General features: G+C 34.4%; 55 protein-coding genes, 1 tRNA gene and 1 riboswitch (2 of these 57 cut by a window edge). Of the genes, 29 read left to right on the top strand and 27 right to left on the bottom strand.

The genetic code is table 11. From position 1 onward, the window contains the following. The 4 genes in view from cbiD to hutH are tightly spaced (at most 37 nt apart) and all read left to right on the top strand, a layout consistent with a single transcriptional unit that may run on beyond the window. A protein-coding gene (gene cbiD, locus B8780_RS07045; RefSeq protein WP_084273170.1) for a cobalt-precorrin-5B (C(1))-methyltransferase CbiD crosses the window boundary here: on the top strand, positions 1-288 show its 3' portion. Its footprint begins 738 nt before the window's first position; the window shows 288 of its 1,026 coding nt (coding positions 739-1,026); the start codon falls outside the window, past its left edge; it ends in the stop codon at positions 286-288. After that, positions 285-1,271, top strand: a complete 987-nt coding sequence (locus B8780_RS07040; RefSeq protein ID WP_084273169.1) for a cobalt-precorrin 5A hydrolase — start codon at positions 285-287, stop codon at positions 1,269-1,271. The genes cbiD and B8780_RS07040 overlap by 4 nt, the downstream gene beginning before the upstream one ends. Beyond that, the gene (locus B8780_RS07035; protein WP_161939699.1) at positions 1,258-2,580 is read left to right on the top strand and encodes a cobyrinic acid a,c-diamide synthase CobB; all 1,323 of its coding nucleotides are present in this window, start codon (positions 1,258-1,260) and stop codon (positions 2,578-2,580) included. The genes B8780_RS07040 and B8780_RS07035 overlap by 14 nt, the downstream gene beginning before the upstream one ends. 37 nt (positions 2,581-2,617) lie before the next feature. Then, positions 2,618-4,111 carry a histidine ammonia-lyase gene (gene hutH, locus B8780_RS07030; RefSeq protein WP_084273167.1) on the top strand — a complete coding sequence of 498 codons (1,494 nt, stop codon included), beginning with the start codon at positions 2,618-2,620 and terminating at the stop codon, positions 4,109-4,111. Here hutH and B8780_RS08380 read toward each other — a convergent pair. Both B8780_RS08380 and B8780_RS08375 read right to left on the bottom strand, forming a co-directional pair. Then, positions 4,101-4,538 carry an arginase family protein gene (locus B8780_RS08380; protein WP_084273166.1) on the bottom strand — a complete coding sequence of 146 codons (438 nt, stop codon included), beginning with the start codon at positions 4,536-4,538 and terminating at the stop codon, positions 4,101-4,103. The two genes, hutH and B8780_RS08380, sit on opposite strands and share 11 nt — an antisense overlap. A 1-nt stretch (position 4,539) precedes the next feature. Continuing rightward, positions 4,540-4,998 (bottom strand): arginase family protein, encoded by a 459-nt coding sequence (locus B8780_RS08375; RefSeq protein WP_084273165.1) that lies wholly within the window; start codon positions 4,996-4,998, stop codon positions 4,540-4,542. A gap of 87 nt (positions 4,999-5,085) precedes the next feature. Here B8780_RS08375 and B8780_RS08175 point away from each other — a divergent pair, with 87 nt between their 5' ends. Next, entirely contained in the window at positions 5,086-5,301 is a 216-nt protein-coding gene (locus tag B8780_RS08175) for a hypothetical protein (protein WP_161939698.1), read from the top strand. After that, positions 5,258-6,268: an imidazolonepropionase gene (hutI, locus tag B8780_RS07015; RefSeq protein ID WP_161939697.1), complete on the top strand. Its 1,011-nt coding sequence runs from the start codon at positions 5,258-5,260 to the stop codon at positions 6,266-6,268. Before B8780_RS08175 ends, hutI begins: the two co-directional genes overlap by 44 nt. On the opposite strand, the gene B8780_RS07010 is transcribed toward hutI, so the two are convergent. Next, entirely contained in the window at positions 6,258-6,842 is a 585-nt protein-coding gene (locus B8780_RS07010) for a hypothetical protein (RefSeq protein WP_153274235.1), read from the bottom strand. The two genes, hutI and B8780_RS07010, sit on opposite strands and share 11 nt — an antisense overlap. Before the next feature lie 143 nt (positions 6,843-6,985). Between B8780_RS07010 and hutU the strand changes: the two genes are divergently transcribed. After that, entirely contained in the window at positions 6,986-8,701 is a 1,716-nt protein-coding gene (gene hutU / locus B8780_RS07005; protein ID WP_269087916.1) for a urocanate hydratase, read from the top strand. Positions 8,702-8,726: 25 nt separating this feature from the next. On the opposite strand, the gene B8780_RS07000 is transcribed toward hutU, so the two are convergent. The 9 genes from B8780_RS07000 to B8780_RS06960 all read right to left on the bottom strand — a co-directional run bounded on the left by B8780_RS07000 (position 8,727) and on the right by B8780_RS06960 (position 17,504). Beyond that, complete coding sequence (locus tag B8780_RS07000; RefSeq protein WP_084273162.1) at positions 8,727-9,257, bottom strand: hypothetical protein; 531 nt, start codon at positions 9,255-9,257, stop codon at positions 8,727-8,729. Between the two features lie 30 nt (positions 9,258-9,287). Then, positions 9,288-10,517: an MFS transporter gene (locus B8780_RS06995; RefSeq protein WP_084273161.1), complete on the bottom strand. Its 1,230-nt coding sequence runs from the start codon at positions 10,515-10,517 to the stop codon at positions 9,288-9,290. Between the two features lie 22 nt (positions 10,518-10,539). Then, a riboswitch (TPP riboswitch) is annotated at positions 10,540-10,642 on the bottom strand. Between the two features lie 78 nt (positions 10,643-10,720). Next, on the bottom strand, positions 10,721-12,295 hold the full coding sequence (locus tag B8780_RS06990; RefSeq protein ID WP_153274234.1) for a hypothetical protein: 1,575 nt from the start codon (positions 12,293-12,295) through the stop codon (positions 10,721-10,723). Between the two features lie 270 nt (positions 12,296-12,565). Further along, a complete protein-coding gene (locus tag B8780_RS06985) occupies positions 12,566-13,003 on the bottom strand; it encodes a YbhB/YbcL family Raf kinase inhibitor-like protein (protein WP_084273159.1) in 438 nt (145 codons plus the stop codon). Positions 13,004-13,060: 57 nt separating this feature from the next. Beyond that, a complete protein-coding gene (locus tag B8780_RS06980) occupies positions 13,061-13,555 on the bottom strand; it encodes a DUF1286 domain-containing protein (RefSeq protein WP_011176898.1) in 495 nt (164 codons plus the stop codon). A 136-nt stretch (positions 13,556-13,691) separates the two neighbouring features. Further along, the gene (locus B8780_RS06975; protein WP_011176897.1) at positions 13,692-14,456 is read right to left on the bottom strand and encodes an ABC transporter permease; all 765 of its coding nucleotides are present in this window, start codon (positions 14,454-14,456) and stop codon (positions 13,692-13,694) included. Then, the gene (locus tag B8780_RS06970; RefSeq protein ID WP_084273158.1) at positions 14,453-15,400 is read right to left on the bottom strand and encodes an ABC transporter ATP-binding protein; all 948 of its coding nucleotides are present in this window, start codon (positions 15,398-15,400) and stop codon (positions 14,453-14,455) included. The genes B8780_RS06975 and B8780_RS06970 overlap by 4 nt, the downstream gene beginning before the upstream one ends. A gap of 15 nt (positions 15,401-15,415) precedes the next feature. Then, complete coding sequence (locus B8780_RS06965) at positions 15,416-15,946, bottom strand: DUF998 domain-containing protein (protein WP_153274233.1); 531 nt, start codon at positions 15,944-15,946, stop codon at positions 15,416-15,418. 166 nt (positions 15,947-16,112) lie between these two features. Then, on the bottom strand, positions 16,113-17,504 hold the full coding sequence (locus B8780_RS06960) for an MFS transporter (protein WP_084273157.1): 1,392 nt from the start codon (positions 17,502-17,504) through the stop codon (positions 16,113-16,115). A 259-nt stretch (positions 17,505-17,763) separates the two neighbouring features. Between B8780_RS06960 and rhaD the strand changes: the two genes are divergently transcribed. Further along, positions 17,764-18,525, top strand: a complete 762-nt coding sequence (gene rhaD, locus B8780_RS06955; protein ID WP_084273156.1) for an L-rhamnose 1-dehydrogenase — start codon at positions 17,764-17,766, stop codon at positions 18,523-18,525. 22 nt (positions 18,526-18,547) lie between these two features. On the opposite strand, the gene B8780_RS06950 is transcribed toward rhaD, so the two are convergent. Further along, positions 18,548-19,909, bottom strand: coding sequence for an MFS transporter (locus tag B8780_RS06950; protein WP_084273155.1), 1,362 nt, complete (start codon positions 19,907-19,909; stop codon positions 18,548-18,550). Between the two features lie 252 nt (positions 19,910-20,161). Between B8780_RS06950 and B8780_RS06945 the strand changes: the two genes are divergently transcribed. The 3 genes from B8780_RS06945 to B8780_RS06935 are packed head-to-tail and all read left to right on the top strand — an operon-like array spanning position 20,162 to position 22,797. Further along, the gene (locus B8780_RS06945) at positions 20,162-20,881 is read left to right on the top strand and encodes a helix-turn-helix domain-containing protein (protein ID WP_084273154.1); all 720 of its coding nucleotides are present in this window, start codon (positions 20,162-20,164) and stop codon (positions 20,879-20,881) included. A 50-nt stretch (positions 20,882-20,931) separates the two neighbouring features. Then, positions 20,932-21,930, top strand: coding sequence for an alcohol dehydrogenase catalytic domain-containing protein (locus tag B8780_RS06940; RefSeq protein ID WP_236719407.1), 999 nt, complete (start codon positions 20,932-20,934; stop codon positions 21,928-21,930). 9 nt (positions 21,931-21,939) lie between these two features. After that, positions 21,940-22,797: a fumarylacetoacetate hydrolase family protein gene (locus B8780_RS06935; RefSeq protein ID WP_084273153.1), complete on the top strand. Its 858-nt coding sequence runs from the start codon at positions 21,940-21,942 to the stop codon at positions 22,795-22,797. A gap of 3 nt (positions 22,798-22,800) precedes the next feature. On the opposite strand, the gene B8780_RS06930 is transcribed toward B8780_RS06935, so the two are convergent. Together B8780_RS06930 and B8780_RS06925 are read right to left on the bottom strand one after the other, a co-directional pair. After that, positions 22,801-23,556: a hypothetical protein gene (locus B8780_RS06930; RefSeq protein ID WP_236719406.1), complete on the bottom strand. Its 756-nt coding sequence runs from the start codon at positions 23,554-23,556 to the stop codon at positions 22,801-22,803. After that, positions 23,543-24,658, bottom strand: coding sequence for an enolase C-terminal domain-like protein (locus B8780_RS06925; RefSeq protein WP_084273152.1), 1,116 nt, complete (start codon positions 24,656-24,658; stop codon positions 23,543-23,545). Before B8780_RS06925 ends, B8780_RS06930 begins: the two co-directional genes overlap by 14 nt. 125 nt (positions 24,659-24,783) lie before the next feature. Here B8780_RS06925 and B8780_RS08370 point away from each other — a divergent pair, with 125 nt between their 5' ends. Next, entirely contained in the window at positions 24,784-24,912 is a 129-nt protein-coding gene (locus tag B8780_RS08370; protein WP_269087915.1) for a hypothetical protein, read from the top strand. Between the two features lie 102 nt (positions 24,913-25,014). On the opposite strand, the gene malA is transcribed toward B8780_RS08370, so the two are convergent. The 6 genes from malA to B8780_RS06895 form a co-directional block, all read right to left on the bottom strand. Then, on the bottom strand, positions 25,015-26,952 hold the full coding sequence (malA, locus tag B8780_RS06920; RefSeq protein WP_084273151.1) for an alpha-glucosidase MalA: 1,938 nt from the start codon (positions 26,950-26,952) through the stop codon (positions 25,015-25,017). A 121-nt stretch (positions 26,953-27,073) separates the two neighbouring features. After that, positions 27,074-28,390, bottom strand: coding sequence for an MFS transporter (locus tag B8780_RS06915; RefSeq protein WP_084273150.1), 1,317 nt, complete (start codon positions 28,388-28,390; stop codon positions 27,074-27,076). Positions 28,391-28,431: 41 nt separating this feature from the next. Continuing rightward, positions 28,432-29,580, bottom strand: coding sequence for a cytochrome P450 (locus B8780_RS06910; protein ID WP_084273149.1), 1,149 nt, complete (start codon positions 29,578-29,580; stop codon positions 28,432-28,434). A 34-nt stretch (positions 29,581-29,614) separates the two neighbouring features. Continuing rightward, a complete protein-coding gene (cysS, locus tag B8780_RS06905; RefSeq protein ID WP_084273148.1) occupies positions 29,615-30,982 on the bottom strand; it encodes a cysteine--tRNA ligase in 1,368 nt (455 codons plus the stop codon). Between the two features lie 44 nt (positions 30,983-31,026). Beyond that, a complete protein-coding gene (locus B8780_RS06900) occupies positions 31,027-32,310 on the bottom strand; it encodes an arsenic transporter (RefSeq protein ID WP_084273147.1) in 1,284 nt (427 codons plus the stop codon). Next, on the bottom strand, positions 32,307-32,624 hold the full coding sequence (locus tag B8780_RS06895) for an ArsR/SmtB family transcription factor (protein WP_084273146.1): 318 nt from the start codon (positions 32,622-32,624) through the stop codon (positions 32,307-32,309). Before B8780_RS06895 ends, B8780_RS06900 begins: the two co-directional genes overlap by 4 nt. Before the next feature lie 121 nt (positions 32,625-32,745). Here B8780_RS06895 and B8780_RS06890 point away from each other — a divergent pair. From B8780_RS06890 to B8780_RS06865, 6 genes are all read left to right on the top strand, one after another. Then, positions 32,746-32,818 (top strand) — tRNA-Pro (locus B8780_RS06890). Between the two features lie 502 nt (positions 32,819-33,320). Continuing rightward, complete coding sequence (locus tag B8780_RS06885) at positions 33,321-33,926, top strand: hypothetical protein (protein WP_084273145.1); 606 nt, start codon at positions 33,321-33,323, stop codon at positions 33,924-33,926. Positions 33,927-33,965: 39 nt separating this feature from the next. Next, entirely contained in the window at positions 33,966-34,442 is a 477-nt protein-coding gene (locus tag B8780_RS06880; RefSeq protein WP_084273144.1) for a hypothetical protein, read from the top strand. A gap of 197 nt (positions 34,443-34,639) precedes the next feature. Further along, a complete protein-coding gene (locus B8780_RS06875; RefSeq protein WP_084273143.1) occupies positions 34,640-35,836 on the top strand; it encodes an MFS transporter in 1,197 nt (398 codons plus the stop codon). Between the two features lie 342 nt (positions 35,837-36,178). Next, positions 36,179-37,498, top strand: a complete 1,320-nt coding sequence (locus B8780_RS06870; RefSeq protein ID WP_084273142.1) for an MFS transporter — start codon at positions 36,179-36,181, stop codon at positions 37,496-37,498. A gap of 25 nt (positions 37,499-37,523) precedes the next feature. Then, on the top strand, positions 37,524-37,889 hold the full coding sequence (locus B8780_RS06865) for a trehalose synthase (protein WP_236719405.1): 366 nt from the start codon (positions 37,524-37,526) through the stop codon (positions 37,887-37,889). Here the strand turns inward: B8780_RS06865 and B8780_RS06860 are convergent. Genes B8780_RS06860 through glgB form a run of 4 tightly spaced genes read right to left on the bottom strand, consistent with a single transcriptional unit; the run spans position 37,870 to position 44,784 of the window. After that, positions 37,870-39,180: a hypothetical protein gene (locus tag B8780_RS06860; RefSeq protein WP_153274231.1), complete on the bottom strand. Its 1,311-nt coding sequence runs from the start codon at positions 39,178-39,180 to the stop codon at positions 37,870-37,872. The genes B8780_RS06865 and B8780_RS06860 overlap by 20 nt on opposite strands. Beyond that, positions 39,149-40,825, bottom strand: coding sequence for a maltose alpha-D-glucosyltransferase (gene treS / locus B8780_RS06855; RefSeq protein WP_084273139.1), 1,677 nt, complete (start codon positions 40,823-40,825; stop codon positions 39,149-39,151). The genes B8780_RS06860 and treS overlap by 32 nt, the downstream gene beginning before the upstream one ends. After that, on the bottom strand, positions 40,818-42,710 hold the full coding sequence (locus tag B8780_RS06850; protein WP_084273138.1) for an alpha-1,4-glucan--maltose-1-phosphate maltosyltransferase: 1,893 nt from the start codon (positions 42,708-42,710) through the stop codon (positions 40,818-40,820). Before B8780_RS06850 ends, treS begins: the two co-directional genes overlap by 8 nt. Beyond that, on the bottom strand, positions 42,691-44,784 hold the full coding sequence (glgB, locus tag B8780_RS06845) for a 1,4-alpha-glucan branching protein GlgB (RefSeq protein ID WP_161939696.1): 2,094 nt from the start codon (positions 44,782-44,784) through the stop codon (positions 42,691-42,693). Before glgB ends, B8780_RS06850 begins: the two co-directional genes overlap by 20 nt. Positions 44,785-45,029: 245 nt before the next feature. Between glgB and B8780_RS06840 the strand changes: the two genes are divergently transcribed. The 8 genes from B8780_RS06840 (at position 45,030) to B8780_RS06805 (ending at position 52,872) form a co-directional block, all read left to right on the top strand. Further along, positions 45,030-45,962, top strand: a complete 933-nt coding sequence (locus B8780_RS06840; protein WP_084273136.1) for a hypothetical protein — start codon at positions 45,030-45,032, stop codon at positions 45,960-45,962. A gap of 11 nt (positions 45,963-45,973) precedes the next feature. Further along, positions 45,974-47,017 (top strand): RAD55 family ATPase, encoded by a 1,044-nt coding sequence (locus B8780_RS06835; RefSeq protein WP_084273135.1) that lies wholly within the window; start codon positions 45,974-45,976, stop codon positions 47,015-47,017. After that, the gene (locus tag B8780_RS06830; RefSeq protein ID WP_084273134.1) at positions 47,014-48,534 is read left to right on the top strand and encodes a glycosyltransferase; all 1,521 of its coding nucleotides are present in this window, start codon (positions 47,014-47,016) and stop codon (positions 48,532-48,534) included. Before B8780_RS06835 ends, B8780_RS06830 begins: the two co-directional genes overlap by 4 nt. Before the next feature lie 44 nt (positions 48,535-48,578). Then, a complete protein-coding gene (locus tag B8780_RS06825; protein ID WP_084273133.1) occupies positions 48,579-49,805 on the top strand; it encodes an MFS transporter in 1,227 nt (408 codons plus the stop codon). Continuing rightward, positions 49,796-51,013, top strand: coding sequence for an MFS transporter (locus B8780_RS06820; RefSeq protein ID WP_084273132.1), 1,218 nt, complete (start codon positions 49,796-49,798; stop codon positions 51,011-51,013). The genes B8780_RS06825 and B8780_RS06820 overlap by 10 nt, the downstream gene beginning before the upstream one ends. A 14-nt stretch (positions 51,014-51,027) precedes the next feature. Further along, on the top strand, positions 51,028-51,513 hold the full coding sequence (locus B8780_RS06815; protein ID WP_084273131.1) for a TRASH domain-containing protein: 486 nt from the start codon (positions 51,028-51,030) through the stop codon (positions 51,511-51,513). 101 nt (positions 51,514-51,614) lie between these two features. Then, positions 51,615-52,313, top strand: a complete 699-nt coding sequence (locus B8780_RS06810; protein ID WP_011176863.1) for a hypothetical protein — start codon at positions 51,615-51,617, stop codon at positions 52,311-52,313. Positions 52,314-52,455: 142 nt separating this feature from the next. After that, positions 52,456-52,872, top strand: a complete 417-nt coding sequence (locus B8780_RS06805; protein WP_084273130.1) for a hypothetical protein — start codon at positions 52,456-52,458, stop codon at positions 52,870-52,872. A 131-nt stretch (positions 52,873-53,003) separates the two neighbouring features. On the opposite strand, the gene B8780_RS06800 is transcribed toward B8780_RS06805, so the two are convergent. After that, positions 53,004-54,083: an AAA family ATPase gene (locus tag B8780_RS06800; RefSeq protein WP_084273129.1), complete on the bottom strand. Its 1,080-nt coding sequence runs from the start codon at positions 54,081-54,083 to the stop codon at positions 53,004-53,006. Positions 54,084-54,179: 96 nt separating this feature from the next. Further along, entirely contained in the window at positions 54,180-54,692 is a 513-nt protein-coding gene (locus B8780_RS06795; protein ID WP_084273128.1) for a class I SAM-dependent methyltransferase, read from the bottom strand. Between the two features lie 151 nt (positions 54,693-54,843). Between B8780_RS06795 and B8780_RS06790 the strand changes: the two genes are divergently transcribed. The 3 genes from B8780_RS06790 to B8780_RS06780 form a co-directional block, all read left to right on the top strand. Next, a complete protein-coding gene (locus B8780_RS06790; RefSeq protein WP_084273127.1) occupies positions 54,844-56,139 on the top strand; it encodes a TM1812 family CRISPR-associated protein in 1,296 nt (431 codons plus the stop codon). A gap of 13 nt (positions 56,140-56,152) precedes the next feature. Continuing rightward, on the top strand, positions 56,153-57,403 hold the full coding sequence (gene csx1, locus B8780_RS06785; protein WP_161939695.1) for a CRISPR-associated CARF protein Csx1: 1,251 nt from the start codon (positions 56,153-56,155) through the stop codon (positions 57,401-57,403). Positions 57,404-57,475: 72 nt separating this feature from the next. Further along, a protein-coding gene (locus tag B8780_RS06780) for a CRISPR-associated protein Csx14 (RefSeq protein WP_011176857.1) crosses the window boundary here: on the top strand, positions 57,476-57,671 show its 5' portion. It continues 557 nt past the right edge of the window; the window shows 196 of its 753 coding nt (coding positions 1-196); it begins with the start codon at positions 57,476-57,478; its stop codon lies off the right edge, out of view.

The raw sequence follows: 57,671 nt of genomic DNA, 5'->3' as shown, positions 1-57,671 counted from the left end.
GCATGCATGCCTGGAAAGGCATCAAAGCTTGCCAGGGGCATGGAGGATACATCAAGCAGGAACTCTGGTGTGGACTTTGATTTTATATATAAGATGGCATTAAGCATAAATATAAAAAATGCAGAAATAATAAAAAATTCAAATACAGTAAATGCACTGGTTGATGAATTCACGGATGATGGATTATTTAAATTAATGGCAGAGCTTGCGAAAATCAATTTAAGAAGGATATCTAATATCAATATTGATGTCATTATATTTGATATGTCAGGAAATGTGATATCATGAGGATTGCCGGCATAGCAATAACAGAGAATGGCATAAAAATATTAAAAGACATATCAAAATGCATTGACATTGATATTTATCAGGGCAGGAGGCTCTCAGACAATGGCTTTTTATCAATTAATGATATAACCAGGGAGATCTTCAATAAATATGATGCAATAATATACACGGTGGCACTTGGCGCAGTTGTAAGAATAATATCAAGGTATATAAAAAGCAAGTATACCGACCCTGGTATAATAGTTATAGATGATGCCGGCAGATTCACTATAAGTCTTTTATCCGGGCATAGAATAGCGAATAATTTATCAGTTATTATATCAAAATGCATAAACAATCAGCCTGTGATAACAACGGCATCTGAGGCAAACAACGTTGAATCAATAGAGGAGATAATAAAAAATAAAAACATCATTGTTAATGGAAACATTGCATCGATCTCATATGATATTATCTCTGGAAAGAACATGCTTTTAATCGATGAATGCAATTCAAATTTAAGATTTCCTGATAATGTTAAGGAAAACATCGATGATTTTCATGGCAGAATAATAATAACCAGAAGGGATATAAAACCCGGGCCAAATGATTTAATACTGTTAAAAAGGGATCTTTGCATTGGAATCGGCTTTTCAAGTGATGCAGATTATAATAATCTTTTTAACGCTATTGATGCAGCATTAAGGAGCATAAATGCATCATTTAATGCAATTAAGCGCATAGCAACTATAGATATAAAAAGGGGATCTGCGCCATTAAACGATTTAATAAAAAAAATAAAATGCGATGCAATCTTTTATAAAAATGAAGAACTTAACAGCACGGGCATAATCAACGGCGATGTGTATAAATACATCGGTGCATATTCAGTTTCAACGGCATCGGCCTATTTATCATCAAACCATGGAAAAATGTTAATTGAAAAGATGGTATTTAAAAATGTAACGGTATCAATATTCAGTGATAATGATGAGGATAAATAGCATTGTAATAGGAGCCCCTTCAAGCTCATCCGGAAAGACAACGATATCAATAGGTATAATGCGTGCCCTTTCCAGAAGATTAAGGGTGCAGCCCTTTAAGGTTGGCCCGGATTATATAGATCCAGGATATCATAACATTGCAACCGGAAGATTTTCAAGCAATCTCGATACATGGATGTCATCCAGGGAAAAAATGAAGGAGATATTTATAAAAAGATCCACTGGCTCAGATATTTCAATAATAGAGGGTGTCATGGGACTATACGATGGAAAGCAGCCGGATAAAGATACGGGAAGCACGGCAGAGGTTGCAAGAACTTTAAAATCACCGGTTATTATAGTAATTGATATTTCCGCAATGGCAAGAACGGCCGCTGCCATAATTCTTGGCCTTATTAAAATGGATAAAAGATTGAGGATCTCAGGTGTTATACTAAACAACGCCGGGTCTGATTATCACTGTTCAATAGTAAGAACGGCCATTGAAAAATACACAGGAATACCTGTAATAGGCTGCGTAAAAAGATCAGATGATTTAAAAATTGATGACAGGTACCTTGGATTAAAAACGGCCATGGAGGATGACAATTCTGGTAAAATAGATAAAATAGCCGATATTATTGAAAGGTCAGTTGATCTGGATCTATTAATTAAAATATCAAAAGAATCAGGGGATATATCATTTAAATCAGCATTATTCTCTAAAAAAAATGTTAATAGGGTGAGAATAGCCATTGCATATGATGCGGCATTTAATTTCTATTATTACGATAATATAGAAATGCTAAAAATGTACGGTGCAGAGATTGTTTATTTCAGCCCGCTAAATGATTATAAGCTTCCAGAGGCGGATGGAATTTACATAGGTGGTGGTTTTCCCGAGCTATTTGCAGAAAGACTTTCAGATAATTATTCAATAAAAAAGGATATAATGGAATTTTTTAACTCGGGAAGACCGGTATTTGCAGAATGCGGCGGCTACATGTACCTTTCCAGGGGCATAAAAATAAACGGCAAATATTATGAAATGGCCTCAATAATAAACGGTGAATCATACATGGATTCACTTATTCTTGGATACAGAAACATAAGAGCAGAGTCAAATAATATATTAATGATGGGCGGCTGGCATGTAAAAGGCCATGAGTTTCACTATTCAAGGCTGAATGTAAATGCAAATGCCTATAAAACTGAAAGGGGTCCTGATGGCATTTCAACAAAAAATCTGCTTGCGGGCTACATGCATCTGTACTTTCCATCAAATCCAAGGATACCGGAAAGGTTTGTAAGATCATGTTATAATGTATGATTAAAATTTTATTTATATAACATTATAATGGTTTATTATGATAATTCTCTCCGGGGATGATTTAAATGTAAATAAGCTTTACAGGATCTCTGTTCTTAAGGAAAAAATTGAGATATCTGAATCAGCAAAAAACAACGTTTTAAGATCCAGGAAATCTCTGGAAAAGATTATAAGCTCTGGAAATGAAATATATGGTGTTACAACTGGCTTTGGCAGCCTTCTCAACCGGCATGTTGATGAGAAGCTCGAGCTCCAGAAGAATCTTATAAGAAGCCACTCATCAGGAACTGGCAAATACCTTAAGCCTGAATATGTAAGGGCCGTAATGTCCGTCAGGTTAAACAGCCTATTAAAGGGTTTCTCTGGAGTATCAATTGATCTTATAGACCGTTTGATTTTCATGTTAAATAATGATATAATACCGATTGTTCCTGAGTACGGTTCAGTTGGTGCCAGCGGGGATCTTGCACCGCTTGCACATATAGGCCTTGCAATCATGGGCGAGGGTCCTGTGCTGTATAAAAATGATGTAAGGGATTCAAATGAGGTCTTTAGGATATTTAACATTGAAAAATATGAATTTAAGGAAAAGGAGGGTGTTGCCTTAATAAATGGAACATCAATGATAACAGGGATACTTGGCATTGAGCTTTACAGATCCATGAATTTAATCAAGCACGCCTTAATATCATCGATGATGGCCTTTGAGGCACTCTCTGGAACAGATAAGGCATACAGGGAATGGGCCATAGCATCAAGACCACACAATGGGCAGATAACAATAGCGGATAATTTAAGGTTTATATTAAAGGACAGCGAGATCGTGAAAAATGCAAATAAGATAAAGATACAGGATGCATACACGCTTAGATGCATACCGCAGGTCTACGGTGCAGTCCTTGATGCAATAAAATATTCAATAAACGTTGCAAATACAGAGATGAACTCCGCAACAGATAATCCACTTGTTTACAACGACGATTACATATCAACAGGGAACTTCCATGGCGAGCCGGTTGCACTTGCGGCAGATTTTTCGGCCATTGCGTTAACTGATCTTGGCAACATGATAGAAAGAAGAATAGCCAGGCTTGTCGATACCAATTTAAGCGGACTGCCGCCATTCCTTGTGAATAACTATGGAATAAATTCCGGTTATATGATACCACAATACACCGCTGCAGCACTTTGCAACATGAATAAAATATTATCACACCCGGCATCTGCTGATTCAATTCCAACATCTGCAAATCAGGAGGATCACGTCAGCATGGGCGCAAACTCGGCACTTAAACTGATAAAAATAAGAGAGAACATAGAAAGTATCATTGCAATAGAGTATCTAATAGCCGCGCAGGCACTTGAATTTAAAAAGTATAATACATCCAATTTCATAGATATGGTTTATAAAAAGATAAGGTCAAGGATAGATCAACTTGAAAATGACAGGCCACCATACATTGACATTGAAAAAATCCTTGAAATGATGAACAATGATTTAATGGAGTTTATAAATAGCATCAGGATTTAGATGCACCACACATAAAATGAAGTAGTGCCTCTGCAGCGACCCTTCCTGTTATGTCATCATGATCAAGTGGTGGCGAGTACTCTGTTAAATCCATAAATCTTACCTTTTTGTTTAATCCAAGAAGGTACATTGCTTTAAAGATTTCCCTTGGTGTCAGGCCTCCAGGAGAGGCGGCACTTACACCAGGTGCATATGCCTGATCAATTACATCAATATCCAGGCTTAGATATATAATATCTGCATCAATAATTTCAAGGGCCTTCTTTATTATGGCGTCAATACCATAATCAAGAACATTCAAAGCGGTGAAATAGCTTATTTTTAAATCATTAATTTTATTATAATAATACTTTGAATATTTAAAACCGTGAACGCCTATCTGGACAAAATTACGCCCGTCAAGGCAGCCGCCGTTATCTTTTAAGATGTTATTTCCCCCAGGAACCTGAGTTCACCCTCCATGGATCCCTTATATCATGGTGTGCATCGAATAGGATCATTCCAGTTTTTTTATTTAATTTACATACTGATTTAAATAGTCCCTCTGTTATTGAATGATCCCCGCCCATGGCAATGAACCTTGAATTGTATTTTTTTATAATATTATAATAATCATCTTTTATTTTTTCAATGTTATAATCTATAAAATTAACATCGATATTCCCAGCATCAAGTATTTTCAATGAGTTAAGATCAACGTTATGATCGGTGCAGTAGCTTGAATATGAATTCATAATCTCTCTTATCCTCTCAGGGCCGTATCTTGCACCCCTTCTATGCGATATAATTACACCATCGTATGGAACACCTGTTATAACAATATCTGGATTTTCACTGTTTTTATTAACTTCAGAAAATTTTAAAACCCTTGGGTCATTAAAACTCATATTAAAATCATTGTACGATAAAGAAAAAATCTTTTATTGAAATGTTTTTAACAAATTATATAAATATAAATAAAAGCATTTTATCTTGTGATAATAAAAAACGCAGGCCAGATTATAACATTTGATTCAGAGGGCAATTTTAAGTTAATTAAAAATAAATCAATAGTAATAGAGAATAATATAATCTCTGATATTACAGATAATAAAAACAATGACGATGCCATTGATGCATCAAATATGGTTGTCATGCCTGGATTTATTGATTCACACACATCTTGCCTATGCGGGCACAAGGGAGAATGAACTATACATGAGAAGCCACGGTCAAAGCTATCTTGATATACTTAATTCAGGAGGCGGTATACATAAAACAATGAATGATACCGAAAGCTCAGGTGAGGATCAAATATTTAATGAAACCATTAAAAGGGTTGATGAGAGCATACTAAATGGCACAACATACCTTGAAATAAAGAGCGTCTATGGAAAAACAATAAATGGTGAGAGAAGGTTAATAAATGCAATAAAAAGGATAAAAAGTATTTACAGAAATGTTAAGATAACATTACTTGCGCATGCTGTTCCAGATAACATCAATGAATATGATTACGCAGGGTATTTTATTAATAATATGATTCCGGCATTTAAGAACGATGTTGATTTTCTTGATGTATTCTGCGACGCAGCTGCATTTTCAAGGAAATCTACCGAGATGATTCTCGAGGCGGGCGTATCATCCAGGTTAAAGCTAAAAATGCATGCAGACGAGCTTCAGAACATTGGCTGTATTGACCTGTGCAAAAGATTTAATTTTACATCTGTTGATCATTTATTAAATACAAGAAATGATCAATTAAATTACATAAAATATTCTGGTGCCGTTGCAACGATACTTCCGGTAACAGCATTTTCCCTGGATTCAAATTATGTCAACGCACAGAGGTTTATAAATAAAAAGATAGATGTTGCAATAGCAAGTGATGCATCACCAGCCTCCTATAATTCAAATATGATCTTTGCAATATACCTTGCAGTAAGGTACTGTAATATATCACTTGAGAATGCCATTAAGGCTGCAACAATAAATGGTGCAAGATCACTTAAAATCGATGAGTCGACAGGTTCAATAGAAACAGGTAAAAATGCAGATTTAATAATATTGGATATAGATGATTATAAAAAGCTGCCATATATGTATATGTCAAGACTTGTAAGATACTCATTTATTAATGGAATAAAAATCATTGATAACTTTAATCTTATTCATTAAGATTTATATTAAATCTGTACTCTATTGCTGTGTTATCATTATAATAAACTATAAACGCGAATGGGAATGTGTCTTCATTACTCGATGAAAGCGACATGCTAAGGCACATGTATTCACCTGTTATATTATATAATGTTCCGCTTTTCAGCGTGGATGGTGGTGGAGCCCCAGGGCCTCCTGATGGATGCCCTATTTCATTTACTGTATAGCATATGCTAAGATAAGCTGGCTCATTGAACAAAAAGCATACCTCAACATTTTTTGAAAAATAAATGTTGTGTATCATTATTACATTATTTGCGGTGGTCTTTGGTGCCGGCCCAGGTCCTGGCCCAGGTCCAGGTCCTCCGGGGCCTCCAGGGCCACCGGCAGGTGCAGAATAGTTAAAAAATATGTTTAAACCCGTGCTCATCTGCTCCCCGGGACTGTTTATTCCAGAGATATAGAATTCTGTTTCAGGCACCCCTCCGGGCCCGCCACTATTATAATTCGAGCCGGATTCCATGTATACATTTGGCGAAACAGAGCTTACGCTAATATTATTCATTGAATTTGAAACAACAAAGAATGCCATGAAAAATATTAATATAAATGTATATATTTTATGCATTTACTAATATCAAATAGCAATCATTTATATAAAGTTATATAAAAATAGTTTTTAACTTTTTATTGTTTTATTAAATATGTTTTTCTATATTTATTGTTTATAATAACATTGATCATAAAAATATACATGCACCGCATGGTAATATATTGAATACAAAGGGCTGGTCCCAGGAGGCCGCCCTGAGACTGATAATAAACAACCTTGATCCAATGGTTGCCAAGGATCCTGAAAATTTAATTGTTTACGGTGGAAAGGGAAAGGCTGCAAGAAACTCGAAGGCATTTGATAAGATTATTGAATCATTGAAAGAACTTGAAAACGACGAGACACTTTTGATTCAATCAGGAAAGTCCGTTGGAATATTTAGGACTACAAGGGAATCGCCAAGGGTTTTAATAGTTAATGCACAGATCGTTCCACGCTGGGCAACCCATGACATCTTCTGGGATCTTGAGGCAAGAGGATTAACGATGTTCGGTCAGATGACCGCTGGATCATGGATATACATAGGAACACAGGGTGTTCTTCAGGTTACATATGAAACATTAAATGCGCTGGCAAGGAAAATTTATCATTCTGATAATCTTGATGGTAAATGGTTTTTATCTGCCGGTCTTGGTGAGATGGGCGGTGCACAGACACTTGCCGCGAAGATGAACAGATGCACAAGCATAATCGTTGAAATAGACATTGAAAAGATAAGGAGAAGGCTCAGGGACAAATACCTTGATACATACACAGATTCACTCGATGAAGCATTGAAATTAAAGGATGAATCAATAAAAAATGGTAAACATTTATCGATAGGCCTGCTTGGCAACGCAGCAACGGTATACAATGAGCTTGTTAATAGAAACATAATACCTGATATTGTTTCGGACCAAACAGCGGCCCATGATATAAACCTTGGCTATGTGCCGGAGGGCTATGACATAAAAAGCTTTCAGAAATTCAGGGAAGACAATCCTGAAGAATTCAAGAGAAGGGTCTATGAATCCATTGTAAGGGAGGTAAATGCGATGATTTATTTTAAAAATCATGGTGCCGCAGTCTTTGATTATGGCAATGACATAAGAACAAGGGCCCTTGAAGGTGGATTGAAAAATGCCTTTGATATAGATGGATACGTACCTGCATACATAAGAGACCTTTTTGCAATAGGCTCCGGACCATTCAGATGGGTTGCACTTTCTGGAAATCCTGATGATATATACAAAATAGATGATGCAATAATAAAAAACATTGATGATCGGCATTTAACAGACTGGATAAAACTTGCAAAGGAATATGTGCATTTTCAGGGATTGCCTGCAAGGATATGCTATGCACCGTACGGTGAAAGGGAAAGAATAGGTTTAATGATAAATGACATGGTGAAAAACGGTGATCTCGAGGCACCCGTTGCCATAGGCCGTGATCATCATGATACAGGATCTGTTGCATCCCCATACAGGGAAACGGAGGCCATGAAGGACGGAATAATAATAAACAATCAGGCTGCGGCTGCAAAGGATCTTTACAATAAAATAATAGGAAACTACATACAGGAGGGCAGCCTTCAAAGGATAAACAATCCACCATTTGACAATGCAAGCGATACAAACCTTGCCAATGAAATGAATGCAATAGCAGTTTACAGCAATTACATGCCATCCACGGCAAAACCTGTGCCGCCGAATGTAAATTATACAGTAATAGCAGATAATACAATAGTTGAAGAGCAGATAGGAATATGGCTTGCAAATTCATATAATAATTACATGTCAAATAATACATTCATAAACGTTGAAACCGATGTATCAAGTCATTATGGTATATCATAAATTAAATTATAATTTAATTTTTTATTTAATCAATAAACTCAAGGTTTACATTATCCATTAAAAGCCTTTTAATATCATCATCGTCCGTAATAATCTTTTCATATGAAAACATTGATAAAATCCTTAAAAAATAATCATTTAATACCATCCTTTCTGCATCTTCAAGTGTTAATATGCCGTTCAGCTCCGTTGATGAGAATAATCTTTTAAAAACAGATTTTTTGCAGTTAAAAGGCAGGAAATGTATAACGGCAGGATCCCTATAATCCCTTAAAACGTCATATCTTTTTAAAACCTCCTCGGGATTCTCATCGTATATTGTCTCAGGACCTATATATGAATAATCAACGTATATAACAGGAGGTTCCATGGATCTCGTTATTACGTAGTTTTTATCTATTACAAAGATGTTTTCAGGATCTATCTCCGCATCCTCTATTTCAAGATTGCCTTTAATATTTGATGAACCAGGCACGGTATAGCATGAATCCATAAATGGATCAATCATTGAAAACCTCTCCAAAATAGATTCCCTTATGTTTTTTATATCTTCCATGGACAGAAAATAATGAAAAATATTTAAAATTCACGCATAATCTATATTTATATCCCTTGTCTCATTGCCCTTTATGAGCCAGAGAACAGAGGCAACGGCTCCAAGAAGCCATAGAATTACATTGTATAGTATGAACTGATAAAGTGTAAACGTGCTTGTTAAATCAACGGAAATTGCATAGCCTATCATTGGGGCAAGCCTGACAATACCCATAAATGTTCCACGGTACCTTGTCGGAAACAGCTCAGGTTCAAGCGTTGTCCTTGATGCCCAGCCAAACTCACTCATCATCATGTTTATAAAAAGCAGTGGCAAAAATATGAACATGTTCCTTAAATATGGGACAAGGAAGAGTATTATTAACGTGCTTATAAAGCCGCCAATGTATGAATATGCAGTGTAAACCTTTCTGCCCCTGGAAATCAATGGTGCAGCGATAAAACCAGCAGCGGATGCGCCCAAAAGTGCAACGAAGATTATCATTTCATCCATGTATGTTGATGGAAATTCGTATGGTCCTATTACATATGCCATCAGTCCAAAGGTTATATACTGTGATATGCCTATTGCAGCCAGAAATAAAAATCTGCCAAGGTACTGCCCTCCAGAGATCTTGCCAGTGCTTGTTCCGTTTGAATCGATGTATAATTTTTTCTCCTCCACTTTTGCAGCGTCAAATCTTCCCCTTGAGTTAAGCCATCTAAACGATTCTGGCAGGTTCACCCTTGCAATCACCATTATAACAATTAATATAAATGCGGATACCAAAAGTGCGTATCTGTCCATTATGGATGTGTAGACAATTAAAAAAAGTCCTGTGATTATTGCGCTGCCTATATTGTTAAAATCTGATACAATTGTTAACCATTTTGCACGTGATCTTAATGGCGAATCCTCGGCTATTAATGATAACGATGGCATCTCCTCACCGCCAACACCAAACTCTGCAAGGACAAGGCCTATTAAAAGTGTGTAGAATACATAGCTAAATGCAATGATTATCACGCCAATACCGTAAAGACTCATGGTCATTATAAAGACCCTTTTTCTGCCAAGGATGTCTGTTAATAAACCCATTGTAAAGTTTCCAAGAGGTGCAAAGATCGGGCCTATTAAAAGTATTATAACCTTTAATTTCAATGGCAGTGCATGTATTATTGCACCCGAGGCTGCAAGGGGCCCTATTGTTGCTATGATCCCCCATATTGTAAAGCTTGCCGAGCTGGAAAGCAGCATGAAGCGCTGATTCCTGCTCAGCATTTATATCCCCTTTTATATATCAAGAATCCCATTGGCTATCTCCCTCCGCCGGTATTACCCGGATCAGGTTCACGGGTCGATCCCTTGGATCCTCTCAGCCATTAATGGCTCCCCGGTAGCTTTTTGCTACAATCATTTATTTAATTGTAATATAAAAACTTTTTACCCTTCTAAAATATATTAAAAAAATATTTTTAAAAGATTTATTTACGTTTTAAAACAATAAATGTTAATGCAAGCAATGCAACAACTATTAAGATTCCCGGGACTATAATATTATATGTATTTGATGATTTTACAACCTTATTATCCATGGTCTGGTTTACCATTGTATTTCCATGGCTTCCAGGGAGATTGATATAAACATTGTTTCCATTAACAGTGTAGTTACCTGAAATTTTGTTACCATTATAATATGCAATATAATTATAATTTCCATAGGGCTCGCAAAGTTTTATGCTTCCTGAGACATGGTAACCGTTTCCATTAACTGAGAGATTCCAGCTGCCCGTTCCATTAAAGTAAACCGCGTATGTGATCTCAAGGAATTTTATCTCTATTGAGTTCGAATTTCCTGAATTAACCGAGCCGTACTGATTATAGGCTATATACCTTGAATAATCCGGGGTGTATATGCTATATGAATAGTTATTCCCGGGAAGCCACATTGATATAACATTTCCATCTGTATGGTATTTTGATCCAAAGACATCCAGGTACCATGGAGTTCCGTAGGGCAGACCACGCTCCATAAAGCTAAAGTAATGCGCCGGACTGTTGTATATTAAATATCCTGGCATTCCTGATGGAAGGTATGTCAGTGTTCTTACCCATGTAAAGTTTATTGGATTAACAGAATTTATCTGGTCAAAGAAGATTATTGGTTCCGGTGTTATTGCATTATCCTTCTCTGATATTTTGTTTACCAGCCCTGAGGCATTGTACTGTGACCCATATAAATTATCTTTACCTATTGTAAGGCTCCATAAATAATCCCCATAATTAAGCCCGGCAGTCTCACCGATTGGATCTGTAATGCCTGCCTGTGAGTTTGTCTGAGCGCAGAAGCGGCCTATGCCCTCAAGATTCTTATTGATGTTATATACTGAACCCAGGCCATAACCATGGAAGTCATAAGGTTTGTTTGTATAAACCGGTGGATAAATATTTCCATATGCCTGTACTGTAACATATGAGAATATTTCTTTTGAATACATGAATGGACAGTTGTTTTCAGAGCCCGTTGGTGTGTATTTAAGTCCATTGTTGATAATTAAACTTCCCTGCGAATTAACAGAGTTGTTTATAAAAACGCCTGTGTTCAATGAATTACCCTTAAAATCGCAGTAGAATGGAAAGACATATCTTCCATTATCGTACTCACCGTAAATCTTTGAAAGCTGTGGGGCCTCACCTGTGTATCCTGTGCTGCTGAGAACGTTTGAACTGTATGGTAAAACCTTTAACAATATTGAGCTGGAATCGTTATAATTTTTTACGAAAACTGTCATTGCATTGTTATTTAATGATTGTATCCATGCATATAATAATGTATTATTCAATGCTGTGAATTCTATGTTGCTTCCATTTTGATTTATACCAAGGCTGCCCGGATCGTTTATTTTTATAAACTGCTGGTAGAAACCATGTCCGCCGGGCAGGTTTGACAGCGATATTAGATAATAATTATCTTGAATCTCGGAGCTGTTTAGAAAATGGTTCTTATGGTTAATAGAAACATTATCCGGCATTGCAATAACAAGGAGGCTCAAAAGCATTATCAGCATCAAAAAAATTGCGATGAAAATCCTAATGCCACGCCTCCACAATTAGATCACATCCTTTTTAAATGACATAATAAATCAACAATGTAATTGAATTTAATATATAAATATTTTTAAGAAAAATATTTCATTTTTTGATTAAATAGAACGTAAAAAGAAAAAATATTATATAACATATTAATATTTATTATTAAAAATTAATATAAAAATCCATTTTACTAAAATGAAAGATATAATATAAAGAAATGAAATTATAAAATATGATTAATCCCTTTTATAAATACCCATGTAATGTGCAACAGGCTGTAATTTATCAACAATACTGTAAACGCTTTCAGGATTGAGTCTTTCAATTATTTTATCTGTTCTGTAGAGATTGAAATGGTAATGATGGTAACCATGACCCCTTGGCGGGCACGGGCCACCGTATCCGGGATGTCCAAAGTCGTTATCGCCCTGCATTATCACACCAAGATCTGGTTTCTTTTCAATGTTCTCTTTTAAAAGTTTTGTCTCACCAGGAATATTGTATATTATCCAGTGTGTAAATGTTCCAGACGGTGCATCCGGATCATTCATTAATAGCATGTAATATCCAGGATCAAGGTTTAGCTCTATCTCCGGTGATACATTATCGCCATCGCATGTGTATTTTTTTGGTATCTCAGATCCATCAGCAAATGCCCTTATTCTTATTTCCATGAATCAATATTAAAATACTGATATAATAAATTATCCCTGAAAATTTTAAATATATTACTAAAATAAAAACATCATCTTATATGATATTATGATCATTATTATCCCGGTAATTATTGCAATGGCATTTGCCGTTTTATTATTGTACCTTAAATGCATTACTGCAAACCTTACCCATTTTTTATTCTTTTTTATGTATATGCCTTTCTCTGTGAATAAATCAAGAAGCATATGGCTTGGCCCTGATATAATTCCTGAAACGATGCACATTATTAAAAACTGTTTATTTATATTAGAGTTAAGAATTGCCAAGGCCATTATAATAAATGATGAAAACGATCCCCAGGCCATGCTCCTCTCAAATGTATGTGTCAGTGGCGTCCTTGCATTTATTTTATTATTTTTTGAGTGACTGTGGCCCAGCGAATCTATTATAAAATTTGATATAAAAGATATTATAACGGATAGAGAAAACGCCCTAAAAAATGGCATGAAATGCGCATTTATAAATGTAAGGATGCCTGCTGTAAACACATAATGCGATGTTAATTTCATCAGACCATGTCAGACATTAATTTCTGTAAAATATGCTTTTCCATTTTTTGGAATATTATAAAAATTGTATTTATAATAAAATGGAATAAATTAACCTGTTTGATTTTTAAAAATTAATATTATTTTCATTTAAGAATCATGTTGTGCCCACCCTTACCTTTCTGTATAATAATATTGCTATTATACCCATGATGATTGTTTCAGACAGTAATATAAAGAATTCGGTTAATGTACCGGAATTTATTGACGATAAATACCCTGATCTTATGCCATTGGCTATGTATGTTAACGGATTAATATAAAACATGTATTTAAGTGCGGCAGGTGTTTTTGACGTCAATGGATAAAAAACAGTGCTTGCAAAATCTGCAAAGAAGATTATAAAGATCTGTATGCTATTATACGCCTGGTTTGACCTTGTTTTTGCCGCCAGTGCCAGAAAAAGGAACCCCCAGAAGAGACCGCCGATTATGATATTAACGATCATGAATATTAATCCGGCAGCGCTCATGTATATATGAATAACAAGCACCTGTGATATTATAAGAAGTATTACCGAACCAATAAGTGATAAAAATATTGTTGCGTAAAGTATGCCAAACAAATATTCAGATCTTGTGTATGGTGCTGTTAAAATTTGCTCGAACATGCCGTATCTTCTATCGGACCATAGCAGTGAACCGGCTATTGCACCGGCTGAAACGGTGTCAAAACCCATGATTCCCGGTGTTAAAAATTCCTTATAATTAAATCCTGGTATATTATTTATAAGGCCGCCGAACATAAAGCCCATAAAGATAAGATACATTGCAGGCATGGCAACAAGGAACATTAATGTTCCAGGGTCTGTATTAACAAGTATGTTCCTGACCATAAGCTTAAATGACTTACCAAGGTTCATGATACCTCACCGTTTATTGTATTAAAGAACACATCATCAAGGGAAACAGATCTTACATTTATGTATTCAAGAGATGCATCAAACCGCTTTATTAACTCGGTGATCTCTGATATCGTTTTATTAACATCCTTTGTAACTATTATATCATTATTATCATCAGATGAGACCTCACCTGTGCTTATCATTGAGAGAACCCTGTCCCTGTTTTTGCTCAATGATATCTCTATGGTTTTTGCCCCTGCATACCTCTTTTTTAATTCCTCTGTTTTATCCATTGCAACAATTTTGCCGGAGCGCATTATTGCTATTCTATCGCAGACGTAATCGGCCTCTTCAAGTATGTGCGTTGTAAATATAACGGTAAGACCATTTCTTGACATATCTTTTATCATGTCAAGTATCTTTCTTCTTGATATTGGATCAAGACCTGTTGTAGGCTCATCCAGGAATAATAGGTCCATATCATGCATGAACTCCCTTGCAACCTGGACCCTTCTCTTCTGGCCTCCTGAAAGGTCCCACATCCTCTTATTTCTAAAATCGTAGAGATCAAATTTTTCCAGTAAATCATTTACACGCTTTTTTCTTATATTCCTCGGAACACCCCATATGTATCCATATATATCAAGGGCCCTTTCAACCGTTGTAAAATCAAAGGATTCATCCTGAAGAACAACGCCAAGCCTTGATCTTAACCTATTGCCTGACCTGTAATCCATGCCAAGTATCCTTAATTCACCTGAAACCGGCCTTAAAAGCGTGGTCATTAATTTAATTGTTGTTGTTTTGCCAGCACCGTTTGGACCAAGCAGACCAAAGATCTCGCCTTTTTTTACTGAAAATGTTAGATGATCCACAACGTTCTTTTTATTATCATATGAGAACACAACATCCTTTGCGTAAACTGCATAATCAGGTTGTTCCCCAGATTTTAATAATTCCATGATTATATATAGCAATTATTTATTTATAGCTTTATATAATTTATACCGTCTATTCCTGATGGAAATCATATAAAGAATTACAAGGACCTCTATAATAATTATGCCAAAGATCTCGTTTTCAGCAACGGACTGCCATGGTATTTTAATAAATAGTAACCACGACACAGGTATTAAAACAAGCATTGCAATGCCATATTTTATCCTCTGAATTACAAGTGCAATCCCTATTGTTATATATGATATGCTTGATAATATAAAAAACCATATCGATACAAAGTCATGGGGATATGTACCCTCATGGTATATGCCTATTAATGCAAGGAATAAACCGGATATAATAAAAAACGATGAACCGGCATCCTCAATCTTATTTTCTGAAAATAAAATAAACAATGATGATAGTAATGCTATTAAAATACCCTCTATTATAAGGCCAAAATTATAGATTTCAGGCAGCGCTGGTGCAGGATGGCCATTGTTTATTAAATTGCCGCCGCCAAGATCACTCAGTGCATTTTTTGTAATTGAAAACCATGGATTTACAATGGCCTATGCCATAATAACAATCCATATAAAAATGATTGTAATTCCCGTTATTATGTAAACATATTTTAATTTCAACATTAATATTAATAATTAATGTTAATATTTATATTTTGATTGATAAAACATATGATATTAAATTTATAAAATATTTATAAAATTTATATTTTTAATGTGCCATAACCGAATCCTGCCTGCTTGTCTGTTCAAGGCTCTTCTGCTTTGTTTCCCTTATGAACAGCAATGTTATAATAACTGCTATGAATGAAAATCCTGTAAGAAGTGTAAAGACGCCTTTAAGTCCAAGTGCAGCCTCTATTGATGGCAGTGCAAATGTAAATATTGCAGCACCTGTTTTACCGGCACCTGCTGATATACCATGCGCTGTTGTTCTAACCTGCGTTGGGAATAATTCCGTTGGTAGTATAAACGTTGTTGAGTTAGGTCCTATGTTTGCGAACAGGAATGATAATCCATAAAGCCCTATGAACAATGGTATATCTGCCTTAAGCGGTGCAAATGCCAGTGCAAATATTAGATATATTATTCCCATGACTCCGAAGCCCATCCACTGTAAAAATTTCCTGCCGACGCGGTCTATTAATCCAAATGCTATCCAGTATCCAGGTATTTCAAATGCTGCCGCTATTATTATATTTCCTATTGCCGTGTTTGATGCTGATAGAACAGCATTTGTTACGCTTCCATAGCCTATTGCATTGAATATTATTGAGTTGTTTATTGATGTTCCATAGAATGCCATATCAAATAAAAACCAGCTTCCGGCAGTTCCTATCAAAAGCGCAATGTATTTTGTTAATATTCCGGATTTTTTTGAAACGTTTATATTTGAGTCCTTTACATCTATCTTTGATCCTGTTATATCCTCAACGGCTGCTGCGGCTGCCTTTACATCACCTTTGGTCTGCAGTGAATACCTTGGTGTTTCCTTTATCTTTCTTCTTAGATATATAACGGACGCCGCCGGTATTGCTCCGAATCCAAGCATGAACCTCCATGCATAGTTTACCGGCATCGTGTGAATTGCAATAAGTCCTATGACGGCTCCAAGAAGCAGGCCAAAGCCCTGCATTGCAAAAACGGTCTGAACCATCTTGCCCCTGCTCTTTACATTTGAGTACTCGCTCATTATTGTTGAGCTTATTGGATAATCTCCGCCTATACCTATACCAAGAAGCAGTCTTGTGATTATCAGCATCCAGATGTTTACTGAGAATGCCGAGATTACTGCAAATGTTACCAGTATTGCCATTTCAACTCCATAGACGTATTTCCTGCCACGTATGTCGCCTATCCTGCCGAATGTAAGGGCTCCTATGACGGCTCCAATCAATACGGCCGCACCAACAAGTCCCTGAACAAAATGGTTTGTTACATCAAAGACGGATGCGGAAACAATCAATGGCAGTGCTGTAGATATAGCAAATAAATCGTAGGCATCTGTAAAGAAACCCATGCTGGCCACAAATATGGCCTTTAAATGGAATCTCCCCGTGGGTGCCCTATCAGCCTGATTTAATATGTTTTGATCCTCTACCATATTGGATGATCGATAACCTATGAATATATAAATATTATACAAATACTATATTTAGTTAAATATAAAATATATATTTATATATAAAATATATAATTAAATCCAGTAAATAATTAAAATGCTATGAAAACATCAAATTTCTAAGCATTTTATTAATTATAAATACCTATTATTTTTATGGAAAATATAAATGACATTAAATTTTAAGAACATGTCCTGTAAAATATTTATATCTTTATTATTTAATTAAATATAGAGGAACATGGATTTTAAAAATAAGAATGCTGTTGTAACAGGCGGATCCAGGGGTATTGGAAGGGCCATTGCAATGCTACTTGGAGAAAATGGAGCCAATGTGATAATTACCTATTCAAGCAGTGACAGGGCTGCAGATGATGTGATTAATTATATAAAAAGTAAGGGATCAGAGGCATATAAATATAAAATAGACCAATCAGAGATCAATAAAATACCGGAATTGGTTGATTTCATTAAAAGCAAATTCAAAACAGTTGATATATTAATCAACAATGCTGGTATATGCCCTTTCAAGGACTTCTTTGATATAGATAGAGATCTGTTTGAAAAGGTCTGGAAGGTAAACGTTGAGAGCCACTTCTTTATCACACAGGAACTGGCAAAAATCATGATAGAAAATAATACAAATGGAAGGATACTTTTTATAAGTTCAATAAGCGCCATTGTTGGTGGAAAATATCAAAGTCATTACACAACAACAAAATCTGCATTAAATGGATTAATGCACTCCCTTGCAATAATACTTGGAGAGCATGGAATAATGGTAAATTCAATTGAGCCCGGAACTATATTAACAGATATAAACCGTGAGGATCTTTCTAATACAGAAAAAAGGAGGTACATGGAAAAAAGAATACCTCTTGGAAGACTTGGTGAGCCATTGGATATTGCCAGGCCTGCACTTTTTTTGGTATCTGATGAAAATACATATGTTAATGGCTCTGAAATATTGGTGGATGGCGGTATGCTTGTAAATCTACAATAAATTATTTTATTTAAAATAAAATTTATATAACCTCATCATAAGACGTTTCTTCAAGTGATTTTCTCTCTGTTTTTACATATTCAGGTTTTATTATATAAAGTAAAAAGACGACTGTAAAGGCAAGTATAAAGAATATTCCTGATATCAGGCCTATGTATTCTACACCTATGGCGACTATTATAGGCGTAAAGAGTCCAAATATACCGGCCTCAAACCTCATAGTAAACCAGACAAAACCCTGGCCTGAATTTCTTAGACTTGTTGGGAAGTGCTCCATTGATAATAGTCTTGTTGTGGGCCATACTCCAAGTCCCTGACCAATTCCAAAGAGAAGAAACGATGATAATAGAACATATACATTTTTAAGGAATGGTGGATATACCAGTAAAAGAAATGATATGGCTGCCATGGCTGCACTGATTAAATAAAGAGGCGTCCTGCCAATCCTGTCTGAAAGATAATAAAATATCAATAGTCCTGGCACAATTGCACTACCAAAGTAAATGGCCTCGAAGGCATAGGTTGTTCTTAGGCTAACAAGATGCAGTGAGCTGAATATGTATGGAAAAAACTCACCGTATGTTGATGCAGGTATGCCCCACATTAAATAAAGAAACCATGCAAATAATAGAAACCAGCCGTACCTTGTGAAAAGCTCTGCATACTTCTTTATTGTAAATTTTTTGTTTTCCTCCTCGCTTATATTTATATTGAGGAGTTTTGCAGATCTTTCTAAATCGCTTTTATTGCCTTTCATCATATCAAATCTCGGTGATTCGGTGAGACTTCTTCTTAAGGCCCAGCTTATTATCGCAATTATTCCAAGAAAGATCCATATCACCCTGAATAAAATCATGCCCGTATTGTACAATGCTATTGCTATACCAAGCTCAACAAGAACACCGACATACCACATTATTGTTGTAATGCTCATTAGCCTACCACGATAGTTTTTTGGGGAAAACTCAGTGATAAGGCTCCATGATGTTGGAACATCCGCACCAACTGCAATTCCTATTAATGCATAGAAAATCATTGACCATACTATATTTACTATTCTTGAAGAGAATATACCTGTAATCGCAAGAAGTATGGATGCCACAGCATAAAGAATCATATCAATCTGGTATATGAACTTCCTTCCAAATTTATCTCCAAGTCTTCCAAATGTTAGTGCACCAAAGGCACAACCAAGTAATGATATCAATGCAGGCAGTCCAGATTCAAACGTTGTGAAATGTAATAATGATGATATTGCCAATAATGTTATTCCGGTTCCAGCAAGCATTCCGGCATCAAGAAAATCTCCAAGGGATGCTATTAATGTCCATTTAAAATGTGTTCCTGATAGCATTGCATCATCATAAGTCTTGCTCTCAACCATATATACCGATATATTATTAAATTCAAACTATATATAGAGATTTCCAAACCTGTCCAAAATACAGGAAACTTTTTTATAACAAAATATTCTAAAATTTTTAACCAGATGCTGAAATTCTCTATGGGTTTAAACAATGTTTAATAATTATATTTTATATTATGCATAAGTATAAAAATTTATTTTTCATTTAAATCAATATTTATGTTAACAAAAGTAGTAAATATTAAATAATGATAAATTATATTTAAATATATGATTGTTAGGTATGCTTCCGGAAGCTTTGATGAAAAGTTCTCCATGGTATACTTTAAAATGAAACATGAAAACTGCTGGAGTAGAATTACGGAAAAATATGATATATCAATACATACACTAAAGCTGCTACCATATAAGGATAAAAATGCTATATACGGCATCTTTGAGATAAGGGTGAATAATAAGCATAATTTAAAGGAATTTCTAAGAAGCCTTAACAAAGAAAGCACGATAAAAAATGTAACCAGCCTTAATTTAAGTGAATTAAAACGGTCTGTTTACATTATGGACCTCTATGAAAATTATGATGGCATGATACAGGGCAAGTTAAATGATTACAACAGTATCTTTTACTTTGATATTGTCAAGGGCGGATTGGAGGAAAAATATGCCGTTCTACCATCAGAAAACGTTAAAGAATTAAAAAATGATTTACAATCACTTGGCGACCTCTATGAATTCAGGGCCAAATATCTTAAAAATTTTTATGATATCCTGGCCCCATACTTTACATTCTCACCAATTGAGATGCAGATCATTGTTGAAGCATACAACCACGGTTACTACGACATTCCAAGAAAAACCGGTATTAGGGAGCTTGCAGATTCATTTGGGCTTTCAAAATCCACAGTCCAGGAATATATAAGGAGTGCAGAGGCAAAGGCATTATCAAGCATAAAACTTTTTAAACTTATGGATGAACTTAAAGAAGGATAAATACTGGACGGTTCCGAATATATCTTTTTATTTAGGTTAAAATTGTTTAAATGGCGATGCAAACGAAGACACTTGTATGGACTGATATAAAAAAGATGGAATTAAAAGAAAAAAGTATAGAAAATCCTGAGCCTGGCTGGGTAACTGTAAAGGTAAACTATGCTGGCATATGCGGTTCAGAATTATCGGCATTTGTGGGCCAGAACGAGCTTAGAAAGCCACCATCTGTTATGGGGCATGAATTCAGCGGAACTGTTATAAAAACCGGTTCTGATAAGGACTCCTATCTTTTAAATAGAAATGTTGCAGTGAATCCGCTTGTAACCTGTGGAAAGTGCAGGTACTGCAGAACAGGCAACAGGCAGCTGTGTCCTGAAAGGAAGATTATAGGTATTGATTATCCTGGCGGTTTTGCAGAGTATGTTAATGTACCTGCATATTCATGCTATGAAATTATAGATATCCCGGAAGCATCCCTTGCTGAGCCGCTGGCGACAGCCTTAAGGGCTGTGAACCATGCACATCCTGCCGTCGGTGATAAAGCCCTGGTCATAGGTGCCGGTACAATAGGTCTGTTATCCTTGAAGATACTTGAAATTTCAGGGACCATAGAAAGAACGGTTGCTGATATAAACGATTACAGACTGGAACATGCAATGCACTGGGGCGCAACAAAAAAGGTGAACAACAGAAATGAGGTTATAGAAAAGGGTGACTTTGACATAGTTGTAGATGCCGTCGGAACAGCAGATACAAGAAAACTTGCACTTGACTCAGTAGCAAGGGGTGGCCGAGTAGTTTATGTTGGTCTGCATGAGCCTGAAACAGAGTTTCAGGTGAATTATATTATAAGAAATGAGATAAATATACATGGATCGTTCTGTTACTCTGATGATGATTTTAGAAGGGCCGTTGATCTTATAAACAATGGTTTTCTCAATGTAAAGGAAAAATGGTATGATATAAGGCCCATCGACAGTGGTGAAGACTCTTTTAATGAGGAGCTGTCACCAGATTCAAAATACTCAAAAATTATAATGAAACCATGAGGTGTTTAAATGAAAATTTTGAATTTTATTTTTAATGACAGGATCTCTGGTGGAATAATTTACAACGAGAAAGTCTATCCTTTTGATGAAATTTCTTATATTATACCTGAATTTAAAAAATTTAGGATAACGGATGATATCCTGGCATCCGGGATTGATCAAAATTATGTCGACAAGGTAATTAATGAGGCAAAAGATAAGATAAAAAGTTTAAGTGTTAAGGATGTAAAAATAGTCTCGCCTGTTATAAACCCAAGAAAGATAATATGCATAGGCGTTAACTATATGGAACATGCAAGGGAATCAGAGCAAAAGGTGATGAGGGATCCGACCATTTTTTCAAAATTTAGCAACAGTGTTATAGGCCCTGAGGATTATATATTAATTCCAGAAGGTGTGAATCAAATTGACTATGAGGGGGAACTTGTCATGGTAATAGGTTCAGGCAGGACTTACAGGGATGCACTTTTTGGTTACACAGTGGGCAACGATGTTTCTGCCAGGGATCTTCAGTTCAGGACGAGCCAGTGGATACTGGGTAAAGCATTAAAGACCTTTGCACCACTGGGCCCTTTAATAGCATGCGTTAATGAAATTGGCAATGCAGAGGATCTTAACATAAAAACAATGGTAAACGGTCATATAAGGCAAAACGGCAGCACCCGGGACATGATATTTAATGTTACAGAAATAGCTGATTATCTATCAAGATACTTTGATCCAGAGCCAGGTGATATAATATTTACAGGAACACCTAAGGGTGTAATACTTGGAATGCCAGAGGATAAAAGAACATGGTTAACTCACGGTGATGTAATAGAAATTGAGATATCAGGGATAGGAAAATTGAAAAATACCATTAAATAAATTTTATATATAAAAATTGTCAAATGCCGGGTCATAAGCTGGTATTACCTTACCAATGCCTTTTATTTTTTCATATGCATCAAGACACTCGTATATATCCTCTGCTATGCCGATTGGCCTCATTCTATTTATATTGTTAATTTTAAAGGCCGCATCTGTAAATATATAAATACCATTCCTTGTATTAATTGAAAACGCAATTGATGATCTGTGATGACATTTGACGCTAATTGCTTTTATCCCCGGTATTAATTCAGATCCATCATCATAGAATATTACATTTTTCCAGCCATCACCATAAATATAACTTAGTATCTTCCTTGGAATAAAAAGGTCCCTATTATGGAAATATCTGTATTCTGGTGCGGCTATATCCTTTATCCATCCATCCCTGTATATAAATATCCTTGAGGTTTTAAATTCATCCAGCCTGCCTGTGGTATAGTCCTGTACAGGTGTGAATGCAATGAAATCTATATCATCTGGTTTAAATCCTGCACTGGCAAGAACATCCAGTGTATCAATAGACTTAAAAATTGCACGCTCGCCAGCAAATTTTATCATCTCATTGTTTCTCAACGTTAGATCCAGGGGCATGCCTGTATTAATCATAAATGATATGTCATCGTTATAGGCAAGTAGTACGTGAAATGACAGCTTTTCCCAGGAATTAAATGATTCCATCCAGTAAACCTCAGGGCCAGGAACCTCAGACTCACCAACCTTTAATACCTTTATATTATATTTATTCGAGGTCATATTTAATCCCAAAACCAGGAGAATCATTTAATTCAAAATGCGCCCTTACAGGTCTGGGTACATTTACTATATGCTGCTCCATCCAGTCCCTATATCGTGTAAGATATTCAGAAATTGGCGTTACAGCCTCAGGCTCTGATATAATGAAGTGCAGGTTGTATATATTACCGGCATGCGGTATAACCTGTGCACCATATGCCTCTGCGAGTCCTGCTATCTTCTTCATTGGTGTTATACCACCGACCCATGTTGCATCTGGCTGCAATATCATCACACCACAGTCGAGTAGCCTTTTAAAGTCATAAACATGGTAATGGTGCTCCCCTGCAGATATGCTAATATTAACCTTTTTTACAAGATTTTTATATCCATTGAAATCATCAGGCAGCAACGGCTCCTCAATCCATGCAAGCTCATATTTTTCAAGTGCCTTTAGCATTTTATATGCAAAATTGTAATTAAGCGACATCCAGAAATCACCGGCAAGGTTGATTGAGTATCCTATGACATCCCTTACCGCCTTTACAAGCTCTATGTTTTTATCTATGGCATATACATCAGCCGGTGATGCTATAAAACGCATCTTCATATCTTTATATCCATTATTAAGATATTCTTCTGCCTCTTTCTGGAGATTCTCTATTTTGTCAGGGTGCAAATGGCTTGCATACGCCCTTATGCTTTTTCTTGTCCTGCCACCAATTAAATCATAAACTGGTTTTTTTACCTCCTTTCCAAAGGCATCATACATGAGAAGATTTATGGCACTTATTGCATGAAGTGCAAGGCCGGTACGACCTGTTGGGAGCGTTGTTCTATAAAAAAAATCCCATGCCTTGCTTATCTCCGATACATCAAACATTGTAATATATTTTTTAATCTGTTCTATATAATTGTAAGTAGGTTCTGTAACAGATATATAGCTTTCCACTCCAGACTCGGTTTTTAGTTTTAAAAAAACTATCTTTGTTATCATTGCTGCCTCTGCCGGTGAGATCTCTCCAATAATATCTTTATAGTAATCTGTTGGTTTGGTGTACGGAAATATCTGCTGACTGACATTTTCATCATGGATTCTTTCAAGGGATTTGATCTTGGACATGCTTTAATATAATGATCTATAAAATAAAGTTGTTTCCGCACCTGTCCTGTTTTAAAAAATTTAATTATTAAGAGTTAATATAAAATAATTACAAACATTTAAATGCACATCTTTGTTTATATAATATGTACTACCTTACATTTAATATATTAAGTGATTGCGGTCTTTCCGAGGCAGCATGCAAATTGAACTCACACATTTTAATCTTCAATGCAATTTCAAATAATAGCATTAACTCAATAATAGGTGCATGAGAATTAATAAAAAAACAGAAATTTAATGAAACATTATAATTACATTAAGTGGTAATTAAAAACATTCAATAAAAACAATTTCATCGTTAAAAAACAATTATATTATTGAAATTTTATTTCTTTTAAATTGCCGGATATTTTTGTATATTTATCATTGTACTCATATTTTATATTATCGCCTGTTGCCTTTGCCTTTTTTAATGGTATAATAACGCTTTTTACAGGTCTGGAAAATATAATAGAATCTTCTCCGGCCTTTATTAAAAGTTCATCCGGGTAATAAAGTTTAAAATCGCCATTACCATAAATTATTATTGAACCATCGTAAATAACAGCAGAGTTTAATTTTATGAATATCGAGTTTTTATCTCTTTTTATATATGATTTGCCATTGAATTCCTCAAAAGTCGTGATGTTTATCCATCTTCCGGATGGCAGATAAACCTCGGTGTCTGATATATCCGGCGCATAAAGAACGTCACCAAGCATGTATTCATCCTCTATGTAATATGCCGTTTCATCATATGGGTCATTGTAAAAAATTGGCCTTATTACAGGCACACCTGTCAATGAGGATAATTTTATAATTGAATAAATATAGTCTATAAATTTATACCTTTCATTAACGGTTTCGATAATTTCATTTCTGTATTTTTCCGGTAATAGATATATCTCCTGATCATTACCCTCCTTTACCTTATGATTTCTAAAGAATGGAAACAGCATTGCGGCCTTATAATACCTGGAGATCAGTTCTGGTGATGAATAACCAAAGAAGCCCCCAAGGTCGCAGCCGCATATCATTATTCCTGATAGATTCATTGATACTATCATTGATATCTGAAGCTTTAAATCATCATCGGATGCCTTATTATCGCCTGTCCATATTGCTGCATATCTCTGTATTCCAGGATATCCTGATCTTGAAAGTATGAAAAATTCGTCTTTAATTTCTTTTAAAGCCTCGTATGTTGCCTTAGCCTCCAAAAGTGAGTATGCATTATGAATCTTTGAATGCTTTATAAAACCATTGTTTGTGTAGTGAAGTGCGCTCCCGGATATTGTTCTTTCATCATTGAATAATGCAGGTTCATTCATATCCAGCCAGATGCCATCAACATTTTCAGCAAATTCCTTTACACATGATTTCCAGTAATTGTATGAATCGGCATCAAGGAAATTCAAAAACGCACAGTTGCCAGGCCAGAGCCTTGATATATAGATCTCGTTGTTGGAATTTATAACATATTTCCCAATTCCATTTATAAAATATTTATAAAGCTGATCTATTTTAAATCCCGGGTCTATTATTGTAATAAGCCTTGTTCCCATGGCATTAAGCTCCTCCTTGAATTTTTTTATATCCGGGAACCTTTCCTTATCAAATGTAAATATTTTATAATCGTCCATGTAATCTATGTCAAGGTAAACTGCAGAGACATCAATGTATTTCCTGTATTCCTTAACAACATTAATTACGGTTCGATCCGGATAATAGCTATACCTTGATATCTGGTGCCCTAGTGCCCATCTTGGTGGTACAAAGGTTCTTCCAGTTATTTCAGTAAATGTTTTTATTACATCCTCTATGGAATTACCATGTATAACAAAGAGTTCAAAGCCACTATCGTCTATTTTTGCCTCGATTTTGTTATAATTTTTAAGGCCTATGTCAATCTCTATTCTTGATGGATTATTAATAAAATATCCTGTTATATTATTTGATACTGATATAAAAAATGGAACGGAAACATACAATGGATCTGAATCTCTGGTATAACCTGCCTGGTCATAATTATAAAAAATCAATCTTTCCCTGTTTTTGATTATATGCTTTGCCTTTTCGCCAAAACCTATTATTCTTTCCTTTATGTCGAAATTCTTTTCAAAATATGAATATCCATCGAGTTCATAGAAGTTAAATTCAGGTTTAACATTGGCATCATTGTATTTTATGTTCTCATCGTATTTTATTAGTGGTTTATAGTCATTTATTATGTATTTTTCAATGTTTTCTGATTTTAAAATCTTTATATTCATGGTAGAAAAGAAATAACGTATTAATAAATTTAATCTATTATAAATTAAAGAATTAAAGTTATATTTCAAAAGGTCTCATTAAAATTGATTTTTATTTTATATAATTTTTATAATGTAATTATCATCTATCAAGACTTTCCAGTGATTTATTCTTTGTTTCTATTCCAAGGAAGTATGTTATTAAGAATCCAAGCAGCCCTACGATAAATAATAGTATCTCCATGGGTATTGGCCCATAGATATTCACTGTTATTGGGAAAACAATGGCGGATATAATGGCCCCAACCCTGCTTATTGCCGTTCCTGCACCCATGGACGTTGTCCTGATCCTTGTCGGGAACAGCTCGCTGACAAAGATGCCAGTGGTCTCACCGGTACCACCGGCATTTGCAAAGTAAAATATTGCAAACATAGGGAACAGTAAAAGAAGTGGTGGTGCCCTTCCTATGATTATTGCATACAATGCAAGTATTAATAGTGAAAGCCCCTGGGCAAGGAATGTGTATTCCTGCCATTTCTTTCTGCCCAGTATATCAGCTGTAAAAACAAAGAATACTGTTGCAATAACACCTATTAAATATAAATAAAGTGTGAGTGAAAGCGATGCCCTGTGTGTGCTGTAATGCAGTTCAAGTAATAATGTTGATGTGTATATTCCTATACCATAGAATATAAGGTCGTTAAAAAACCATGATGTAAATGTAAAGAACGCCCTTTTTGGATAATTTACAGGTATATTATCTAAAGCATCATTGGCATAACTGACATTATCAAGGCCTATCCTTTCCTCTATGTCCTTTATTTCACCATCATTGTGCTTCTCAACAGCGAATCTTGGTGTCTCCTCAACACGCCTTCTTAATATTAAAACGATGATTGCTGGTATTGCACCTGCGGCAAGCAGATAACGCCATGAAAATGATCCGTATGGGTATAGCAAATAGCCAAGAAAGACTGCAAAGGCACCGCCTATCCACCAGGACATCAAACCTGTGCCAAGAAGCTTTCCACGGCCTTTAACAGGGCTGTACTCACCTATAATTGAAAGCGTTAATGCATAATCTGCACCTATTGCAAGTCCAAGAAGTGTCCTAAAAATGATGAGCTCCAGTGCATTTTGCGACAGACCGCTTAAAATCGCAAACACTGCAAATATGAGCATGTCCCACTGGTATATTGATTTTCTTCCATTTAGATCTGCCAGGACTCCAAAGAATGCACCGCCTACAAGCTGGCCTATAATTGTAGAAACGCCTATCAATGCAGATATATATACTGATATATGTAAAATTGGTATAATAAAAAGAAGTGCCGGTCCTATTACCAGAAGATCGTAGCCGTCAAGAAAGTAACCCGCATCTGAAAGCGCTGTTATAAAATAATGGTATCTCTTTATTGGAGATGCATCAAGTTTTTTTAGTATTGAACCCTCATTCACATTTATATTATAATTAATCTATTTAAAAATTTTTTTATAATTTATTGATTAATTTTTTTTACGTTTATTATTGCTCTTTTATAGCCGTACATGATATCGCTGTCTATTCTATCATCGGGATTTAATCTTTCTATGCTAAATGATTCTATGCGTTTTGCAAACTCCTCAAGAACTATTCTTGATTCAAGTCTTGCCAGAGGGGCACCAAGGCAGAAGTGTATTCCATTACCAAAAGCTATGTGCCTTTTGTTTTCACGGAACGGATTAAAATTATCCGGATCTTTAAAAATTTCCTCGTCCCTGTTGGCAGAACCAAGGTAAAGAAAGATAAAGTCATTTTTGTATATATTAAAACCGTTTATCTGATAATCATACTTTGCATATCTTCTTGTTGACTGCACAGGAGATCTGAATCTTAGTGTTTCCTCAACAATATCACCTGCGATTTTATTATTATCAACAAGTTCTTTATAGATATCCGGATGATTTGATAGTTCAATTAAAGCGTTTGTTATTAAATTTGTTGTTGTCTCGTTTCCGGCAACCAGCAATAGTATTGAAAATCCAGTTATCTCCTGATCCGTGAGTTTTTTATCATCTATTGAAACATTTGAAAGCCTTGATATTAAATTATCTTCATTTGAATTTCTATCTATCATATTCAAAAAGTATTCTGACATCTCTCTCTGGGTTCTTAAATCAGGGCCACGTCCAAGCGATGTTGCAAGTGCATCCGACCATTCCTTGAATTTTTTTAGATCCTTTTCCGGAACGCCAAGCATGTTTGATATAACCATGATAGGCAATGGATATGATATCTCTGATACGAGATCGCATCTACCCTTTTCTATAATATTTTCTATCATTTTCGCTGCAAGTTCTCTTATGTAATTATCATATGATTCTATCTTTCTTGGGGTAAAGGCCGAGCTTACAAGGCCTCTAAGCTCTGTGTGCCTTGGTGGATCAAGTATCAGGATGCTTGGTGCGGCCCTGCTGTCAAGCTCGTTTTTAATATCATCGCCGAGCAGGTCACGGAACTGTGATGAGAATACATTATGATTTGATAATACTGTTACAACGTCATTGTATTTAAAAACATGAACCGAGTTGCCCTCCCTTACTATCCGCTGCGTCCTCATTGATTTATACCATTCGAATGGCTCCTCCTTATAAGATGGAATGTACATAAAAATACATTGCAAAATGGATATTTCTACTTTGTTATTCGATCCACCACTGGGTTTTATTATTTTTATCCTCTATATGAATCCCTGATTTTTCAAGTTCCATTCTTATATAATCTGATAGATCGTACCTTTTCTCGGATCTTAATTTGGATCTTATGTTTAAAACGGAATCGATTATATTATTATTTAAAGATCTCTCCTCTGGTATTATATTCATGAATGAGTTTATGTAATCGAATATCCTTATTATATTTCCTGCAGTATCTTTATTTATATGATCCATGTTTTTATTTATATCTGTTACAAAATCCATTAATTCTCTTATTAAAGATCTTGTATCAAAGTTATCAGACATTATGTCCATGTACCTTTTTATTATATAATCTGAATCAACCATGTAATCGCCGGATTCAGAATCGATTTTTTTCAGCTTTCTATATGTATTTATTATTCTTGATAATGCCTCTCTTGATTCGTTCAATGAATCCATTGAAAACTCTATTGATGTATTAAAGTTTGCGTTTAAAACAGCGAATCTCAGCTCATTTGGTTTGTATTCCTTTAATACATCCTTTATGGTTATGTAATTTTTTAAAGACTTTGACATCTTTTCCCTGTTTACATTTATCATGCCGGTATGTATCCAGTAATGCGCAAGATACCTCTTATTGCTTATAGACCGCATCTGGGCTATCTCGGCCTCATGATGTGGAAATATTAAATCGGAGCCACCGCCGTGTATATCATACTCATCACCAAAGTAAGTTTCAGTTATTGCAGTATCCTCGATATGCCAGCCAGGCCTGCCCTTTCCCCACGGTGATTCCCAGTACGGCTCTCCCGGCTTCATTTTTTTCCATAAAACAAAGTCCTCAGGATTTCTTTTATCCTCGTTTAAAACTCCCCTGGCGTTCTCTATAATATTATCAAGGTTCTGCTTGGAAAGCTCGCCGTAGTCCCTGAATTTTCTAACACAAAAGTAAACGCCATCAGAGGTTTCATAGGCATATCCTTTCTTAATCATCCTCTTTATTTGAGATATGATCTCATCAATGTACAGTGTTGCCCTTGCATAGTAATTAACGCTGTCTATGCCGAGCTGAGACATGATTCTTAAATACTCATTGAAATACCTGTTGGCTATCTCCTCAGGAGATCTATCCTCATCGTGTGCCCTTTTTATTATCTTATCATCTATATCTGTTATATTCTGAAGATAAAAAACGGAATAACCAATGCTCCTCATGAATTTAACAATAGTATCAAAAAATATGTACGTCCTGGCATGTCCCAGATGAAAGTCATCATAAACTGTTGGCCCGCAGACAAAGATGTTTATTCTATTTTTATGCATCGGTTTAAATTCCTTAACTGAACCTGAAAGTGTATCGTAAAATCTCATTTGACTTTAATTATATATCATTAAATAAAGATTTTCATGGAAAATCATATTATTAATGAAATGTAAAGAGAGACAAGTGTTATTGATAAAACCGGGAGCGCTGTTATAATTCCAAATTTCATGTAATATTTATATGATATTTTTATTGCATTTTTCCTTTCAAGTGTATAAAGCCAGAGAAGTGTTGCAAGGGATCCTATCGGTGTAAATTTTGGGCCTATGTCATTGCCTATCACATTTGAATACATTAACAATCCCGGATTGTTAAGACCTGAAATTGCAAGGTTCCCAAGCATGACTGACGGCAGATTGTTCATAAAGGCTGCATTGAATGCAAAGAAGAGCCCGGAGAATAAATATGAGAACACAGGTGGAAAATTATTAAAGACTTCAAGTATATAAGTATATATATTATCAAGGCCCTGCCTTCCCATGCCAAAAACGATTATGTACATACCAAGCGAGAATAAAACGATCTGCCATGGTGCTATTTTTATAATATAATTTGCATCTATGTTTTTACCCAGCCTTGCAAGTAAATAAAAGATTACTGCAAATGGCATTGCTATAAATGATATTGGTATTTTAAAAAATCCTGAGAGGAAGTAAAAAAGCATTAATATTATTATCAATGGAACTGCGAGTTTAAATATTAATCCATCCTTAATAAACTTCGATGGATCAATATCAGGCATCATGTAATTGCCACTGAATTCCATTCTATAAAATAAAAAAACGACAGTTATGCTTGCAATTATTGATACAATGTCAGGTAATATCATTATCTCGGAATATTTAAGAAATGTTATGTTAAAATATCCGGCTGTAACAAGATTTACAAGATTGCTAACAGTAAAGGGCATGCTTGATGTATCTGCTATAAATCCTGTTGCCATGATGAATGGTATTATTTTATTCTCTGAGAAATTGAATCTTAAAAGTATTGAATACACAATTGGTGTGAGTATTAATGCCGTTCCATCATTGGCGAATATTGCGGATATAACAGAGCCAAGAAGCATTATAAATAAAAATAATTTTAAAACGCTGCCTTTTGCCATTATGGCTATCCTATATGCAATGTATTCAAAGAAGCCCGCCTCATCAAGTATAAGCGATATTATTATTACCGCAATAAATGTAAATGTTGCATTCCAGACAATATTCCAGACAGATATTACATCCTTTAATGTTGATACACCGATGATGAGCGAGATGGCAGCGCCTATTAATGCGGAGTATCCTATACCCAAATTTCTTGGCCTTTTTAATACCAGAAATAATGTAATAACAAATATTATTATTCCTGGGTAAAGGAGAATGCTCAAGATTTATCACCATTGCATTCAACGCATTTGCATTCCTGTTTTATTCTTAGGCTTGCAGCCTCAACGGTATCTATAATTTTTTTTATATACGGATCTGATACCCTGTAAACAATATTCTTGCCTGAACGGTAGCTTATTAATATTCCATTCTCCCTGAGCTCCTTCAATTTATGCGATATCAGTGGCTGATCCTTTCCACATCTTTCTATTATCTCTGAAACATTCATGTTTGATTTAATCAGCATTTTGACAATTTTTAATCTTAAATCGTCTGATAGCAATTTATAGATCGTTGTTTCACTTATATGGTCCATCTTTCGTTCCAGGATTTCATATTAACATAAAAATATTTTCATATGTTTTTTATTACATATTAAATGATATTATAAATATCTGCTGTAAAATCTTTTATATCTGTGAATGATAACCAATAAAGGGTCTGTGGGGTAGCTTGGAATCCTTCCAGCTTCGGGAGCTGGAAACTCCGGTCCAAATCCGGACAGACCCACTATTAACCATGTTAATTCTGTTTTATTATAAAGGTCTTAATGGTTCCTCAGTGTTATATTTATATATCCATTATTCTTTTTAGAATTAATTTTTGGATATATTAATGTTTGAATAAAAATAGGAATCAGATCGATTTGACCTATCCCTTCTTGGAGATAGAACATTGCGTCTATGAATATTGCAATGCATTTTTTCTAATGACCTTTATTTCCATGTATTGATTTCTGCAATTGTTATATCAATGATCCTCGATATTTTGTATTTGATGTGCTTATTATAAAACAGCTTTTCAAGTTAATGAAAAATATTAATAAAAACGAAAAATGGAGTTAAGTGAACAGTAGAACAGAAAAATTATTTAGATTAGCATGGATTTGCAGACTGACCTTTTTTTGGGCTTTTATCATTATAATTGTTTTATTAATTTATGCATTTCCTGTTTTACATATCATTATGATTACAATTCTAATTGTTGTTCCACTTATAATAAGTGTACTTACTTGATAGTTATATTCTCTTTCGAGGCGGGTATAGAACTTAAATTTGACGATATTGAGAAAGATGATGGGCTAAAACAGAAAAAATTTAAGGATGGCTCAGAGCTTATCGAGCTTTACCATCAGGAAAAGCCAATTGAATTCAATGTTAATGGGAAGCTTGATAAAATTCCAGCCTCAGTAATTTGGGAGTTCAATCAAGGTGAAGATCTTGAATCATTTGAAACAGTTAAAGTCAATAATCAGTTTAAAATGCCTGATGAATTTTTAAATGCAAGAAACAGAGTTATGAATCTTTATACAGAATACTCAAGAAAGGAGTTTTCTCCGTACGACAAAATATGTATCTACCGCCTCTGTGAGAGTAGGACAGAAGGCAATGAATCCAGATACGTGTTTTACGTCTCAAAGGCTGATCTGGTTGATGAATATACAGTAATCCAGAATCCGGATGTAAGTACGGTATGGATATCCCCGGACAGGAGTGTTACGCCAAGGGAGCTTATTTACAGGCATGGAAAATTTCCATCAATACAAAAATTTGAAAAAGATGGAGAATTATGCGAAATTCCCTACAGGATCGCAATGCATATAATCATAGAAACATAAGACGGTTATTACCTGCTTCAAAAAAGATCCCCCTCGAATATGGCCACCTCACCTGTAGAGGTTACAAGCTCGGCATGGGTTGAAATGGATTGGGCTGATTTCAAGCGTTATGGAAGGCATGGGATATCTGGCTTTGTTTTTAGAGAGGTCAGGGAGGAAACAACGATTTCTAAGAGTGAATTGTTTGATGTAAGGGTTAAGGCTGTCATCAGGGAATTCAGGAGGATTGGACAGCCCATGCTAATTTTAACCGGAAAAACCAGGCTTTCGTATCGCATGATCCTGCATAGAATTGAGATATCGAGAAAATACGCGCAAAATCCATGGCTCTATCCTTACTGGTACATCTGGAGTCTGCTCCTTAGAAAGAGTGGAAGAGAATTCTGGGAGATGGATTCCATGATTGGAGTTAAGAAAAACGAACTTCTGAGATTCATTCATGATCCGATACCACCAACAAGAGCTGCAATATTAAAAATATCAAAAGAGTTAAATAAAAGTAACCAAAATATTTAATTAATATAATCTTAGAGCCGGAAGATTTAATATAAAACATTATAATTTATTACATAACATAAATATTACATTGCCATTTAATAATGGAGAACATCAATTATAACTTCTTGGAATCCATTCATCTGAACAGGACCTGGATTACTAATAGACACTGTCATTCATGGTATAGTATAAATAATGTTATTGAATAATGATTTATGAATAAATTAAATAAGAGTAAACATCTGTTTTTATTATATTCAATTATATTAATATTAATGGCACTATCAATGAGATCGACAAACAATATGGTTGTTACAACAGTGCCATTGCTTTCTAAATATGTCCTTCATTTTTCATATGTGCTAACAGCCCTGGTTACTGCAATAATATATCTTGGAACGGTTCTTGCAACATCATTTTTAAATCCCTTAATGAATTCAAAGTTAAGAAAATACATTTTTGTCCTTGCTAATTTCATGCTTACAATATTTTTAATATTATATTATATATCAAACAATATAAGTGTTTTTATAATCTCCTTTTTAATAGGAATATCATATGGTATAATACTGCCAAATATAATTACATCCGCAAGTTTGTATCCGGATAGTACTGGAAGGGAAAGGCTGCTAAGCATATACTCTGTGGGTTTAAGCCTTAGCCTGGTTTTTGGGCCTTCCCTTGAATCGTTTTTATTAACAATAATTGGATACCGAACAATATTTCTATTTTTTGCGCCAATTGGAATAATAGGATTTATAGCATCATTTTTTATTAGCTTCCCTGAAAATAGAAATGAAAAACACGGTGCATCAGTAAAACACAATAAAGGTTTATGGACGTCAATTCTTACAATAACAACGTACAATGTTCCATTTGCAGCACTCACCGTTTTTCTTGCAATTTTTGCGGAAACAAGATTTCACGTAAGCAGTTTTATGGCATATCTGCCATTCGTATTCTTTTTTACGGTTTCATTTTTTACAAGAATATATTTAAGCATAAGACCAATAAAAAATATTAGATATGCAATAATAATTGCTCCAGCAATAACAATTATGGCATTGATACTATTCCCATTTTTACCCAACTATTACGCCTTTATTGCAGTCATGATGCTCCTGGGCATACCGCATGGTTCCATATTTCCCATATCAACCATAGAAATATCAAGGGGATCATCAATTGAGGAAAGGAATGCAATAAATTCATACTTTTATTCTTACAATATGAGCCTGTTTATGATCGTTCCATTGTTATTCGCAATTATTATACCATACATAGGATTTCAGGAAACATTTGCAATTCTCATAATCCCTGTTGTTATATCAGTATTGATAATAATAAAAAAATACTGGAAGGATGATGAAATATTTGGAATAAATACAAGAAGATATAAAAACACATTTTAAATATAATTTTGGATTTTTATTTAATATGATAATTTTTAAAACATTTTAATTTAAAAACATTATAATTAAAATCAAATATATTTATAAATGAAATTATTTATATTAAAGTTAATGCCCTGATTAATAAAACGTTCAATTTAAATAAAACAATTTATTAATGTAAAATCAAAAATTATGACCGGAATTTATAATTTACAATAATAAATCATTTATGATATTAGAATATTTAAATTTATTTAAGAATATTATAATATGAATAAATGTCATTAAAATTTTTAACACAAACATTTTTTAACAAAAAATTTTGAGAAAGTCTTTTATAAAGTTTGTAATTAGGACATAATGGCACAAGAGGCTGATGGTATTAATAGTGATTTGCCCGGCCATTTTATGGGCAATGCTGATGAAGTCAGAAGAAGGTCTCCATGGACTGTTTTAATAGCACTTGCAATGGGCATGCTTGTCTACGGTGTTGCCGAGAGTTACGGACCGGTTTCGGTCATTGGTGGAATACTCCCTGCAAAATATTTCTTCATTGGCCTAAGCTTACCTTACATAGCCGGTGGCGTCGGTGCATTATTTTCAGGGTCACTTGCCGATAAAATAGGCAGACGTGGCTCTTTTATGGTTACATCTGCAATGATTATTATTGGTATAGCAATTTTTGCATTTTTATCAAGGTATGTTATTGCACTTGTAATATCTTTCATCCTTGTTGGAATGGCCGCAATAGGCCTTGAAACACCAACCCTATCAATGATTGTTGAATCTGTTCCTGCAAGCGTTCGCGGCAGGTCTCTTGTTATCGTTCAGAATTTTGGAAACATCGGTGTTGCCGTTACTTTTATACCTGTATTATTGCATTTCTCTGGTGCAACAAGCAGGCTTGCAATATCAATGCTATTCATAGCACCACTTATTGCCCTTGGCCTTTCATGGTTCTATGTAAAGGAGAGCAAACCATGGCGTGCGGTAAAATCAACAACTGACATAGAAAATGCATGGCAGGAGCAGGACGGCAATGCCGAGCCTGTGAAGCCCGAGGTTGGCATACCATTAAGGTTCCTGATACTTATAATAATAGGCATAGCACAGGACGTTGCATTTTTATATTTCTCATACGGTGTTGGTTACAGCTATTTTTCATCAGGGCTTGCCGATAACATACCGATAATCGGCGGATTCACAATGACCATCGTTGGAATAATAACAGGTCTAGTTCTTGTTGAGAAATTAAACAGAAAATCCTTTACAATAATGTCATATGGGCTTCTTGTTGTTCTATGGGCTGTACTCTGGATCTTTGAGGCATTAACGCACAGCACATATGGCCTGATACTTACAGCATTAATGGTTCTTTTATTTATACCTGGAGAGGTTACATGGGCTGCACGTGGAATGCTGGAGCCTGAGCTATTCCCAACCTATAAAAGGGGCACATACGTTTCAATAGTAAGATTCACTGTATGGGTCGGTGCAGGCCTTGTCATGATACTTTTAACATACAGGGCGCTTCCATTTATAATTCCGGCTGCTTCAGTAATGTCAATATTCATATTGTCATTGATAATGACAATACTATGGCAGAGAAAGGGCTTTGAAACAAGATCAAGAAGCCTGTCAGGACTTGACAGAAAGATAAGCCATGATATTAAGAGATAAATTTTATTTTTTTTAAATGATCTTTATGGACAAATATGAAAAGGTACTCTGGTTAATATCCTTTTTGATAGTTTTTCAAATGATGACCGGCTTCTATTTATCACAGGTAAGAATACCGTTGAAATACTTTTTATATATCCACATTTTTACAGGAATTTTAATCTTTTTAATCTCAATTGTTTTAATAAAGATCTCAGGAAATACTAGATTAAAAAGGCTTTCATATGTAAACATGTTCCTGATATTGTTTACAGGTGTTATAGGCCTTGGGTTTATACTGTTAAAATTAAGATTTTATGACATTTACATGCCATATATACATTTCCTGATTGCCATTGGAATTATAAGCAACTATGCGGTCATGCTTGGAATCAGCAGGACCTTAAATTAGAGTAAACCTTTTTTATGTAATTCAGTGGTATGTTAACCCATGATGGCCTGTTCCTTATTTCATATAATAGTTCATATGAGGCTTTTTGCATTAAAAATATGTAGATTAAATCGTTTTGAAAATCCATGATGTCTTTAATAGATGATTTATAGCTTTCAATGAAATTTTCCATTGAATTTTTTTCCATTGAATCAATGTCATTTGAAAGAAAATCAAATGAATTTATTAAATAGCTTATTGAACGTATCATGCCTGCAACATCCCTTAATGGTATGCTTTTTTTCGATCTTTCCGAAAGAGCCCTCATGGGTTCGCCCTCAAAATCTATAATATACAATTTATCTGAAATTAAAACCTGGCCCAGATGGTAATCTCCGTGTATCCTGAATTTATAAATCCTTTTTATATCAGTATCATTTATTATTTTATGAAACCTGTCATTAAAAAATGTTATAAAATCAGAATCAAAAAGATTTGATCTTCTTAAGTTTTCAATGGTTTCTTTGATTATCATTTCAAAATCTTTTATATCTGAAATTTCAGGTAAAAAATCCCTTTCCCTTGAGATGTAAAGTGCCCTATGCATCCTGCCGGTTATACCCCCAAGGATTTTTGACAGATCATTAATATAATCATTAACATCACTTATATTTTTATTATAAAGCATGTTTTTTATTTTATTTAATGAATATGACCAGAGATCAGATGAATTTTCTATGTACCTTGAGGCATTGACTATATATATCATTTCACATTCCGATTCATAGAACGCATGACCGAACGGCTCAGGCACATTATAAAAACCGTTCTTTATGAGCTCATTTATCATTGTTACATCCGGGTTCTCTCCATTTTGCAGGTATCTGTAATTCTTAACAATGATATTTTTTATAATGAATGAACTGTTGCTCTGCTCAGCATTTATTTGTGAAAATGGCCCATTTTTTAGTTTAAAATTCCCGTTTTTAATGAATTTTATTTTTCCTTTATTACATTTTAATTCTGAATTATTATTGAAAAGATCTATTATTGTTTCGGCATAGTTAACTGAACGAACTGCATCGTATTCATCATTAAAAATCATTGGAAAATAGTAAAGGTAATTGCCAGAGTCCGTAATGACATTTAAAATCAAAAAGTTTATATTATTGAATTCGCAGAGATCATGTATCTTTATCTCATTTATATCTTCATTTTTATTTTGAAACCACCTGCTGTTTTTTAAATACTCTTTAAATTCATCGCTTTCTATTATATTATTAATCTTCTCCAATGAGGTCGTATGAATCATCCCTTTCAGGTACAATTAAATTAAACCAGAAGAATGACCTTGGTGTCATTGTTATGAAATACCTATCATCCTTTATCCTTGGAAATGCTGCCTTTGTTATGGCCTCTATTGGTTTAAGCCCTATGTAATCACTTAAATTTAGTTCAACGTACGTTGGATTCCTTGATAAATTAAAAAGGCACAGCATCCTCTGGTTTTCATACTCTCTTATATAGGAAAGCACCCTTTTATTACCCTGCTCTATAAATTTTATTGAGCCACGGCCGAGGAGCTCCTTGTAATCCTTTCTAACATGTATAATCTTTATCATCCAGTTTAAAAGCGATGAGCTCAGCCTGAGCTCCGCCTCAACGTTCACGCTTTCATAATGATAATTAGGATTTGTTATCACCGGTGAGTAGAGCTGCTCCGAATCTGCCATTGAGAAACCGGCGTTTCTATCATATGACCACTGCATTGGCGTTCTCACACCGTTTCTATCGCCAAGATATATGTTATCGCCCATTCCTATCTCGTCGCCATAGTATATTATCGGCGTGCCGGGCAGTGAAAATATTAATGCGTTTAATAGTTCTATTGTGTTTATATCATTGTCAGCAAGCGGTGCTAGCCTGCGCCTTATTCCAAGATTTAAACGCATCTTTGGTATCTTTGCGTACTCCCTGTACATGATATCCCTTTCTGAATCCGTGACCATCTCAAGGGTAAGCTCGTCATGGTTTCTAAGAAAGATGCACCAGTCGCAGTTATCAGGTATCGGCAGCGTCTGCTTTATTATATCCATTATTGGATAGTAATCGCTCCTGGCCAGTGCTATAAAGATCCTTGGCATCAAAGGAAAATTGAATGCCATATGAAATTCATCGCCGTTACCAAAGTATGCCTTTGTTTCTGTAGGCCACTGGTTTGCCTCTGCTAAAAGTATTGTTCCAGGGTAATCTTCATCCATCATCCTCCTTATTTCCTTAAAAAAGTTGTGTGTTTCTGGCAGATTCTCACAGTTTGTATTCTCCCTTTTAAAGAGGTATGGAACCGCATCTGCCCTGAAGCCGTCAAGGCCAAGGTCAAGCCAGTACCTTATAACCTTTTTAACCTCGTTCCTGACATCAGGATTGTCATAGTTAAGATCCGGCTGGGATGAGTAAAACCTGTGAAAGTAATACTGTTTTGTTTCCGGGTCATATGTCCAGTTTGATTTTTCTGTATCTATAAATATTATCCTTGCCTCCTTAAATTTTTCTGGTGTGTCGCTCCATATAAACCAGTCCCTCTTTGGATTATCAATGCTGCTTCTTGATTCAATGAACCATGGATGCTGGTCAGATACATGGTTTAGAACGAGGTCCGCTATTACTCTTATGTTCATTGAATGCGCGGTATCTATGAAGTTTTTAAAATCATCAATTGTTCCATACTCCGGCAGTATTGAATAGTAATCAGATATATCGTAACCGTCGTCCTTCAATGGCGATTTATAGAATGGCAGCAGCCATAAGGCGTCAACACCAAGCTTTTTTAAATAGTCAAGCTTCATTGTTAGGCCATTAAAATCGCCTATGCCATCTTTGTTTGAATCATAGAATGATTTTACAGGAACCTCATAAAATACAGCATCACGGTACCATAAACCATTATTATCAAGCATTTTTAATCACCATTATATGTGCCTGGCGCTTCCCGGGTATTAACCTGACATAATTGTACTCACCACTCCATTTGTAATGATTGTTATTTAAAACATCATGGACATCGTATATGGAATTTAAATCCATTGAAAAATCATTCAATGGAACCCTTATAAAACCTGATTGAACATTCATTGTATCAAGGTTTAAAACGACGAGAATTTTGTTTTCATTGTTATACCTTGCATATGCTATTATCTTATCATTGTCCGTTTCGCAGAATTTTATTTTTCCAGATCTAAGCGCCGGCATTTCATCTCTTATTGAGTTTAACCTTGCTATGATATCTTTTATATTATTATCGCTATTAAAATTTCTCCTTTTTATTTCGTACTTCTCAGAGTTTAAATATTCCTCTGTATCATCAAGGCGGTCATTCTCGCATAATTCAAATCCTGAGTATATGCCCCACAGGGATGAAAGCGTTGAGGCAAGCACGGACCTTATTATAAATTCATTTCTCCCCATGGAAAGATCTCTTCCAAGTATATCAGGTGTGTTTGTGAAAAGCATCGGCCTGAAGAAGAAATTATATGGATATGAATAAAGCTTTTTGAAATACTCTGTTATCTCGCCCTTTGTTAATTTCCATGTAAAATATGTATATGACATTGTAAAGCCCCGCTTTGAAAGTTCAAACATAAGATTTTCCCTTGTAAAGGCCTCTGATAAAAACACAACATCCGGATGATCCCTTTTTATATCATTTATAAGCCACTCCCAGAAGTCCAGGGGCTTTGTATGTGGATTATCTACCCTGAATATTTTTACACCATTTGAAATCCAGTATAAAAATATGTTCTTCATCTCGTTCCATAATGCCATTTTGTTTTTTGTTTCAAAGTTCAATGGATATATATCATAGTATTTTTTTGGCGGATTCTCCGCGTATCTTATTGAACCGTCAGGCCTGTGATAAAACCATTCAGGATGATCCCTTACATATGGATGATCAGGTGAGCACTGCAGAGCAATGTCCATGGCTATCATGATGTTTTTTTCCCGGGCAGACCTTAAAAGATTCTTGAAGTCCTCAAGGCTGCCAAGGTCGCTGTTAATCGAGTAATGCCCTCCGGAATCGTTGCCTATGGCCCATGGACTTCCTGGATCATTTTTATCTGAAATTCTTGATCCATTCTTCCCGCGCCTGTTTGTAATGCCAATTGGATGTATTGGCGTTAAATATAAAACATTGAAATTCATCGATTTTACATAGTTTAAATGTTTTATTAGATCATTAAAGTTACCAATGGATCTTGGAAAAAGCTCGTACCATGAACCGTAGCTACCGTAGTCTGGGTCAGCGATGAGCCTTAAGGTTCTGTAATCTGTTTTATCTATTTTTTTCTGGTATTTTTTTATTATAGATGAGAAATTATTATCGTTTAGTATCATGACCTTTTTATTTAAATCTGAATTGATTAAATCATCAAGGTATCTTTTAATAATTTTTTTATCATTCCCTGAGGATCTTTTATATGCATCTTTAATTAAATTGATTGCCTCGATTATATCCTGTTCAACATCCTCGTTTGAGCCAAGCCAGGCATTTATGTTCCTTATTAAAGTGCCGTATGAATCCTTCCAGGCCGATATTTTGTATTCGTATATTCCCGGCTCATCTGGTGTAAATGATGCCTCATAAAGATCATTGCCGGTGCCTTTCATGGCGACTGATCTCCATCTTTTCTTTAATTTCCTGTACATTAAAACGGGATAAACAAGGTCGTGACCTGCCCTGAAAACCTCTGCGGTCACCGTAAATTTGCTGTTTACAACTATCTTTGCCGGAAACCTTCCGCATTCTATCTCCGGTGTTACATTCTCAATTGCCACTGGATCCATTTAAATCCTCCGGCTCCATAATAACTGCCGCCAGTGGCGGCAGATCTATTTCTATCGAGTATCTTCTCCCGTGCATTGGGTACTTACATGCATAAATGGATTCGTTTAAAATGTTGCCTCCATTGTATTTTTTTGAATCGGTGTTTATAATTTCAATATACCTAGATAGATAATCAACGCCTATTGCATAGTTTTCACGCTCAACAGGAGTAAAATTGAAAATACATACGGCATTGCCCCTGTTAAAGCTTATAACAGTGTTTGTTTTATCATTGAAATCTATCCATGAAAAATTTTTATCATTGTAAAAATTAAAATCGTTTTTGTATAAATTGTTTAAATCGTGTATTAATTCCATTACATATTTTCCATCATCAAGATCGTTCCATGAAAGCTGTGAAAGCACATTCCATTCATTTTTCTGTGCAAATTCGTTGCCCATAAAAAGAAGCTTCTTCCCTGGATATGAAAACATGTATGATAAAAACAGTTTTACATTGGAAATCTTTTCATTTTTATTTCCTGGCATCTTTCTGTAAAGTGAGCCCTTGCCGTAGACAACCTCATCATGGGATACTGGTAGAATAAAATTCTCGCTGTACATGTACATAACACTGAATGTTAAATTATTTATTCTGTATTTTCTGTACAATGGATCCTCATGGAAGAAATCTAGTGTGTCATGCATCCAGCCAAGATTCCATTTGTAGTTAAAATTTAACCCTGATTCTGATGTTATTCCAGGGTATGTGCTTGATTCCTCCGCCACAGTTATTACATTATAATATTTATTATGTATGTAATCATTTATCTCCTTTAAAAGCGAAACTGCCTCGAGGTTTATGTTTCCGCCGTTTATATTTGGAATCCACTCGCCTGGCTTTCTGCCAAAGTCCAGGTATATCATTGATGTCACAGCATCGAATCTTAATCCGTCCACATGGTATTTATCAATCCAGAAAACGGCCGCAGATGCAATAAAAGACCTGATGCCATTCCTGCCGAAATCAAAGATGTTTGTTCCCCAGTCAGGTGTTCTTCCCATTCTTGGATCCTCATAATCGTATAAATGTGTTCCGTCAAACATGTAAAGGCCGTAGTCATCATCTGGAAAATGCGCTGGCACAAAGTCGAGTATGACCATAATGTTATTCTCATGGAGCCTGTTTACAAGGTATTTAAAATCATCTGGTTTTCCATACCTTGATGTTGGTGCAAAGTAGTTTACAACCTGGTATCCCCATGAAATATCAAGTGGATGCTCCATTACTGGCATGATCTCGACGCAGTTAAACCCAGTTTTTTTTAAATGATCTATAAGCATATCTGCTATTTCCCTGTAATTGTAATAATCACCGTTATTTCTCTTCCATGAGCCAAGATGCATTTCGTATATTGACAACGCATTTTCGGATCTTTTGAATGAATTATCTGTCCAGTGAAAATCATCATTTATTACAATTGATCCTGTTCTTGGTCTTTTCTCTGTGTAAAATGCAAATGGATCAGTCTTCATCTTTATTTCATTGTTTTTTGTTTTTATTGCAAATTTATAAACCTCGTTTTCTTTTATACCAGGTATAAAAAGCGCCCAGATGCCGGAATCATTTACATTTATCATTGGATGCATGCCCGGTGTCCAGTGATTGAAATTTCCAACCACTGAAACTGATAATGCTGATGGAGCCCACACAACAAAGTTGCAGCCTGAAACATCTTTTATGGTTTTTAAATGAGCACCAAATGTTTTGTATGCCTCAAATAATCTTCCTGTTCCGTATAAATATATATCATAATCAGAGATCTCAGGCCTGAACCTGTAAGGGTCATCGATCGTTTTTTCATAGCCTGAATCATCAATGTATAATATTTTATAATCATTTATTTCATTGTCTGATCTATATTCAAAAACCTTGCCATTATCAATCATTTGATATTTTTTGTTATCTATCAATATGAATGCGGCCCTGGCAATTGGTATGTACGCCCTTATTATGTAAACATCCTCAAGATGTGGACCTAATATTTTTTCTGGATGGCTGCATTCAACATCATTTAAGCATTTAAAATCCATGCATGTATTATATAATTTTATCATATATTAATTTGATTTATTAATGGAAAGGTTTAATAGATAACATTTTATAATATTTTATGCGTATTAAAAAGGAGAAGAAAAAGATAAAGCCCGAGGAGAAGGAAGACGATTATCAGGAAAAGATCGATGAGGAAATAGACGAGGGTGCCGCTGACATGGATCACCATTTATAATTTTAATGAAATAACTAATTATTTATATGACAAAATGTTTATATTTTTATGAACATAAGTGATATTGATAAAAAGCTTGATTATAAATGTAAATTTTCATATAATGTTAATATATCCATAGGAAGATTATCTGAAATATACAAAAATCCAATAACCGTGTTTATAAAAAACGATGGAAAAAACCATTACATAAGGGCATATGTGCCAAAAACAGATGATAAAAATATCATGGAAATGATGAATTTCTTTGATTATGATGATTTTAATAATTATTACAGGATAATTCAAAACATGTACAGTGAATCACAGTATAAACTTATTGAGGAGCTTGGAAATATCAGATCTGTTGTTTTCTCCGAGACGGACCTTGAGAACGGCATGCTTACAGTAAGATTCAGGTTCAGCAGCAGGTACAGAAAGGAAATAACAGATATATTATCAAAATATATGATAAGACCGAACGTAATAAACAATATAAAAATAACGCCATCAGAGGGGATAAAATGGCTTATAGGGAATAAAAACAAGAGAACAAGGCTTTCAGTGCTTTCATACGATGTGCCATTGTCCATACATAATAATGATTATGTATCAGAATTTATGATGAATCATGATAGCATTGCAGAGGTTCTTGATGCATACTCTGTATCAAACAAATTCAAGATGCTTGTCTACACAAACGATGAAATGAGGGAATCAAATGACGTTCATAAAATAGACGACGGCATCTATGAGGCCTTTGTTGAAAATAGAATGCTTCAGGCTGTAAGGGAGGCAGCCAACGATGCCGGTATATTTAGGGATCATCTCTTTATTAAGGTTGATAAGGATTCTATAAACCTTACTGTCATTTTATCATATTACAGAATTGACGAGTATTTAAGAATACTTTTTTCTGAATCATATAATTTAACAGGTCAGAACATTGTATCAATACGCTACATAGGTGATTATCAGGATTATGTTTTTGATATCATATAAAGTGATGCCAGATGATAATAAAAGAGGATTTAATTAAAAAAGCAGTTTCAGAGTTCGGGAATTATAACTCATATGATATAAATGAAAATTATAACATAACTGGAAAATCCGGTGTTATCTATGAATTTGATTACATAGTTAAGGGACCTGATATATTAATAGCATTTCTGGTTATAAATGATGTGAATGCACTTAGCGATATATTATTGTTCAATGCCAAGTGCATGGACTGCGATATAAAGAACAGGGCAATAATAATAGACCGTGATCTGAGCAGCGACGAATCAAATTTGGTAAAGACATATAACATAAAGGTTGTTGATGCAAGGTTAAAAGGATCATCCAGTGAGAGGGCGGAAACCGGCATAGATTTACTTGATGAAAGGCTTGGCGGTGGATTTTTAAAAAATAATGTATACCTTATATCAGGGAAGGCAGGCACCGGAAAAACAATACTGTCAACGATATTTCTATGCCACGGGGCCAGTCTTGGGGAAAAGGGGCTTATTATTGTCACGGATACCTATCCTGAACAGTACATATCAAACATGAACACCATGAATATTGATTTCAATAAATTTTATGCATCCGGCATGATAAAGGTTTTAGAAATATCTGATCAGATACGTTTAATGAAGGGCGAAATTATTGATGGCAAGGGAAATACAAGAAAATACATAACAAGAATAGCCGGGGATATAAGATCAATGATTGAAAATGAAAAAATTAGAAGGATAGTTATAGATCCTGTTAACCCATTATTATTTCCGGATGATGATTTTATAAATATGTTTATGAAGGCAATAACATTTGATGGTTCAGTTACATTAATAACCTCAGGGATACGGGCAAGTGATTTAAGTATTTATGGCATGGAGGAATACTATGTATCAGGTATTATAAAACTCGATTTAAACTATAATGGCGATTTAAGAAGGCGCATGGTCATTGCAAAGATGCGTGGCACAGATTTCGACGGATCACCATTCTATTTTGTAATAACAAAAAATGGCATTGAGCAGGAACATGAAAAAACCTTTAGAGAGGTTGAATGATCATAAAAAGGGTTCTTATTCTAATTTTGATATACGCAACATTAATTTTTATCTTTTCAGGCATTATTCTATCCTTTTATTATCTTTATATATTTCATCACGGCAGCATTGCCGATGACGTATTTTCTGTTTTATTCTGGATTGCAAATTTGTTCTTTGCAGTACAGAGTTTATCACTGTTGCTGGCCTTCAGGCGCAGCATGAATTATTACAGTGAAACAAAGGAGTTAAATTATTTAGGTGCAACAGGGCAAGTCGCTGTTCTCGTTCCTGTATACAATGAGGATATAAACATGGTCAGGAAAAACCTTATGGCAATATTAAATAATACAAAGTACAATGCAAATATATATGTTCTTGATGATTCAACGGATGGCAGCTTTGAAAAGAATCTTGAATTTTATAAAAAAATCAATGTAAGATATATACATAGAAAAAATAGAAATGGATACAAGGCCGGCGCATTAAATAATGCAATAAGAATGACAAATGAGGAATACATCGCAGTAATAGATATAGACCAGATGCCTGCACCTGATTTTATAAAAGTCGTGTCATCATTGCTTGACAAACATCATGATGCCGGATTTGTTCAGGTGCCGCAGTACTATGCAAACACGGACAGCTGTGCGCTTGCATACATGGCAGATGGCCAGCAGTTCATATTCTATGATATTTTAATGGAGGGTAAGAGCATTGCCGGTACTGTTTTTTCATGCGGCACAAACATTGTTTACCGGAGGCGTGCACTTGAATCTGTAAACGGCTTTGACGAGGAAAATCTCGTTGAGGACATAGCGACATCAATAAATCTAATAAAAAATGGCTGGACCGGATACTATTACAATGAAAAGCTTGTTTTTGGCAGGGCACCTGTTACCATGGAGGGTTATATAAATCAGCAATGGCGCTGGGCCAGGGGCTCTTTATCATTAATACCAAAGATATTTAAAAACATTATAATGAATAAAAATACAAAAATTTCACAGAAAATTGACTGGACTGCAACATCAATATGGTATCTCTTTGGCTGGTTCTATTTAATCTTTCTTTTGGCGCCTGCGCTTTCCCTGCTAGGCATCTATGTATTATCGTTCAATTACGTTGGCTACATAATAATATGGATGCCGTACTCAATTTTTTCAATACTTGCATTTTCCATTTTGCAGCTTCAAAAGGGAGCTCCAAAAAGATACATATTTTTAAACATGGCTGCAAATATAATTATGTTCCCGTTGAGCATAAACGCAACAATAAGCACGGTAATGCATAAAAAAAGGCCGTTCACAACTGCAAGGACAGGAGGCGTGCTGCCCTGGATAAGGTTCTGGCCACAGTTTGCATTCATGATTTTATTATTTACATCCGGCATACTTTTGATCATTCGCGGAGATTTATTCAATTACATAACGGCATTCTGGGCATTTCTTGAGTTCACATTTTTTATACCAATATTCTTTATAAACAGGGCTCCAAGAATATCAAACATTGATAAACCGGTTTTTATTGAATATTAGCAATTACAAAAGCATATTAACACAAAAAATATGGTTTTACAACGATGATTAAAAAGAGAACCCCTGGCTATTTGATCGGAATGAACGCCGTGCATCTTGGAAATAACTATCTATGGATATCATTTGAGTCTTATATACTGCCTGTAGAATTAATGTATTATAAAAACAGCAGCCTTTTCCTTGGAATTATAGCATTTTTGGGTACATTAATAGGTATTTTAACAGCGCTTTTCATTGGAAATATAAGCGACAGGTTTGGCATGCTCTGGGGGAAGAGGTCACCGTACATAATGATTGGCGTTATCCTATCTTCCATGATCCTGATAATAAACATGTTAATTGCCGTGAATTTTATATTAATACTTGCCGGATTTGTATTAATAGAGATATCATCAAATGTGGCAGTTGGTGCATACCAGCCGCTGTTTGTTGACCTCGTTGAAAAAAATCAAAGGGGCTCAGCATCAGGAATAAACGGCATCTTCATATTAATAGGTTCGGCCATGGGCTATGGAATAACAGGCCTTCTTATATCTTATAGAATGTATTATTATTCGATAATCATTATTGTCCTTGTACTTATTGCAAGCGGAATAATAACCTCAATAACAATAAAGAACGACGATGTCTATGTAAAAACCAATTTTAATATTAAATCATCAATAATTGATATGTTCAGCTTAAAAAACGGCCTTAAAGAGTACAAATACCTTGTCGCCGGAACATTTTTTGTGCTTTCTGGTGTTTCAGGCCTGTCGTTCTTTGAGCTTTACTTCTTTAAATACGCACTTCATGCAATGAATCCATCGTACTATGTTTCGATTGCAGGGATCTTCGTGTTAATTGTCTCTGCCTTGGCATCTGCGATTCTTGGTTATCTTTCAGATAAAATGAACAGAATTTATATACTTATGGTCTCATCAACGCTTGGCTCTATTGCCATGTTCCTGATACCTGAATTTCAGGTCTTTTCATTTTTCCTTTTGTTTGGATCATTAATAGGTGCATCATATGGCATATTCATCAGTGTTTCAAAGGCGCTTGCAAGCGATATGTCACCGCATGATGAGGGTGGAAAGTTCATGGCATATTATAATATTGCAACCGGCGGTGCATCCTCGGCATCACCGCTGATCTATGGTGTAATATTAAATTATGTTTCCTATTCCATGTTCTCATATGTTTTCTTTGCTGCAGGAATGATGCTTTTTACCGGCTTTATATTTATAATGATGCTAAAACGCAAAATTATTAATGATAAATGGAATTAAAAAGTGTGCTTAAAAGTACAAAATACATATTTGGCATGAATTCAATATACCTTGGAAATAACTATCTATGGATATCATTTGAGGCACTTATACTGCCATACCTTATATCAATTTACATAGCAAGATCGCTGCAGAGCATAATTCTCGGTCTTGTGGGCTTTGCAGGCATAATGACCGGAATTGTATTTAATTATCTTTCTGGATTTTTTAGTGACAAAATAGTGACAGGCATTGGAAGGAGAACGCCGTTTATAATTGCAGGATCGCTATTATCATTGTTATCATTGATTTTAATAATGTTTAATTATTTTTATATTTATATTGTTTTTGCACTTTATATAGTCATTGAGATCGGATCAAACCTTGCCTATGGGGCATACCAGCCCTTGATAAGGGATATAATACCCGAGAATCAGCGGGGAAAATCATCTGGTATAAATGGCTTTTTTACGCTTACCGGAACTGCAATGGGCTTCGGTCTTTCGGGATTGTTTATCAGCCACGGAATGCTCAGAATCTCGATACTTATTATAATTATAACGATTTCATTATCCACGGTTTTAACAGTTTTAACAATAAGGCATGACGATTTAAAAATTATTAAAAACGATATAAAATTCAGGTTTTCCCTTGAATTTAAATGGTTTTTCGTATCAAATTTTTTGATTATATGCGGCAGCTCTGGACTTACATTCTTTGAATACTATTACATAAAATTTTCACTTGGCATAGGCAACGCGGCAATCTTTGTTGCAATTGCCGGTCTTTTTATTTTAATTGTTTCCGCGATTGCATCGGCATTCATAGGAGTTTTATCAGACAAAATAGATAAATCAATCCTTCTGTTCCTGTTTCCACTTGCGGGCGGCATCTCAATATTTTTGCTTTCAATGGCAAGAAACTTCATAATTTTTTTAATTCTTGGATCAATTATAGGAATATCCTTTGGAAACTATTACTCAATATCAAACTCATACCTTAGCTATATTGTTCCAGCGGGCAGGCACGGCCAGTTCATGTCTGTGTTCTTTCTTTCAACAGGTATTGCATCCGCGGTATCACCATTAATATACGGCCTTGTTCTTTATATGTTTAAATACCAGAACTTTGAGTCATACAGCCATCTGTTTCAGATATCATCAATTTTTTATTTTACAGGTGCATTAATCATCTTTCTTAAACTATACCAAAAAAATAAATATTATTAAATAAATGATATTACATGAAGAACCTTTCAAGGAATGAATCCAGGGTGCTAAGGCTTCTCGTTGAGAACTCAAGGCTTTCTATTTCGGAAATAGCAAAAAAGCTTGATATATCCAGGAATACAGTTTCATGCATATTAAAAAGGTTAAACGATGATTACATAGAAAGGTACACTGTTGATTTAAAAAATAATGGCGATCTATACTATATAGTAAAAACGGATTCGATTGATAATATAGATCCAGGAGATATTGTTGAATATTATGAGCTAATGAACGGAAAGTACATTGTTGTTTTAAAAAACCTTACAAGGATAAATTACGAGTCCATAGATATGGCAGGTGCCAGGCACAGGTCCGGTGCCATTACGGGCATATCGGTTTATTGCGATTACTGCGGCTCGGTAATAACAGGAGAATCGCATACATATGAGCATAAAAACAGGATCTATTATTTCTGCTGCAGCACATGCAAATCACAGTTTTTAAAGGAAAGAATATAATTTGTTCTTACAATGTTTTCATTATAATATATTTTTAATTCCATGATTTAATACTAGGTGAAAAACTGAATAAAAAGATAGCAGTACTGCTTGTTGTACCAATGTTGATTGCGCTTGGGGGCGCATTTGCCTTCTCGGCATTCTCAGGTTCATCAGGCATTGTAGGAAACAGCACGGCAGGGCACCTATCATGGGAATTCCGTGGAACTCTTATAGGAAGCAATGCAACAAACACACCTGTTACGGTTATGGGCCCGAATAATGCAGGCTATACAATATATGACGGATCTAAATTATATCAATCCAGCGGTATTTATAATCTGCCACTGGGCGATTCATATTATCATACGTACAGCACGAATATTAACTACACAGTAAATGCGACAAATTTTGCGCCAGGTGATTATATAGAACTGCAATTTGTACTTGTAAACAATGGTACTGTAGGATTTATAGCGTCCATACCAAGCCCGGTTTCAATAAAGCAGATACCAACATCATGCAATGTCTTTATATTCTTTGGTCCAAGGGAAAACGGAAACAATCCATACAACCCTGATAACAAAACAATAGAGTCGCATATGGTTTCGCCCTCAAACTTTACAAGGGATCTTTACAATGATACGGGCTGGATATACTCATACAGTGCATCCGGCTTTGGCACATCAATGAACCCCGGGAGCACGGCAGTATTAACAATCTGGATAGGCCTTGGCAACTCAGGAAACCTTGATGTTAACCATTACCAGGACTCAAAGTTTAGCTTTACAGTGCCCGTGAATATTGTATCTGATCCATAAATAATTATAATTAATTTTTTATTTATCAAAATTTAAATAATTATAAAATGATTTTATGTATTTAAACCGCATTTTGATATTTATATTTTTATGATAATTTAAAAATAAAAAAATATTAAATGATAAATTGTATTTTTAAATAATGCCGATAAGATCTGAAAGGCAATACGCAGAGATGTCCATTAAGGATGCGGGCGTTGCATGCATTAGATTAAATAACAATATTACAGATCTTGCCGCCTTCAGGGCATACAAATCACTTAGAAGGCTTTTGCAATCGCTTGCAATGAAATATGGATATAATAGAAACGATACAAGGTGTGCCGTTCCAAAGGGCGAGATGCTTATGGTTGCAAGATTATTGGAGGAACATGGTTATAAAAACATTTACAGAAACACTGAAATGGCATTGAAACTGTTTGATGAATGGAGAAATCACTGCGCAAACAGGAATGATATAATAACAATGTTAAAAAGCATTGATTTCACCTGGCTTTCCGATCTTATAGATAAAAAAACAATAAATGATTTATATAATAATATAAAGGATCTGGAATGATATAAATTATTTATCATAATTTTATACATTAAAGGCCATGTTTAAACACATGATTGATGTGATTTTATATTTGCATGATGATTAAATAAAATATAGAATTTTAATTTAAATAACAGCATTAATATTTAAAATTACATGTTTCCGCATTTTATTCTATCCTTAAATGCATACCTCATCATGTTATCTATTAATTCATATTTTTCATCGTATTTTTTTATAAAAGAATAATCAATGAGATTGTTAAGCATCTTATTTAAAACGGAGTTTGGTATAATATTTCCTTCATTATTTTCTATGTAATTTTTTATTTCAGACCATGATGATCTCTCAATGCATTTATTTAGTATTAAATAATATCTTTTAAATGCCATCTCGCGGTTTGCAATAAAATTGCAGAATTCCATTATTATTGTATTCCTTGCATTTTTTATTGTTTCATTCATTGGGTCTTTAGAATTATTTACATACCTGAATCCATAATATGCAAGCCAGCCAGGTATGCCACCAAGTGTATTGTAAACATTTTCAGCATCATTAAAATCAATATTAAACTCATTGAAGCCCTTTTTAAGAAAATCCATGGACTGTTCCCTGTTAAATGGCTTTAAATCTATTAATGTATAGGCCCTTCCGTACAGTGGCGAATTATAATCATCCATTTTAAGGTAATTGTGCAGTGCGCCTATCTGTGATCCTGTTAAAACGAATTTTATGCTTTTAAAATTATCAAATGAATACGCTATATCATTTAGAAAATTATATCCCTTGAGTTTTATTAACTCCTGTATCTCATCGATTGTAATTATTATATTTTTATTGTTATTATTATAATAATCATCTATTGCATTTAATACATCTATTAACCTTACCCTGTTTTTCTTCCATGATAATGATATTGAATTGCCAAGTATATTTATTCCGGAGATGTTTTTAAATACGTCCCTTAACCTGTCTTTTAAATCCCTGTTTATTGCGTTATTGAATTCCTCTATTAAATCCCGGTAAGATATGTATCCCTTGCCACTGTACTTTCTTATATCTATGTATATCATATCATTTAAAACGGATTTTACAAGAGATGATTTGCCAGTTCTTCTTAAGCCCTGGATAACGGTCAATGGATATTTAACACCGTTTTGAAGCCTTTCTATCTCGGCCCTTCTATCATACAAATCATTTAAATTGTTCTTCGGATATGGATCGAACAGCAAGTAAGTACCACCTTACTAAGGAAGTACATACTTACTTATAAGCATTGCCAATAAATATAATAAAGCTATAAATTAAATTATCTTTATATAAAAATTTTAATCATTTATTTTATAAACAAGGTACCACATTTTATTTCTTTTTATAATGTATCCATGATCCTCTGCATAATCAATTACAAGCTCCATAGGTTTCTTCAATTCCCTGGGCTTGTGCGGATTTGTAATTTCGGATGATTCCGGTGTCCAGTCCGCAATGATAATTGATCTCTCTGTAATTCTATACATCTCGTTCATTGCCTTTATTACATCCTTAAAATGGTGCGCTGAAAATAGTGATATCGATGTTGAAAATTGATTATCATTAAAGCCATTTTCCTCTATTGATAGTTTTAATAATCTTAACCTGTTTTTATAAATTTCATCCAGAAACGTATTTTTTAGCATATCAAAGCTCCACATTTCAGGGTCGATGCTTGTAATATTTATGTTTTTATTTTTTATAAGCGCTTTTATTACAGTTCCAAATCCAGTTCCAACGTCAAGGATTCTATCACCGATTATTAATGGACTTATTACATTCATTACCATATCCATTGATAGTTCATTCATAATAAATACCTGAATTCGTTAATTAAAATATAACTTATTATAAAATATTGTTGTCAAAAACATAAAATAAAGCATTAAAAATCATAAGGCAAATGTAGCATACTTAATATATTTTGGGAAATGTTTAATATATAGTTGTATTATTTAATACATGATTTATATTTACCAGATTATTGGTGTTACAAAAGATTATGCTAATGTATGTTTTTCAATTAAAAAAATGGATGGTTTCGATCAATACATAAATAACGACATGGATGGTGATGATATGCTTGCATCAACCTTTGTATTTAAAAAAATGCCCGGTGATAAAAAGATAATCTTCTTATGGCCGGCCAGCCTTGATTCTGGTATTGACAATTTTAAAAACAGGTTAAAAAATAACGGTCTTAATGAGGATAATTACGAGATTATAATAATGCCATCATTTGGTACATATAATAATAAATACTATGATTTTTATCCCCAGGAGATCATGCTTTTTATCTTTTTAGATATGCTAAAAAGGATAAATGCAGATGATATACTTTTACTTGATATAAACACAGGTTTAAACGAGTATGTAAATCTTTTAATAGATGCTGCCGCAAACCTCTTTGTTGCGTTATGGCTTTTTAATATAAATAATGAAAAATCTTTAAGGATATATAAAATAATATCTGAACCTGTTTTAAAAGGATCAAAAAAGGTTTCAATATACATTCAAAGCCTAAACAAAAAGGCTTTCTTTTTGGTGCCTTACAAAAAAGAGTTTAAGATAGCCAGTGTTATGGAAATGAATGACGATTTAAAAATGTCTTTTGAATTCAAATTTAAGCATAAAAGGAATTATAGAAATCTTATAAACAATGTAATAATAATTTATAATTCAATAGACATGAACACATTAAGTGTCCTAAAAGAATCATATAATAAACTTTTTTCAGATTCTGTTTTTTATGATCTGAAATGTTCAATAAAAGAATTAATAGATAATTTTTCAGATCTTTTAAATAACATGGATGGTGGCAGAAATATAAAGATATTAAATGTAAACGAAATAATAAATTTCATCCTAACACTGTACCTTTATTGTGGTTTCTTTAAGCTTTTTAAGGACAAAATACATCTTGAAAAACTTGACGATTATTTGGAACTTGGCAATCTTATATATAATAACAAAAAGATAAACCTGCCACAAAATATTAGGTTTTTAACACGCGATATACAGGAATTTAAGGAAATGGCCAATAATAATGTATCTTCATATTATAATAAGGAAGACCCGGAATTTAATAATGAATCGGATAAGAATGGCCATGGAGACATGGAGAGAAACTTTTTTGCGCATTCAGGCCTTGATAGGGAATCGGTTGATATAAAAGGCGATAAGATAATTTATAAAAGCGATACCGATGATAAAAAGGCAGAAACCCACAGAAAGTGGTTGCTTAAATTATCAAAATAATCATTGTGGTCTCATGAAGAGCGTCCTGCTTGCATTATGGGGAGATCCTCTTGGATGGAAGAGGGTTAAATATTCAATGAACAATGAAAAATACCTAAGCATAACAAGCTCAAGCGTAATATCAAGGAATAAAAATATAGATAAATCGTTTATATTTATACCAGATTCCATATTTCCGGAGCTTTTAAACAGTGTTGATAATTTAAAAGATTGTTTTAAGTCAAAATTGATAGATCATATTAAAAATTATGATACGGAAAGTGCGGATTTTATAAACAAGTCAGATGTAAACATTTTTCCGTCTATGGGAAGCTATTACAAGGACAAACTTTATAGATATGATGTTGACATAAAATTCTTGTATTCATATTTTTATGTATCGATACTAAAATCAATTGAATTTTTTAATGATATAGATACATTTTTAATAGATACGACACACGGTGTCAATTTTATGCAGCTTATCTTTACCGAATCTGTAAGGCATGCATGCAATACATATTCATTGAATTACAGGAGAAACATAAAACTGGAATTTTATAACTCCGATCCCTATTATAAAAGCGATGATACAATATTGAATATTAATACAATTAAAATAGATCTTATAGATAGCAAAAATATACTCTCTGTAATTTCAAGGGATTTTCTTAACAAATATAAAGATAATAAAAACAGTATTAAAAACTACTTTAAAAAAATCAATCGTGACGGGCTTGAGATTTACATAAAGGCCTGCTCAATTATGGTTCAATCAGATATAATACCTTACCTGTTGTATGTCATTGATAATAAGCATCAATGTTTTAATATTGACCAGGAAAATAATTTTTCCATAACAATTAAAAACGATGGAAATTTAATAAATGTTCAGCAGGATTTTCCTGACAGTATTAAAATAAATATAGAATCACTTGCCTTTATTGATTCGCTCAGGGCAGTATACAATTCAATGAAATCCCACAATAAATATAATATAAAGGACATTTATGATCTAACCGACATATTCTTTGGCAGTGATTCGGACATAACGTTTTTAAAAAATGAATTGAAAAACATAAAAAATAATAAGATGAGAACCCATGGCAGGTACATTGATCTTTCAGAATTTACAAGAAACTTCAAGGCCCATGCCGGCCTTCTTGATTACATATGCAATGTTGACAGCAACTGCATAGAGTTTAAAACGGCCAGTGTTAACAATAAAAAAATTGATATGGATTTTATTGTGGAAAGTCTTGTTAGATCACATGTTAAATTATAAACAAAATCAAATTCATTCTGTTATACCAATACTTTATAAATAAATTTAAATTATAACAAATTATAATCAGTCATGGTTAAAACACTTCTTATAAACCTTATGGGAACAACGCCAATGGTCGCAACTGAGATGTACCAGTATCTAAAAAATTTGGGTGAGAATATAACAGATACAATAATAATATACACAAAAAATAGTTATGTAATGTCAGCTGCCATGGCAGCATCAACCTCGCTAAGAAAAAAATTTAATGCAAATGTACACGAAA

The sequence above is a fragment of the Picrophilus oshimae DSM 9789 genome (genome assembly GCF_900176435.1).
GTDB classification, from domain to species: Archaea; Thermoplasmatota; Thermoplasmata; order Thermoplasmatales; family Thermoplasmataceae; genus Picrophilus; species Picrophilus oshimae.
The sequence above is the reverse complement of the archived record's forward strand: the minus strand, read 5'-3'. Positions and strand labels throughout refer to the sequence as shown.

Excerpts from the sequence above, each read along its gene's own strand:
- hutH (WP_084273167.1), top strand. The coding sequence starts at position 2,618 with ATGATAATTCTCTCCGGGGATGATTTAAATGTAAATAAGCTTTACAGG.
- cysS (WP_084273148.1), bottom strand. The coding sequence starts at position 30,982 with ATGAGATTTTACGATACACTTTCAGGTTCAGTTAAGGAATTTAAACCG.
- B8780_RS06870 (WP_084273142.1), top strand. The coding sequence starts at position 36,179 with ATGGCACAAGAGGCTGATGGTATTAATAGTGATTTGCCCGGCCATTTT.
- B8780_RS06825 (WP_084273133.1), top strand. The coding sequence starts at position 48,579 with ATGATTAAAAAGAGAACCCCTGGCTATTTGATCGGAATGAACGCCGTG.
- B8780_RS06875 (WP_084273143.1), top strand. The coding sequence starts at position 34,640 with ATGAATAAATTAAATAAGAGTAAACATCTGTTTTTATTATATTCAATT.
- B8780_RS06945 (WP_084273154.1), top strand. The coding sequence starts at position 20,162 with ATGATTGTTAGGTATGCTTCCGGAAGCTTTGATGAAAAGTTCTCCATG.
- B8780_RS06930 (WP_236719406.1), bottom strand. The coding sequence starts at position 23,556 with ATGACCTCGAATAAATATAATATAAAGGTATTAAAGGTTGGTGAGTCT.
- B8780_RS06940 (WP_236719407.1), top strand. The coding sequence starts at position 20,932 with ATGGCGATGCAAACGAAGACACTTGTATGGACTGATATAAAAAAGATG.
- B8780_RS06910 (WP_084273149.1), bottom strand. The coding sequence starts at position 29,580 with ATGTACATTCCATCTTATAAGGAGGAGCCATTCGAATGGTATAAATCA.
- csx1 (WP_161939695.1), top strand. The coding sequence starts at position 56,153 with ATGAAGAGCGTCCTGCTTGCATTATGGGGAGATCCTCTTGGATGGAAG.
- B8780_RS06850 (WP_084273138.1), bottom strand. The coding sequence starts at position 42,710 with ATGGATCCAGTGGCAATTGAGAATGTAACACCGGAGATAGAATGCGGA.
- B8780_RS06880 (WP_084273144.1), top strand. The coding sequence starts at position 33,966 with ATGGCCACCTCACCTGTAGAGGTTACAAGCTCGGCATGGGTTGAAATG.
- B8780_RS06950 (WP_084273155.1), bottom strand. The coding sequence starts at position 19,909 with ATGGTTGAGAGCAAGACTTATGATGATGCAATGCTATCAGGAACACAT.
- B8780_RS06935 (WP_084273153.1), top strand. The coding sequence starts at position 21,940 with ATGAAAATTTTGAATTTTATTTTTAATGACAGGATCTCTGGTGGAATA.
- treS (WP_084273139.1), bottom strand. The coding sequence starts at position 40,825 with ATGCTTGATAATAATGGTTTATGGTACCGTGATGCTGTATTTTATGAG.
- B8780_RS06860 (WP_153274231.1), bottom strand. The coding sequence starts at position 39,180 with ATGATTCATACGACCTCATTGGAGAAGATTAATAATATAATAGAAAGC.
- malA (WP_084273151.1), bottom strand. The coding sequence starts at position 26,952 with ATGAATATAAAGATTTTAAAATCAGAAAACATTGAAAAATACATAATA.
- B8780_RS06865 (WP_236719405.1), top strand. The coding sequence starts at position 37,524 with ATGGACAAATATGAAAAGGTACTCTGGTTAATATCCTTTTTGATAGTT.
- B8780_RS06925 (WP_084273152.1), bottom strand. The coding sequence starts at position 24,658 with ATGTCCAAGATCAAATCCCTTGAAAGAATCCATGATGAAAATGTCAGT.
- B8780_RS06980 (WP_011176898.1), bottom strand. The coding sequence starts at position 13,555 with ATGAAATTAACATCGCATTATGTGTTTACAGCAGGCATCCTTACATTT.
- B8780_RS06815 (WP_084273131.1), top strand. The coding sequence starts at position 51,028 with ATGAAGAACCTTTCAAGGAATGAATCCAGGGTGCTAAGGCTTCTCGTT.
- B8780_RS06830 (WP_084273134.1), top strand. The coding sequence starts at position 47,014 with ATGATCATAAAAAGGGTTCTTATTCTAATTTTGATATACGCAACATTA.
- B8780_RS06795 (WP_084273128.1), bottom strand. The coding sequence starts at position 54,692 with ATGAATGAACTATCAATGGATATGGTAATGAATGTAATAAGTCCATTA.
- B8780_RS06820 (WP_084273132.1), top strand. The coding sequence starts at position 49,796 with ATGGAATTAAAAAGTGTGCTTAAAAGTACAAAATACATATTTGGCATG.
- B8780_RS07040 (WP_084273169.1), top strand. The coding sequence starts at position 285 with ATGAGGATTGCCGGCATAGCAATAACAGAGAATGGCATAAAAATATTA.
- B8780_RS06810 (WP_011176863.1), top strand. The coding sequence starts at position 51,615 with ATGTTGATTGCGCTTGGGGGCGCATTTGCCTTCTCGGCATTCTCAGGT.
- B8780_RS06995 (WP_084273161.1), bottom strand. The coding sequence starts at position 10,517 with ATGCTGAGCAGGAATCAGCGCTTCATGCTGCTTTCCAGCTCGGCAAGC.
- B8780_RS06835 (WP_084273135.1), top strand. The coding sequence starts at position 45,974 with ATGATAATAAAAGAGGATTTAATTAAAAAAGCAGTTTCAGAGTTCGGG.
- B8780_RS06975 (WP_011176897.1), bottom strand. The coding sequence starts at position 14,456 with ATGAACCTTGGTAAGTCATTTAAGCTTATGGTCAGGAACATACTTGTT.
- glgB (WP_161939696.1), bottom strand. The coding sequence starts at position 44,784 with ATGGATTTTAAATGCTTAAATGATGTTGAATGCAGCCATCCAGAAAAA.
- B8780_RS06790 (WP_084273127.1), top strand. The coding sequence starts at position 54,844 with ATGATTTATATTTACCAGATTATTGGTGTTACAAAAGATTATGCTAAT.
- B8780_RS06970 (WP_084273158.1), bottom strand. The coding sequence starts at position 15,400 with ATGGAATTATTAAAATCTGGGGAACAACCTGATTATGCAGTTTACGCA.
- B8780_RS06990 (WP_153274234.1), bottom strand. The coding sequence starts at position 12,295 with ATGCTTTTGAGCCTCCTTGTTATTGCAATGCCGGATAATGTTTCTATT.
- B8780_RS08375 (WP_084273165.1), bottom strand. The coding sequence starts at position 4,998 with ATGAGTTTTAATGACCCAAGGGTTTTAAAATTTTCTGAAGTTAATAAA.
- B8780_RS07035 (WP_161939699.1), top strand. The coding sequence starts at position 1,258 with ATGAGGATAAATAGCATTGTAATAGGAGCCCCTTCAAGCTCATCCGGA.
- B8780_RS06840 (WP_084273136.1), top strand. The coding sequence starts at position 45,030 with ATGAACATAAGTGATATTGATAAAAAGCTTGATTATAAATGTAAATTT.
- B8780_RS06805 (WP_084273130.1), top strand. The coding sequence starts at position 52,456 with ATGCCGATAAGATCTGAAAGGCAATACGCAGAGATGTCCATTAAGGAT.
- B8780_RS07000 (WP_084273162.1), bottom strand. The coding sequence starts at position 9,257 with ATGGAAGATATAAAAAACATAAGGGAATCTATTTTGGAGAGGTTTTCA.
- B8780_RS06895 (WP_084273146.1), bottom strand. The coding sequence starts at position 32,624 with ATGGACCATATAAGTGAAACAACGATCTATAAATTGCTATCAGACGAT.
- B8780_RS06985 (WP_084273159.1), bottom strand. The coding sequence starts at position 13,003 with ATGGAAATAAGAATAAGGGCATTTGCTGATGGATCTGAGATACCAAAA.
- B8780_RS07010 (WP_153274235.1), bottom strand. The coding sequence starts at position 6,842 with ATGGCATTCTTTGTTGTTTCAAATTCAATGAATAATATTAGCGTAAGC.
- rhaD (WP_084273156.1), top strand. The coding sequence starts at position 17,764 with ATGGATTTTAAAAATAAGAATGCTGTTGTAACAGGCGGATCCAGGGGT.
- B8780_RS06960 (WP_084273157.1), bottom strand. The coding sequence starts at position 17,504 with ATGGTAGAGGATCAAAACATATTAAATCAGGCTGATAGGGCACCCACG.
- B8780_RS08370 (WP_269087915.1), top strand. The coding sequence starts at position 24,784 with ATGTACTACCTTACATTTAATATATTAAGTGATTGCGGTCTTTCCGAG.